The sequence below is a fragment of the Blattabacterium cuenoti genome, assembly GCF_014251755.1.
GTDB classification, from domain to species: Bacteria; Bacteroidota; Bacteroidia; order Flavobacteriales; family Blattabacteriaceae; genus Blattabacterium; species Blattabacterium cuenoti_AN.
Window position 1 is genome coordinate 270231 of record NZ_CP059200.1, and the last position, 57671, is coordinate 327901.

Sequence of the window (57671 nt, forward strand, 5' to 3'; positions counted from 1 at the left end):
TTTATTGTATCTATACAACTAATATATAGCTTATTTTTGGCAAATAAAATTATGAAAAGATTTTCTCCAAATATAGTTATCGGAACAGGTGGTTTTGTCAGTTTTCCTACCTTATATGCTGCAAAAAAAAATAAGATACCTATTTTGATTCAAGAACAGAATTCTTTTCCTGGACTGACTAATAGAATATTTTCTCGTTATGCGAATAAAATATGCATTGCTTATGAGCAAACAAAAAAATTTTTTCCCCAAAAAAAAACGATTATAACTGGAAATCCAGTCAGATCTGAAATCTTACACTTGCCTAGTAAAGAAAAAGCTTGTATTCATTTAGGGTTAAACATAAAAAAACCTATCATTTTATCTATAGGAGGGAGTCAAGGATCCAATAGTATGAATAATGCTTGGATAAAAGGATTAAAACGGATAATAGAATTGGATATGCAACTAATTTGGCAAGTAGGAAAACTTGATTTTTATCAAATTACAAAAAATAAAATGTCTCATCATTCGAATATTCTTTTCATGGAATTTATTGAAAATATACCAGTATGTTATGCTGCTGCAGATATCATTGTATCTAGAGCTGGAGCTTTGACTATATCAGAAATATGTTTAATAGGAAAACCATATATATTGATTCCTTTTCCTTGTTCTTCAAATGATCATCAAAATCAAAATGCTAAAATATTAGAAGAAAAAAAAGCGGCTTTAATTATAAAAAATGAGGAAATAGAGAAAAAATTAGTGAATTCTGTTATAAAATTAGTGAATGATTCCAGCATGAAAAAAAAAATGAGTAAAAATCTATTAAAATTAGGAAAACCTAAAGCAACAAACGATATTGTAAACGAGATTTTACAAATTATTTTATGAACTTCAAAAAAATTTCTTTTTTTTATTTTATAGGAATAGGAGGAATGGGGATGAGTTCCCTCGCTAGATATTTTCATACTATGGGTAAAACTGTTTGTGGTCATGATCAAAATAAAACCTTTTTGACAAAAGAATTAGAAAAAGAAGGAATATCTATCAATTATCATGATAGTATAGAAATATTACCAAAATGGGTATTATCCAAACAATGTTTGATTGTGTATACCCCAGCCATTCCTAGTCATCATAAACAATGGATGTATTTAAAAAAATATGGTAAAAATGTAAAAAAACGTTCTCAAGTATTAGCTTTCATTACAGAAAATGAGATTTGTATAGCCATAGGAGGGACACATGGAAAAACAACTACTTGTACCTTATTAGGACATATTTTATATAGTTATGGAATGAATATCACTGCTTTTTTAGGAGGAATATCTGAAAATTATAAATCAAATTTAATATTGAATCATGTATTGAATGGAAGAAAAATTTTTTTGGTAGAAGCAGACGAATTTGACCATTCTTTTTTATATTTATCTCCTAATATAGCATGTATAACGTCTTTTGACCAAGATCATGTAGATATTTATCCAAAAAAAGAAAACCTGAAAAAGGCTTATATAGCTTTTTCAAATAGAATCAAAAAACCATATAAGAAAATATTTCTTTGCCAAGAAGGATCTTGTCGATTCAATAACGCAATATATTATTCTGTACTACAAGGAGAAAATTATTATTCCGATCATCTTAATATAAAAGAAAATAAATGGTATTTTGATTTTCATACTCCTACAGAAACATGGAAATCTTTACCTTTACCTATTCCAGGTCAACATAATTTAAAAAACGTTACTGCAGCATTAGCTATTTCTGATTATCTAAAAATTCCTAAAGAAGAAATCAGAAAAGCTTTATTTTTCTTTAAAGGGATCAAAAGAAGATATTCCATTCATTATCAATCTTCAAATAAAATATATATAGATGATTACGCACATCATCCTACAGAAATCAATGCTTTGATCTCTACTGTAAGAGAATGTTTTCCAAATAAAAAGATATTGGGTATTTTTCAACCTCATTTATTTAGTAGAACTAAATTTTTTGAAAAATCTTTTGCTAAAAGTTTAGAACATCTTGATATTCTAATTTTACTAGATATTTATCCAGCTAGAGAATTTCCCATAAATGGAACAAATTCTAATAGTTTATTAGAGAAAATAAAAATGAGTTCTAAAGAAATATCTTCTTTTTCCAAAATTTTAGAAAAAATTGAAAAAAAACATTTTGATATTATTCTAACAATGGGAGCTGGAAATATAGATACCTTAATTCTTCCTATCAAAGAATGGTTGTATAAACGATATGGATAAATCAATGAAAAAGAATAAAACATCCTTTATCATTATTTTATTATTATATATGATTTGTATGATCTATCTTTTTTATTTTTCTAAAAAAACACATCAAAACAGAACTTTAAAAAAATTTAATATTGTCATTGATTCCTTATCTAACAATCATTTTGTAAATGAAGAAATTATTAAAAATATTCTATTTTATAAAACAAAAAAAATGGAAAAAAAAATCGGTCAATTATGTATATTAAGAATGGAAAAAAAATTAAATCATTACCCTTTTATCAAAAAATCTGAAGTGTTTCTTAGTGTAGATGGAACTTTAAATATTAAAATTTGGCAAAAAGAACCTATATTAAGAATCAAAAATGGAAAGAAAGAATCTTATCTTACTACAGATGCGGAAAATTTAGAACTTTCCTCTTTTTTTTCATCAAAAGTTGTATTAGCAAAAGGTCCTTTTTCAAAAGAAGAAAAAAAATATTTAACGAATTTAGTCAAATTCATAAACTCCGATGAATTATTAAAAAACCAAATTATTAGCATAAAAAAAAATAAGAAAAATTCATTTGTTTTAATTCCAAAAATAGGAAATCATCATATTATATTAGGAAATATAAAAAATTTTAAAAATAAATTGAATAAATTAAAAGCATTTTATAATCAGTACCTAAATAAAATAGATATTAATCAATACAAAAGTATTGATTTACAATATAAAGACCAAGTAGTCGCAAAAAAAAGATAAGTCTATGGAATATCAAGATATAGCTATAGGTCTTGATGTGGGAACCACAAAGATTGTAGCTATGGTAGGAAGGAGAAATGAATATAATAAAATTGAGATCTTAGGCATAGGGAAATCTAAAAGTGTAGGTGTACATAGAGGGGTTGTAAATAATATTACTCAAACAATTGAAGCTATTCGTGAAGCGGTATCTGAAGCAGAGCATAGTTCGGGTTTAAAAATAAAAGAAGTTATTGTTGGAATAGCAGGACAACATATTAGAAGTCTACAACATAATGATTATATTACTAGATTAGATTTTGAAAATGTTATCAGTCAAAAAGATATACAAAAATTAATAGATCAAGTTCATAAACTGATTATGCAACCAGGAGAAGAAATTATTCATGTTCTTCCACAAGAATATAAAGTCGATAGTCAAGCAGAAATAGGAGAACCAATAGGAATGTATGGAAGTCGTTTAGAAGCAAATTTTCATGTAGTTGTAGGACAAATTTCTTCAATACGAAATATTGGAAGATGTGTAAAAGCGGCAGGATTGGATTTATCGGGAATGACCTTAGAACCTTTAGCTTCTGCTGAAGCTGTATTAAGTACAGAAGAAAGAGAAGCAGGGGTTGCTTTAGTGGATATAGGAGGAGGGACTACGGATATTGCTATATTTAAAGATAACATTATTCGTCATACTGCCGTGATTCCTTTTGGAGGAAATGTCATTACTGAAAATATAAAAACAGATTGTTTGATTATTGAACGACAAGCCGAATTACTAAAAATCAAATTTGGATCTGCATGGCCAGGAGAAAATAAGGAAACAGAAATTGTTTGTATTCCTGGATTAAGAGGTCGTGATCCTAAAGAAATTTCTTTAAAACACCTTTCCCAAATTATTCATATACGAGTATGTGAAATTGTGGAACAAGTCAATGTAGAAATAAAAAATTATGGAAATGAAGAACAAAAAAAAAGACTGATTGCAGGATTAGTTATGACAGGTGGAGGTTCTCAACTTAAACATATTCGTCCATTAACAGAATATATTACTGGAATGGACGTTCGTATAGGTTATTCTAATGAACATATAGCAGGAGGGAAAAACGGGATTATAAGTAATCCAGAATATGCAACATCTATAGGGTTAGTAATTAAAGGACTTGATGATAAAAAAAAATATCTTTGTACAAACGCGGAGATGGAACATAGATATCATAGATATGATGAAAATTCTGAGTTGATTTCTACAAAGTTTTATAATAAAAATCGTAGATTAAATTCTGAAGAGGATCAGAAAAAGAAAAAAAATAAAACAAAATCTTTTCTTGAAATTTGGGCAGATAAGTTCCGTCAAATATTGAATGATACAGAATAATAAACTATGAAATGAAAAAAGAAGATTTTATAAAGAAAGAAAACGATCAATTGGAATTTCCAAAAAATCGTTCAGCTTCCATCAAAGTAATTGGAGTAGGAGGAGGAGGAAGTAATGCTTTAAGTCATATGTTTGAACAAGGAATTACTGGGGTTGATTTTATTGCGTGTAATACAGATGCACAAGCGTTAAATAATAATCCAGTTCCTATAAAAATTCAATTAGGAGCTTCTATTACAGAAGGTCTTGGTGCTGGAGCTGATCCAGAAGTAGGAGAAAAGGCCGCATTAGAAAGTTTGGAGGAAATAAAAAGTATTTTAGATTCTAATACTAAAATGACCTTTATTACAGCAGGAATGGGTGGAGGAACGGGAACGGGTGCTGCTCCAATTATTGCAGGAATTTCTAAAGAGAAAGGAATTCTAACTGTAGGGATCGTTACAATTCCATTTCATTTTGAAGGAAAAATGAGATTACAACAAGCTCAAAAAGGAATAGAAGCATTAAGAAAAAATGTGGATTCTCTCATTGTGATTAATAATGATAAATTGAGAGAATTATATGGAAATCTAGGATTTAAAGCGGGTTTTTCAAAAGCTGATGAAGTTTTAACGACTGCAGCTAAGGGCATTGCAGAAGTCATCACTCATCATTATAAACAAAATATAGATTTAAGAGATACAAGAACCGTTTTAAAAGAAAGTGGAACGGCTGTTATGGGTTCTTCTATTGCTGTTGGAGAAAATCGCGCAAAGGAAGCTGTTGTCCAAGCTTTAGATTCCCCATTATTGAATGATAATAAAATTACGGGAGCCAAGAATGTTCTTCTTCTTATTGTTTCAGGAAAAATAGAAATAACTATAGATGAAATAGGAATTATCAGTGATTATATACAAGCTGAAGCAGGAAACAATGCCAATATTATAATGGGTCTAGGGGAAGACGAAGGGTTGGAAGAAAGTATTTCAGTTACTATAGTGGCTACGGGATTTCCTACGGAAATACAGAGAGCTATTAATCATGAAGAAAAAAAAATATTTCATAGATTAGAAGAACCTTATGAACAAAAATTAAACAAAATGGAAGATATCCATTCTTATTCTAAACGGATTGATCCTGATTTTTCAAAAACTTATTCAAAATCCAGTCATTTAGAAAAATTTTATTATAAAAATAAAAAAGATGATTGTTTATCGAATCAAAAACAAAACATTTTTGATCGGTCTATACAGACAAATTTTTTTAAAGAAAAAAAACATACAAAATACATGTTAGAAGATAGTTTTGATCTTCCGATTTCATACAATGAAAATGAAAAAAAAATCTTAAAACGTAAAAAAGAAAATAATACAAATCGAGAGTTAAATTGATCAATCTTCCCAAAGGAACCAGAGATTACTCATCTATCGAAATGAGTAAACGAAATTATTTAATTCAAACAATTCGAACACAATTTGAACTTTTTGGTTTTGATCCTATAGAAACTCCTTCCATAGAAAATATTTCCACTCTTATTGGTAAATATGGAGAAGAAGGAGATACCTTAATGTTTAAATTGCTCCATTCAGGTAATTTTTTAAAAAAAAGAATTTTAGATTTTTTAAAAAAAATAAAAAATGATCAAGAAATGGTTGTGAATCATGTTGTGGAAAAATGTTTCATTGAACATATGTCGAATAAAGCTCTGAGATATGATTTAACGGTTCCTTTTGTTCGTTATGTAGTTATGCATAAAAATGAAATCGTTTTTCCTTTTAAAAGATACCAAATACAACCTGTATGGCGTGCAGATAAACCTCAAAAAGGAAGATTGAGAGAATTTTATCAATGTGATGCAGATATGATATCATTTTCTTGGTCTTTATGGGAAGAAATAGAATTAATTCAACTTTGTGACGAAATTTTTACTAAATTAAATTTTCCTATTATTATCTATATTAATCATAGAGATATATTAAGAGGACTAGTTGAAATAGCTGGAATAAAAAATAATTTATGGAAAGATTTTACTACATCTTTAGATAAATGGAATAAAATTGGACGCGATTTAGTAAAAAAAGAAATGCTTTCCAAAGGAATTACATCTTTATCTTTTGATAAAGTGGCATTTTTTTTTGATATGGAAGAAAATTTCTATCATAAAGAAAAACATTTAACTATAGCTTTACAAAATTCTGAAATAGGAAAAAAAGGATTACGAGATCTGAGTTTTATTTATAGAAAAATAAAGAATATTTCTTTACAAAAGACAAAATTGGAATGGAATATTTCTTTAGCTAGAGGAATGAATTATTATACAGGGACAATATTAGAAATTGTTCCATTCTATAATAAGAGTTTTATTTCTATTGGAGGAGGAGGTAGATATGATCAATTAGCTCATTCATTTGGATTAAACAATATTTATGGGGTAGGAATTTCTTTAGGATTGGATCGAATTTATTTAGCCATGGAGCAAAAAAATCTATTTCAAACTGTTTCTAATTATCCTTCAAAAGTTTTGTTTATTAATTTCGGAAATGAAGAGGTTTTGTATGCATACAAAATAATCCAATTTTTGAGAAAAAAAGGAATTTCTACTCAATTATATCCTAATGCAGACAAAATAGGAAAACAATTTAGATATGCTAATGATAACAATATTCGATTTGTTATTAGTATCGGAAAAAATGAAATCAATCAAAATAAAATCAGAATGAAAGATCTTCAAAAAAGAACAGAAAAAGAATACGATAACATTAACAACGTTGTGAATCAATTAACGAAAAAATTATGATAAAATTGGATTAAGTGCTTTTTTCTTCCAAAGAAAAAATCCGACTATAGCCAATAGAAGAAGAATAATAAATAAAATTCCTGTTAATATAAAACCTTTCAAAAAATAAATAAAAACGGAAATTCCGTTTCCCACCATCCAAAATATCCAATTTTCTACTTTTTTCATGGACATTTGATACATACCCGAAAAATAAATACTTGTTGTCAGAATATCCATCCAATCAGAATGATACTGAAGTTTTCCATAAAACAAATAAACCATTATACTGAAAATACAAGTGGATAAAAACAAAATAAAGGTATAAAAATAATCTTTTTTATTGCAAAAAGTAATAGGTTTTTTTTTATTTTTATCCTTTTTATACATCCATGTATACCATCCATAAAAACTCATCAACGTGTAATACAAGTTAATAATAAAATTTCCATAAAGAGAAGTATCAAAAGTTAAATAACTATATATAATAGTGCTAACTATTCCTATTGGATATCCCCATACATTATTTTTTTGAACATAAAATACACTAAATATTGTAAATGCTACAGCTGTTAATTCTAACATTATGTGAAAAAAACTATTATGATAATAGGGGGATAAAAGGATATCTATCCAATAATCATGATTCATAGTAATTATTTGTCTATAATATAAACTAAGTAATATTCTTCTATTTTTCGATAGAAAGCATAAAATCGCTTACTATAGGAATTTTTTATAATCCAGCATGATACACAAGAATTGTTTTGAAGGTAAAAAGGAGAAACTTTATAATGATTTAAAAAACTATAAAAAATTCCTCCTTCTAGTTTATATAAACTTTCTTTAATTCCCCATATAATATGTAAATAATCTTCTTCATAATTTGGATGAATAAAGATAGATTCATCATCCCTAATAAATTTTTTCTTTATTCTTACTATTTTTTTATCTTTTCGTAATTTTTCTATGTCTATTCCTATATGATAAGAACTTATAGCTATGGCTATTTTTTCAAAAGAATGACTTAAAGAAATATGTTTTCCTGAAGGAAAAAGAAAAGGTTTTCTTTTTTCATTATAAAAAATATTCATTTTTATACCTATATATCTCAAAGCAGAACGTATTCCTAAAAATTCTTTTTTTCGTTTTTCTGATAATGATAAAAAAAACATCTTCTCTTGATCTGAAAGATTCAGTTTTCTTAAAAACATAGTTTCTAAAAAATGTTTCCATTTAAAAACTATGATCATAGTATGAAGAGTATGAAATTTATAGGTATAAAAATTCATTCTATTTTAGAATTTTTTTAAATCTAGCCATTTTTTTTGTACTATTGTGAATATTATTGAATTATGTTGTATAAAGAAATTGAAAAAGCGTTAAAAAATGTTATTATTATTGATAATAAAAATATTGTAGAATCTGGTTGGGTAAAAAAAATAGATTTATTAAATAATGAAATCAGAATTTATTTGAGTTTATCCAATCCTGCTATGCATATAAAAAACAAACTCATCAAAGAGATAAACCGTTCTATAAAAAATCAAAATATTTTAGAAACAATCCGCATCAAAATAGAAATAAAATCAGATACGAAAATAAAACCTGAAATAAAAAATATCATAGCTGTAGCTTCTGGAAAAGGAGGGGTAGGAAAATCCACAATAGCAACAAACATAGCAGTTTCTTTAGTTCATATGGGTTTTTATGTTGGATTATTAGATGCGGATATTTATGGTCCATCTATTCCATTAATGTTTAATCTTAAAGAGGAATCGGTGAATTTACAACAACATCGAAATGGAATCTTGAATCCTATTACTAGTTATGGAGTTAAAATTATATCTATAGGTTTTTTTTCAAAATATGGACAGGCTATTGTTTGGAGGGGTCCCATGGTAACTAAAGTTTTGAGACAATTTATGTATGAAATCAATTGGGGAAAATTAGATTTTTTAATTGTAGATTTACCTCCAGGAACAGGAGATATTCATTTATCTCTTTTGCAAGAAATTTCATTATTCAAATTAAAAGGAATTGTTATCGTAAGTACATCTCAAAAAATAGCCTTATCGGACGTTAATCGGTCTGTAGGAATGTTTCGTATTAAATCTATTTATGTTCCCATACTTGGAATTATAGAAAATATGTCTTATGTTTTTTCAAAAAAAACTAAAGAAAAATGCTATTTTTTTGGAAAAAATGGAGTAAGAGATTTTTCAAAAGAAATGAATCTTTTTTTTCTTGGAGAAATTCCTATGTTACAAACAATACGAGAATATTCAGATTTGGGAATTCCTATCGTTTTAAAAAACAAGGAGATTAGAAATCTCTTTATCAGCATCACGAAAAATATGATCAAACAAATAAAATTATAAACAAAGTTTTATAAATTCTTTTACTATTAATATTAGAAGAGATATAGATTTTTTGATTTCTTTATTATAAAAAAATGGCTTAAAATCGGAATTTTTATGTTCATCATATTTTTTATATAATCCCATTATAATGGATATAGCAAATACTCGTAAATTCATATGTCTAGCTTTTATGACATCTGATACTATATCTATGCCTACACTATCTCCTCCCATAGATCGTATCATTGCATATTCTGCATAGGTTTTATAATTAGAATAAGGATAAGCGACATATACTCCTTTCTGAATAATAATATTATGATTCATTGCAATATTTTCTGCAATTTCTATCATTTTTTTATCATATGGTTCTGTAATTTCAAAAAATCTATTTTTTATAAATTCTTTTATATTAGAACTTTCCGGAAAAAAATTAATATGATCCTTAACCAACATAACATCTCCCATTTTGTAGTTTGGATTGACCCCACCAGAAATATTAATCAATATGAATTTGTCTATTCCTATATTTTTACACAAGACAATCGAGAAATTGTTTGTTCTATTTTCTTCAGAAAAAGGTTCTATTAAAAGAACCACATTTTTATCTTCTATTTTTCCGAAAATAAATTTTCCATATAAATTTTTTTTTGAGAAAAGGGGTATTTCTTCATAAGAAATGGATATAGGATTTTTGATCTCTTTTATCAATTGATCAAATTGATTTCCTAATAATAAAATTCCAAAATCAGGTTTTTCTTTGATTTTGTTTTGGATATATTGTTTTGATTTTTCTAAAGTCATAGTCATTAACATAATAAAATTCAAGTTTTTATAAAATTATATTCTACAAATAAAATTCCAAAAAAAAGGAAAAAAATAAAACAAAGGTAAATGGTTTGATTGATTTAATCATTTGATCAATTTTGACTTATTGTATGATATTTACTTCCTTCGATAAAGAAATTCCAAACTTTTTTTTTATGTTTTTCGTTATTCTTTCTGAAAAAGAATAGATCTCCATTCCAGTAGCTTTTCCATAGTTTACTAAAATAATAGGTTTTTTTTCATATATTCCTACATTTCCAATTTTTTTTCCTTTCCATCCTATATTTTCAATTAATGAATTAGCAGATAGTTTTACTTTATGATTAGAAATACTATAACCTGTGATAGTAGGATGTTGATGTTGTAGTTTTTTAAAATCACAAATCCCTACTGTAGGATTGATAAAGAAACTCCCAGCATTTCCAATTTTTTTTGGATTTGGAAGTTTTTTCTGTCTAACATTAAAAATGGCCTGACTTAAATCGTTAAGAGTAGGCATTTTAATATTCATATTTTCTAATTCTTTTTGAATTTCCACATAAGATGTATTTAATTGTTTATATTTCTTTATTAAAAGAAAAAAAACAGATAAAATCAGAAATTTATTTCTATAATGAGGATGCTTAAAGAAAGAGTAACGATATTTGAATTGACATTCTTCACGTGTAAATTCTCTTATTTTTCTATTATAGATTTCATATGCTTGTACTTTTATTAAAGTATCTTTTACTTCTGCTCCATATGCTCCAATGTTTTGAATGGGAGCAGCTCCAACTGTACCAGGAATAAATGATAAGTTTTCTAACCCACTAAATCCTTTTTTAATCGTCCAGTTTACAAATTCATTCCAATTTTCTCCAGCAAAAGCTTGAACAATGACTTGAGAATGATTTTCTTTGATCACTTTCTTTCCTTTTATTCCCATTTTCATGATTAATCCCGGATAATAATTTTTTAAAAAAAGAATATTACTTCCATTTCCTAAAAAAAGTTTTGAAATGGATGGATATATATCAAAAATTTTTAGAATTTCTTCTATACTTTGTACTACTACAAAATAACGAGCATAAACATTTATTCCAAATGTATTAAATTTTTTTAGAGAAAAGTTTTTTTGAATGAACATGTGAAAAATATTTCATAAATACATAAATACAATTTTGTACGTAAATATTGTATGATTAAATTTATCCGTAGTAAATAAAAATAAAATAGAAAATTGTTTTTTTTATGAAAAAAGGAGGAAGTTTTTTTTGGGGCGTCTTTTTAGGAACCATAGCCGGTTTAATAGTGGGAATGATATTATCTACAAAAAAAGAGGAAAAAATCAAAAATATATTAGAAAAAAAAACAGAAGAATTAAGAGATTCCTTACAGGAAATTGGTAAAAAAATTGGAAAAAAAGTGCATAAAATTAAATCAGATTTTGAATCTAAGTGGAAAAAAAATAAAATAGAAAAAATAGATCAAGTAGAAGATGAATTAGGAACTTAAAACTGAATAAGTTTTTTATTGTTTTAAAATGTTCTTTTTTATTAAAAATTTTATCCATAAAAAATGGTGTATTTTTAGAAATGAAGTCATTCAAATATTGATTTCCATCATGACAGAAGTTTTTTTGAATTTTTTATTATTGATATTTTGCATTTTTATTTTTTTTTTAATAAGCCTTTCTTTATGTTTTTTTCTTTCTTTTTATGTTGGAAATTATGTTATTGGATTTGGAATTCTCACTTTTTCATATTTTTTAATTTTTATTGTTACATTTTTTTTTGGTAAAAAAATTACACGATTTTTAATAAAAAATTTATTAAATAAATTTTTTATTAAATTATTTAATAGTAAAAAATAATATTTATGAAAAAATTAGAAATCGTTTATGGAATACATCCATTGATAGAAGCGATTTTAGCTAAAAAAAATATTAGGAAGCTTTTCTTTCAAAGAGGATTGAGACAAACATCAAATGCTTACAAAAAATTAATAAATCTTTCCAAAAAAAAACATATTTCAATTCAATACGTTTCAAAACAAAAATTTTATCAATTGAAAAATAAAAATCATCAAGGAGTTTTTGCTATTCTTTCTCCTATAGAAACGTATCACATAAAAGATTTACTTCCTATATTTTATGAAAAAGGAAAAAATCCCCTTTTGATCATTCTAGATCGAATTCAAGATGTAAGAAATTTCGGATCTATCATACGAACTGCTGCATGCGCAGGAGCAGATGCTATCATTATTCCAAAAAAAAATACAGCGATGATTGGATCTGATGCAATCAAAACTTCTTCAGGTGCTTTATTTAAAGTTCCAATATGTCAAGAAAAAAATCTATTGAACACAATAGATTTTTTGAAGAACTCTGGATTGAAAATTGTTTCTGCTACAGAAAAATCCAATATATATTGGTATAATATTGATTTTTCAGGTCCAACAGCTTTAATACTAGGAAATGAAGAAAAAGGAATTTCTTCCCAATATTTAAAAATTTCCTACGAAAAAGCAAAAATTCCAGCTATAAAAGGAATTTCATCTTTAAACGTATCTGTAGCTTGTGGTGTGATTTTATATGAAATTTTCAGACAAAGAAAATATAAATCTAAAACTCACTTTTAAATTGTTTTAAAAAACGAATATCATTATCAAAATAAATTCTAATATCTTTTATTTTATAAATTATTAGAGCTAAACGTTCAATTCCTAATCCAAAAGCAAATCCAGAATAAATTTCTGAATCAATATTTACGTTTTTCAAAACTTGGGGATCTATCATTCCACAACCCATAATTTCTATCCATTCACTATTGCAATATAGATCTACTTCAGCACTAGGCTCTGTAAATGGAAAATAAGAAGGACGAAATCTCATTTTTGCTTCTCCAAAAAGAGAAGTGATTAAATAATGAATCGTTTGTTTTAAATCAGAAAAAGAAACTTTTTTGTCTATATAAAATCCTTCCGATTGATGAAACATGAAATTGGAACGTGATGAAATGGTTTCATTTCTATATACTTTTCCGATAGACAACACACGAAAAGGCGGACTGTGTTTCTTCATATACCGTATTTGCACAGAAGAAGTATGTGTACGCAACAAAACATCTGGATGTTTGCACAAAAAAAATGTATCTTGCATTTCTCTGGATGGATGAAAAATAGGAATATTTAAAGCTGTAAAATTATGCCAATCATCTTCTATTTCAGGCCCATCTACATAAGTAAATCCAATTTTTATAAAAAGATCTATTATTCTATTTTTTAAAATAGATAGGGGATGTCTGGATCCAATTTCGATCGATGTTCCAGGTATAGTAGGATCGAATTTGAGTCCTTTTTCATTTGAAATCTCATTTTTAGAGTGAAAAATATTTATTTTATTCTGAGCTTCTTTTTTTAACTCATTAATAATTTTTCCATAAATTTTTCTTTTATGAATAGAAATTTTTTTTAATTCTTTAAATAAAATTGTTATAATTCCCTTTTTTTTACCTAAAAATTCAATTCTAAATGTTTCTAAATCATTAGATGTTTTAATATGAAAACATTGGAGATCTTTTTTAATTTTTTCTATTTTTTTTTGATCCATATTTTTTTATTCAATAATATTTTCGTCATTCATATAACGAATAATAGCTTTTTTTATTAAAAATAATTGTTCTTCCGGATTAAAAGGAATCTTATTTTTCAATATATAATGAGGCCATCCTTCCTTATCTTTTCCAAGAAAAAAATAATAACCAAAAGGTTCTAATATTCTACATATTGCAATATGTAGAATATTGATTTTATCTTCTTGATTGAAAAATATATTCTTTCCTTTTCCTAATTCTTGAATTCCTATTATATAAATAATTCCAATTATATCAATTTTTCCTTCTATAGAAAAATTATTTTGTATATATGATATGACTTTATTCCAATTGATATGAAATTCTTGCATACATTTTTTTTTCATTTGATTTAGTTAGTGTATTAAACAAAATAGTAAAATATAGTGATGTTAGATATAATTATTATAATTCTAGTTTTATATGGTGGATATCATGGATATCAAAAAGGATTAATTTCTCAATTATTCATGTTTATGATATTTTTTTTGTTGATTTTCAAAGGTTTTTATGTTTTTGATGTTGTAACAAAAATCTTAACAGAAGTCAATATAGTAAGCAAAAAATCCTATATTTTTATCATTGATTCTATCATAATTTCTATTTTTTCTATTATTTTTATAGCTTTTATAACTAAAAAAATTATAGAATTCATAATGATTATCACATGGATGAAACCTATAGATAGATTGGGTGGTGGAATATTAGGCATGATTAAATATTTTTTTTGTTTTTCTATATGTATTTTCTTTTTAAAAGAAGCAAATAAAAAAATAGATCTTTTTCCTTATCATTTTTTACAACATTCCTTTGAAAAAGAATTTCAATTTTTTTTCTATCAAAAAGGATCTTGTTTTAAACAATTGAAAGAATTATATTTTAAATTTTATGAACTTTAAAAAAAAGATTTTTTCTATATTAGAAAAAGAAGAATTCGAGAATTTGACATGGAATATATTCCATTATCAAATAAAATATAACAAAATTTATAAAATTTATCTTCAATCCTTAGATATAAATCCATTGAAAATAAAAAAAATTTCTGAAATTCCTTTTTTACCTATTTCGTTTTTTAAAACGCATCGTATTTTGAGTAGTAAGAGAACGGATTGTTACGATGGTATTTTTACCAGCAGTGGAACTACTGGGATAAAAAGTAAACATTATGTAAAAAAATTGAGTGTTTATATTGATAGTATTAGAAATAGTTTTGAATTTTTTTATGGTCCAATAGAGAAATTTAAGTTTTTAGGATTTTTTCCTCTATCTCGAAAAGATTCTTCTTTAATTTACATGGTCAAATATTTGATACAAAAAACCCATAAAAATGGAAGTCATTTTGTTCCTTATACTTCTTATAAAGATAGAAAACTGATTTTTAATCAAAATGATAAAAATATTTTCATTTTTGGACTAAGTTTTTCTTTATTGGATTTTATAGAAGAAAATAATCATTTGAAACAAAATAAAAATCAAAACCAAGTCATCATTATGGAAACAGGAGGGATGAAAGGAAAAAGAAAAGAAATCATTAGAGAAGAATTACACGATATTTTAAAAAAATTTTTTTTTGTAAAGGAAATTCATTCAGAATATGGAATGACAGAAATACTTTCTCAAGCGTATGCAAAAAAAAACGGTATATTTCAATGTCCTCCTTGGATGAGAATCTACATAAGAGATCCTGAAGATCCTTTGATACATGTAGATAACAATAAAATAGGAGGAATTGATATTATTGATTTATCAAATTATTTATCTTGTCCTTTTCTTTCTACCGAAGATTTGGGAAAAAAAATTAATGATAATGAATTCGAAGTATTAGGAAGAATGGATTTTTCAGACATGCGAGGATGTAATTTAATGAATCCCTTAAAAAGCTAAAAAAGATGCGTCTTTTTTGGATGAAATATTGTATAATGCATTGTGATACAAGAGAATGATCTCTTCTATGCTTTCCGTCATTTTTTTTGATTGTAAAAGAAGATCCAACATCAAAAAAGTGTTTTTTGTTCCATATTTATTATGTATAATTCCCATAACTTGTTGATTCATTTGTTCCTCAATTTTTTTCAAAATTTTATTTTGTATTGTACAAGAAAATTGAATCTTTTTACAATTTTTATCTGTTGTTATTTTTTTTATGATGTTAAAATGTTCAATCATAAGATGTTCAAGTATTCGTAAATTCTTTTTTTGTTGATATTTTAAAGGTTTATGGCTATTGATTACATGAAACAATGTATGATTCGTAATAATATCTGAAGATTCAATGATTTCTTTAGTTTTGCTGTATATATGTAGATAAAGGATTCCAGCAATCGGTTCTCTATTCTCTGTTTTTCTAATCACTTTAATTAAAGAGTTATGAATATTTGTAAAATTTTTTTTCACTTTTAAAAAATGATTTCGACTCTTTTGAAGAGTTTTTAAATTTTCTTGAGTAATTCCTTCTATACTATTTTTGTAAATATTTTCAATATATTCAAGAATCGGTTTTAGAATCTCTAAGGTTTTGCTTAAAGTGTCCTCTAAAGTTAGATTCACTATTCCAAAAAACGGTTTTTCTTTGATTTTTTGATCTTGCTCCTTATTATTATAATAAGTTTTATAAATTCGGTAAAAAACAAATAAAATCAAACAAATAAGGAAGGAAAGAGCCCATGCTTTCAAAAAGTATAAAAAAGAAGCCGTGATCCCTGCCATAGTAAAGGCCATTATCCCTGTTAAAAACCATCCTCTTATGACTTTTAATACCCCTGAAATTCTATAAACAGCACTTTCTCTATCCCATGCTCTATCGGAAAGAGAAGTACCCATAGATACCATAAAAGTAACAAAAGTAGTAGATAATGGAAGTTTTTGAACTGTAGCTATAGATATCAGTATACTGGATATAGTTAAATTAGCAGAAGCTCTAACCAGGTCAAAAGCAACGTCGTCTTCTTTTTGTATTTCTTTTTGCTTAAAGTTTTTTTCTATTTTAACTAGAAATCTTTTAGGAAACAATATAAAGAAATGATTTCCTAAATATAAAAAAAATCGAACAATTCCTCTAGAAAAAGAATTGGATAAAAATTTTTCTGGTCCTTCATTTTGTCTACTTAAATTCAGTTCTGTACTTGTTATATTTTTGGTTTTTTTGGAACACCAAAGAGTGAAAATCATAATAATTCCTGCAAAAATTAAAACGGAAGATGGGGCCTGTACATTTCCAGATAAACTTTTCATATTGAATTTTTCAGCAGGAGGACTCCCAGATTCTTTCCATATATTATAAGATTGTATACCAGCTATAGGAATTCCGATAAAATTGACTAAATCATTTCCTGCAAAAGCCATAGCTAAAGAAAAAGTGCCATATAATACGACAAATTTTAATATATTATATCCTAAAGAAACAAATATTTTTGCGATAACAGTCCACGTTGAAAATAATATAAGCAAAAAAATCAAAAAATTATGATGAATCCATTTTATGAAATGTTGAATGAATAAAGAAAATCCTGTTAAATTTTCAACCGTAAAACCCTGTAAAGTACTATGCAATCCTCTTACTAACAGAAAATAAGTCATACTGCTCAATGAAATGGCACTCCATATGACCCCTACATATTTTAATCTACTTTCATATTCAAAACTAAATAAAAAACGAATAAAATAGTGAATAAAAGCACCAGAAGTAAAAGAAATGAGAATAGATAAAAAAATTCCTATACTAATGGTGAATGTTTTTTCCGCTTTAATATATAGAGTTAAATGATGAAAGGGTTCATTATTAAATGGAGAAGTCATTTTTATCATGGCTATGCTGAAGGCAGCGCCTAATAAACAAAAAACCATAGATACTGTAGTAGAAGTGGGATATCCTAAAGTATTAAAAACATCCAGTAAAATAATATCGGATATCATAACCGCTAAAAAAATAAAAATAATATCTGAAAAATAGAAATAAGAAGGATCAAAAACTCCTTTTCTTGCTACTTCCATCATTCCACTAGACAAAAAAGCTCCTAATAAAATTCCTAAACTAGCAAAAACCATAATAGTTCTACGAGAAGCCACTTGAGATCCAATAGCAGAATTTAGAAAATTCACGGCATCATTAATTAACCCAACAATAAGATCAAATATAGATAAGAAAAAAAGAACCACTATAATTGAGGAATAAAAAAGTTTCATAATAAGAGGTATTATTGAATTCACAAAAAAACAAAAGTATATTTTTCAGGTTTTTTTTATAATTTTACAATTTTTTTTAAAGATTCTTTAATGAGATTTTCTACAGAAAATTCGGGATTTTTCTCCAAAATATCATCCAAAACTTTTTTAGACTTTTGAGGAGAAAATCCAAGTATACTCAAAGCACTTAAAGCTTCTTTTTTTATTAAGTAAGGATTATTTTCCAATAGTTTCACGTTTTTTTCTTTTTGAGAAAGAATTCCTTTAATAATTTTATCTTTTAGTTCTATAATAATTCTTTGAGCTGTTTTTGTTCCAATTCCTTTAACTTTGTTAAGCACTTTTATATCTTCTTTAGATATAGATTTTTCTATTTCATATGGAGTCATAGAAGATAATAACATGATAGCAGAACTTGGACCTATTCCATTCACGGATATCAAATAAGAAAATATTTTTCTTTCTTTTTTATCAAAAAAACCGTACAATATATGTTTATTTTCTTTGATAAATAGATAAGTATGTATACAAATACATTTTCCTTCTTCTTCTAACAAAGAAGAATAGGTATATGAGGATATATGAATATGATATCCGACTCCATGACAATCTATGATTAAATAAGATTTAGTTTTTTTAACTAACTTTCCTCTTAAGTGTGTTATCACAACAATATGATCTGATCAATTCAATAGATAATAAAACCTAAACAAGTTATTTTTTTCTAAAAAAGATTTGTATGGGGACTCCTATAAAATCAAAGTGAGAACGAATTTTATTTTCAACAAATCTTGTATAAGATTTGTTTATGTATTGAGGAAAATTAGAAAAAAAAATAAATTTTGGCGTGCATGAAGGCAACTGAGTACAATATTTTATAGTTATGAATTTATTTTTTTTCTTAGGAGTAGGAGGTTTTTTTTTCAAAATTGGTAACATAATTTTATTTAAAATATTTGTTTTTAATCTGTGATTACGGAATTTTAAAACATGATAAGCCATGGGAAGAATATCGTGTATTCCATCTTTATTTTTTGCGGATATAAAAAAAATGGGAACATTGTCAAATGGATAAATTTTTTTTCGGATCAAACATTTGTAATCTTCTTGTGTAGAAACATTTTTATTATGAAATAAATCCCATTTGTTAACAAGAATTATAATTCCTTTATGATTTTTTTTCACTAATCTAAAAATATTCATATCCTGTTTTTTCCATCCACAAGCAGCATCTATCATTAAAAAACAAACATCCGCATATTCTATTGTTTTAAACGTTCTCATAGTAGAATAAAATTCAATGTTTTCTCTGATTTTTGATTTTTTTCTGACTCCAGGTGTATCTACTAAAATACATTCATATTTTTTGTAAAATACATCTAGACTATCTCTGGTTGTACCCGAAATATTTGTCACAATGTGATGGTTTTTATTTAAAAAAGAGTTAATCAAAGTTGATTTTCCGACATTAGGACGTCCTACTATTGAAAAACGAGGAATAGATTGGTTTTCCAATATGTTTTCTTTTTGTTTCAAAAATTCCTGTTTGAATATTTCTATTAATTTATCTAGTAATTCTCCCGTACCACTCCCATTTATAGCTGATATATAGTAATATTTTTCAAATCCTAAACGGAAAAAATCTGTATCAGAATATATAGATTTTCCATTATCTACTTTATTCACAACTAATAAAATGATTTTATGACTTTTTCTTAATATTTGAGCAATTTCTCTATCTGCATCTAAGATTCCTATTTTGATATCTATTAAAAATAAAATAATATCAGATTCTTTAATAGCTATGAAAATTTGGTTTCTGATTTCTTTTTCAAGTACATCATTTGTTAAAACAGAAAAACCTCCCGTGTCTATTACAGAAAATTGTACTCCATTCCATTCTGAACTCCCATAAATACGATCTCTTGTCACTCCACTTGTAACATGAACAATTGCTTTTCTTCTTCCTACAAGACGATTAAACAAAGTAGATTTTCCGACATTGGTCCGTCCTACTATAGATACAATATAATTCATTGTTAATAAATTATTCACAAAGGTAGAATTTTTTCATTAGTTTCATTCTTAGATTATTAGTCAAAGTGTATATTCACAAAAAAATAATGCGTTGCGTATAGATATTGTTAGTATAGTGCCTGAAATTTTTCATAGTCCTTTTTCCAATTCTATTATTAAAAGGGCAATTCATAAAGGGGTAATTGATCTTCATGTTCATGATTTACGTAAATATGGTTTAGGAAAACGAAAAAATGTAGATGATTATCCTTATGGAGGCGGATCAGGAATGGTCATTAGAATAGAGCCTGTATATCAATGTTTTTCAAAACTTTTATCAGAAAGAGATTATGACGAAAAAATTTTTATGACTCCTGATGGAAAATTATTTTCACAAAAATATGCTCAATATTTAATTGATAAGAAAAATATTCTGATTCTTTGTGGTCGTTATAAAGGAATTGATCAAAGAATTAGAGATCACTTAATATCCAAAGAAATATCTATTGGAAATTATATTTTATCTGGAGGAGAACTCGCTGCTGCTGTTGTTGTAGAATCTATAGTTAGATTGTTACCTGGAGTAATACAAAATCAAGATTCCATTCTTACAGATTCTTTTTTTCAAAGAGAATCTTTCATAGCTCCTCCCATTTATACTCGTCCAGTGATTTATAAAGGATGGTCTGTTCCAAAAATACTTTTATCTGGACATCATAAAAAAATAAAAGATTGGTTGGATCAAAAATCCATGCAATTTAAACAAAAATCGGATTCTTAGAGGATTCGTCAAAATAGATTTTGCTATAAATTAATCGTTTTATAACTTGATCGATTTGATCAAAATCAAATTCTTTGAGAACATCTTGCATCAAATTTCTAATTTGTGTGTTACACAAATTTCCTATACTTCCTTCATGAGAATAACAACTCTTAGTAAAAGGTTTGAAACATCCATTTTGAATATCTAAACCTACTTTTTGATAAGCTTTCCTAAAAGAATATCCTTTTTCAACAACCAGCTTGTTCACTACTTCTACACTAAACAAGTATTGATACTTTTCATCCTGAAGAATATCCTTTTTTACTGTGATATGATTCAACATATATTGAAACATGAAAAAACATTTTTTTATTTCTTCAAAAATAGGAAAAAATCTTTCTTTAATGATTTGAAAATCTCTATGATATCCGGAACATAAATTAGAAGAAATCAAAGAAATTTCGTTAGGTAACGATGTAATTCTATTACATTTAGCTCGTATTATCTCAAAAACATCTGGATTTTTCTTATGAGGCATAATGCTAGATCCGGTAGTAAGATGATCAGGAAAACTAATAAAATTAAAATTTTGGCTTAAATATAAACAAATATCTTGTGACATTTTACTTAAAGTTCTTGCCAAAGAAGAGATAGATTCTGAAACAATTCTTTCCATTTTTCCACGTCCCATTTGAGCATATACTACATTATAATTTAAATTTTCAAACCCAAGTAAATGGGTTGTCATTTTTCGATTTAAAGGCAAAGAAGATCCATAACCTGCAGCGGAACCTAAAGGATTTTTGTTTACAATACAATATGCGGTTCGCATTAATAGTAAATCATCTATTAAACTTTCTGCATATGCAGCAAACCAAAGACCAAAAGAAGAAGGCATCGCTATTTGATAATGAGTATAACCAGGCATTAATATGTTTTGATGTTGTTCACTTAATTTTAATAATAAATCAAAAAAAGTATAAGTCATGTCTACAATTTCCTTGATTTCTGTACGAACAAAAAGTTTTAAATCCACCAAAATTTGATCATTTCTGGATCTTCCAGTATGGATTTTTTTTCCGACTTCTCCTAAACGATTGGTTAACAAAAATTCGATCTGAGAATGAATATCTTCTATTCCTTCATCTATCTTAAATTTATTTTTTAAAATTTCGTAAACATAAATGTTACGCAATTCCTGAATTAAAATTTTGAAATCTTTTTGATTTAATAATCCTATACTCTTCAACATAATAACATGAGCTATGGTTCCCATAACATCATGTGGGGCTAAAAATAAATCTATTTTTGAATCCTTACTTGAAGTAAAACTTTCGATTTCTTTATTGAAACGAAAATTCGTTTTTTTTTCCCAAATTTTCACGGAATAATATTTTTTCTATCTTTGATGAATTCTAAGATAAAACTATAAATTTTATGTAAAAAATAAAATTCATGGATGTATGAATAAAAAACATAATACAATCAAAGATTATACAGCAGATAGTATTCAATCTCTTGAAGGAATCGAACATATTCGACTCAGACCCTCTATGTATATTGGAGACGTAGGAATTAGAGGTTTACACCATTTAGTTTACGAAGTCATAGATAATTCTGTAGATGAAGCTTTAGCAGGTTTTTGCAATAAAATATGGGTAACCATTCATAAAAATGGATTTATCACTGTACTTGATAATGGACGTGGAATTCCAATAGACGTTCATAAAAAAGAAAAAAAATCGGCTCTAGAAGTCGTAATGACTAAAATTGGAGCAGGTGGTAAATTTGATAAAAATTCTTATAAAGTTTCTGGAGGATTACACGGAGTAGGAATATCTTGTGTCAATGCTCTGTCTGAAAAACTTATAGTTACAATTTATCGTAACAATAAAATTTATCAACAAGAGTATTTTAAAGGAAAAGCCCTTTATTCTGTCAAATGTTTAGGAAAAACTAATCTGCAAGGAACAAAAATTTATTATCTTGCTGATTATTCTATTTTTAATTCCATTATATATCATTATGAAATTTTAGCTAATCGATTAAAAGAATTATCTTTTTTAAATAAAGGTTTGTATTTATTTTTAAAAGATGAAAGAAAAGAGATAAAAGAACATTTTTTTTCTAAAAATGGATTAAGAGAATACCTACCTATTTTAGATAAAAATCAGGAGTCTTTAACCAAAAAAATCCTTTTTATTGAAGGAGAGAAAGATAATACAATTGTAGAAGTCGCAATGCAATACAATACTTCTTTTAAAGAAAAAATTTATTCTTATGTTAACAACATCAATACTAATGAAGGAGGAACTCATCTTTCTGGTTTTCGAAGAGCATTAACAAGAACGTTTAAAAAATATTCAGAGGGTTTTTTATCTCATAAAATAGAATTCACTGGAGATGATCTTCGAGAAGGGATTACAGCTATTATATCTGTGAGAGTAATGGACCCTCAATTTGAAGGACAAACTAAAACAAAATTAAGTAATCACGAAGTGGGAGGCATTGTGGATAAAATTGTGGGAGATGCATTGTATAGTTATCTAGAAGAAAACCCTAGTGATAGAAAAAAAATTTTTGATAAAATTACATTAGCAGCTAAAGCGCGTCAAGCAGCTAAAAAGGCTCGTGAATTAATACAGAAAAAGACTCCTATAAGTAGTATTTTACCTGGAAAACTCGCGGATTGTTCTTTCAATAATCCAGAAGACTGTGAAATTTATTTAGTAGAAGGAGATTCTGCCGGAGGGACAGCTAAACAAGGAAGAGATAGAAAATTTCAAGCTATTTTACCTTTGCGAGGGAAAATTCTAAATGTGGAAAAAGCTATGCAGTATAAAATATTTGAAAATGAGGAAATAAAAAATATATTTACTTCTCTAGGAGTTTCTATTGAAACAGAAGAAGATCAAAAAATATTAAATATCAAAAAACTTAGATATAATAAAATTATTATTATGACAGATGCAGATATAGATGGAAGTCATATTTCTACTTTAATTTTAACATTATTTTTTCGTTATATGAAACCCTTAATAAAAGAAGGATACATTTATATTGCTACACCTCCACTTTATTTTATTCGAAAAGGAAATCATTCTCAATATGCTTGGAATGATCAAGAAAGAGAAACCATTATCCATCAATTAGGAGGGAGAAAATCAGTCAATATACAACGATATAAAGGATTAGGAGAAATGAATGCAGAACAACTTTGGGAAACAACTATGAATCCAAAAAAAAGAACTTTACGTCAAGTAAATATAGACGATGATTCGGAAGCAGACAAAATTTTCTCCATTCTTATGGGAGACGAAGTTCCCCCACGAAGAAATTTTATAGAAAAAAATGCGATACATGCAAAAATTGATGTTTAGTTTGTTTAAAAATTATTAATCGTCGTTATGAATTATATTCAATCAATCCTATTAGGGATCATTGAGGGAATGACAGAATTTTTTCCGATTTCTTCTACAGGACACATGATTCTTGCCGCTTCTATAATGGGAATACTAGAAAATAAAATCACTAATTTATTTCTTATTTCTGTTCAGTTTGGAGCCATTTTATCTGTAATTTTCTTGTATAGAAACAAGTTCTTTTTTCAAAAATTGGATTTTTATCTCAAAATTTTTTTAGCTAGTTTTCCTGTAGGGCTTTTTGGTTTGTTATTGAACAAAATTATCAATTTTTTTTTAGATCAACCACTAATAGTCGCTTTATCTCTTATGATAGGAGGATTAGTGATTGTGAAAGTAGAAATGTTTTATGAAAAAAATTTTTATAATATAAAAAATCATATTACTTACTCAAAAGCTTTTATTATTGGATTATTTCAATGTATGGCTTTAATTCCAGGAGTGTCTAGAAGTGCAACAACCATTGTTGCTTGTATGCTACAAAAAGTGAATAAAATAAAAGCTATTGAATTTTCTTTTTTTTTATCTATACCTGTTATTGGAATTGCTACATGTAAAAAATTATTCGACTATTATTTTCAATCAAATTCTTTCACATTGAAAGATTTAGAATTATTGTTATTAGGAAATATAGTATCTTTTGTAACTGGAATAATAGCTATCAAATGTTTCATAACATATTTAAATAATTTTAAATTATTCGGATACTATAGAATTGTTTTAGGAATTTGTTTTTTTATTGTACATTATTTCATCAAACCGATTGGAAAATTTTGAATCAAAATTTATCAGAATTTAAAAATGGAAAAATATTGTTAGTAGATAAACCATGGGGATGGACTTCTTTTAAGATTGTTAAAAAAATCAGAAGGTATATTCTTAATACTACTAAAGAAAATTTTAAAATCGGACATGCAGGAACTTTAGATCCTTTTGCTACAGGTTTATTAATTGTCCTAACAGGAAAATATACGAAAAAAGTAAATGAAATTCAAAATTATAAAAAAGTTTATACAGGTATTATAAAATTAGGCTGCGAAACCTTATCTTCTGATTCAGAAACAGAAGAGTATAATTTTTCTTCCATTTTGCATATTACTCCTAAATTGATAAAAAAAATATCTAAAAAATTTTTAGGAGAAATAGATCAATATCCTCCATCTTTTTCTGCCTTAAAAACAAAAGGAAAAAGATTCTATGAATATGCTAGAAAAGGAATAAAAATAGTTCGACAATCCAGACGTGTAAAAATTTATAAATTTCATATCCTAAAAATAGGAATTCCCTACATAAAATTTTTTATAGAATGTGGAAAAGGGACTTATATTCGATCTATAGCTCAAGATTTTGGTAAAGCTCTTCGAAGCGGAGCTTATCTACTCTCTTTAAAAAGAGAACGGATAGGAAATTTTTCTATGAATTGTTCTTCTATAGAATTAAAAATTTCAAAAGAATTTCCATGTTATTTATTGGATTAAATTTTTTTATATTTTTGGTTGTACCATGCATGAAATTTTATTTGGTGTTCTTCATTAGTTAATACGCCCTTTTTGACTCCTTCTAATAAATGTTTTTTCAATAAAACACCGGTTTTACAAAAAATGGATTTTACCGTATTGGTAGGTTGTGCCCCTTTCATTAACCAGGATAGAGCATGTTGCATTTTCAATACAGTTGAAGGAGGATCCGTATGGGGATTATAAGTTCCTAATTTTTCAATAAATTTTCCATCTCTCGGAGCACGAGAATCCGCTACAACTATATGATAAATAGGTTTATGTTTTTTTCCAATTCTTTTTAAACGAATTTTTACGGACATAATTATATTAATTTATATTATATATGAAACCTTTTAAGGTTTTTATAGAACAGTAGCCCAAATTTAGATATAATTATCATGTTTTTGAAAAAAAATGGTATATATTTACATTTTTCCATAGACCCGTTGTGTAACGGTAGCACAGCAGATTTTGGTTCTGTTAGTTGGGGTTCGAGTCCCTACGGGTCTGTATGTTCCCTGATTATTGGATTGATTGGATTCTTCATAGAAAAAAATGAGTATTGGAATGAAAATAAAAAAAGAAAAAGTTTTATTAATAGCTTTTTTAAGTGTTTTAGCATATGTCTTTATTCATTTATCAAAATCCTTATTAGGATTAGATAAATTTAATCTTTGTATATTAAGATGTTTCGTGATATCTATTTTCATATTGTATTCGTTTATGAAAAAAGACTTAACTACTTGGATTTTATTATCCATTATCATAGGAATAGAAATGGGATTAGATATGCCAAAAATTGCTGTGGAACTCAGATTTTTATCTCAAATATTTTTGAGATTGATTAAAACTATCATTGCTCCAATATTGTTTTCCACTTTGGTAGTTGGAATAGCCAGTCATTCTAATATTAAACAATTAGGTAGCATGGGATGGAAATCCTTACTATATTTTGAAGTGGTGACAACTTTAGCTTTGTTTATTGGTCTTATTGCAATTAATATATCTCAGGCTGGAGTAGGCATTGTTATGCCTTCAGGAATGACGGAACAACAATTACCGAAAGTAGAAAGTAAAACTTGGCAAGATACAATTCTTCATGTTTTTCCGGAAAATTTTATAAAATCCATCTATCATGGAGATGTATTGCCTATAGTGGTATTTTCCGTTATATTTGGGATATCCATGGTTTTTTTAGAAGATAAAAAACGAAGTCCAATATTACTGTTTGCAGAAAGTATTTCAGAAATCATGTTCAAATTTACTAAAATTATTATGTATTTTGCTCCTATAGGAGTAGGGGCCGCCATTGCTTATACAGTAGGACATATGGGATTGGATATTTTATACAATTTATTTCAATTGTTATTGACTCTTTATATTGCTTTACTTATTTTTTTGATAGTTGTTTTACTTCCTATTCTTTTGTGGATTAAAGTTCCTTTAAAAGGTTTTGTAAAAGCATTAACTGAACCTGTATCACTCGCGTTTGCGACTACAAGTTCCGAATCCGCCTTACCTTTACTTATGGAAAATTTAGAAAAATTAGGTGTTCCCAGAAAAATCATAGCTTTTGTGATTCCTACAGGTTATAGCTTTAACTTAGATGGAACCACTCTTTATTTATCTTTAGCAACTGTTTTTGTTGCACAAGCTTCTGGTATTCCTTTGAGTTTTAGTCAACAAATATTTATAGGACTGACGTTAATTTTAACTAGTAAAGGAGTTGCTGGAGTTCCTAGAGCATCTTTAGTAATTCTTTTGGCGACTGTGTCTTCTTTTGGATTACCAACTTGGCCTATATTAGCTATTATAGGAATAGATGAATTAATGGATATGGCTAGGACTACCGTGAATGTCATAGGAAATGGATTAGCGAGTTGTGTCATAGCTCGTTCTGAAGGAGAATTGGATGAAAAAAAAATGTTAGATTATATTCAAAAAAAGTAAAAATGATTCGTAATTGAATTTTGAAGAAAAAATTTTTTTTTATAGAAAAAAACAATCTTCTATAGTAGACCAACCAAATGGAGTAGTCACAAGCAAGAGTCATTCCAATATCGCTTTAATTAAATACTGGGGAAAACAGAATAATAAAATTCAAATCCCGTTGAATTCGTCTATTAGTTATTCTTTAGGAGAAGTATACACAGTTACACGATTAATTTATAAAGAAAAAAAAAATAGGAATTTCTCTATAAAAATATTCTTTTCAGGAAAAGAAAAAACTAGTTTTCTTCCAAAAATTTTAGAATTTTTTCATAGAATTTCACTTTATTGTTCCTATTTACAAAATTTGAATTTTATTATAGAAACCTATAATACTTTTCCACATAGTAGTGGTATAGCTTCTTCTGCTTCTTCCATGAGTGCTTTAGCATTATGTATCATGAAAATAGAAAAGAAATTAGTTTCCTCTTTAAAAGAAGATTTTTTTTTCAAAAAAGCTTCTTTTTTATCCAGATTAGGTTCTGGAAGTGCTTGCCGATCTATTTATCCTGGACTTGTTGTTTGGGGATGTCATAAATCCATAAAAGAAAGTAATAATCTTTATGCTATACCATATCCATATGAAGTCCATTCCATTTTTACAAAAATAGAAAATACTATTTTAATCATAGATGATAAACCTAAAAAAATTTTGAGTTCAAAAGGTCATCAATTAATGAAAAATCATCCTTATGCTAGAAATAGATTGAAATGTGCTAATAAAAATATGAATAGACTTATATCTATATTAAAAATAGGAGATTTTCAAGAATTTGGAGAATTAATAGAACATGAAGCTTTGACTCTTCATGCCATGATCATGACCTCTCGTCCCTATTGTTTATGGATGAAACCAAATACTCTGAACGTCATTCATACGGTATGGGATTTTAGAAAACATAGTAATAAAAATATTTATTTTACACTAGATGCAGGTGCCAATGTTCATCTTTTATATCCTATTCAAGAAAAAACATTCATCTTAAAATGGATATATAGTGATTTATTTTCTTATTGTAAGAAAATTATAGAAAGTTTTTGTTTGTAGAATTATTAGTTATATTTGTTTTTTTGTATTTTGGTGGACGTAGCTCAGTTGGGTTAGAGCATCAGATTGTGGTTCTGAGGGTCGCCGGTTCGAATCCGGTCGTCCACCCACAACACAAAATTTGTATAATAATTAATTTAATATCTTTTTGATTCTTGTAAAAGCTTCTATGATTTTATATTCTGATGAAGCATAAGAAATTCGTAAACATTCATTATCCCCAAAAGCACTGCCACTAACGGTAGCTACTTGAGCTTTTTCAAGTAAAAATTCAGAAAATTCATATGAATTTTGAATCATTTTTCCATGTAATTTGTTTCCAAAAAAACCTGAAACTTTTGGAAAAATATAAAAAGCTCCATTCGGTTGATAAAATTGAAATCCATCAATTTTTTTTATCATATCCAAAACTAAATTTTTTCTTTTTTCAAACTCTTTGATCATATATTCTATTTTATTGGGGTGAGCTGATAATGCAGTAATAGCAGCTATCTGTGCAATAGAATTAGCACAAGATGTCATCTGTCCCTGTATTTTATCACAAGATTGAGCAATCCATTCTGGAGCTCCAATATATCCAATTCTCCAACCTGTCATAGAAAAAGCCTTAGATAATCCATTCACTGTGATAACTTGATGAAAGATATCAGGAAATATAGCAATACTAGTATGTTTTTCTGAGTAACAAATATGTTCATAGATTTCATCAGAAAGAATCATAATTTGTGGATATTTTTTAAAAACTTCTGATAAATCTTTTAATTCTTTATAAGAATAAACACTTCCGGTAGGATTACAAGGAGTACTGAAAAGAAATAATTTTGTTTTAGATGTAATAGCTTTTTCTAGTTGATATGGATCAATCTTAAAATTGTTCTCCATAACTGTTGGAATTATAACAGGATAAGATTCACAAAACTTTACCATTTGTAAATAACTAACCCAATAAGGAGCGGGAATAATAACTTCATCATCTTTATTCAACAAAGATAAAAGAACATTCATTATAGCTTGTTTGGCTCCGGTAGAAACTACGATTTGAGAAGGAGTATATTGTAATCGATTATCACGGTAGAATTTTTTGCATATTACTTTTTTCAGTTCGAAATATCCGGATACTGGAGTATAATAATGATACCCTTCATCTATAGCTTTTTTCGCAGCGGATAAAACAAAATTAGGAGGGGAAAAATCGGGTTCTCCTAAACTCAAGTTTATAATGTCATAACCTTTATTTTTTAATTTTCTTGCTTTGGATGACATAGCTATGGTTTGTGAATAAGATATATTCTGTAAACGATGAGATAATCTATTTTTCATAGAAATTTTTATTGGAATTATTTGAAATGATTACAAATCTAAATAAATTTGGTTATAAGTTTATTGATCCATTAATATGAAATTAATTAAAAAATATTTTCCATATTTATTGAACCAACAAATATATAGATTGTATTCTTTAAAAAATTTATATGCGTATTGGAATGTATATGTGAATCTAGTTTCTAGAAAAACATTTCACGATTTTTATCAACAACACGTCCTTTTTTGTTTAGGAATCGCTAAAGTATTTTATTTTTATCCTGGATCATGTGTTATGGATTTAGGTACAGGAGGAGGATTTCCTGGAATTCCTTTATCCATAGTTTTTCCTCATACAAAATTTATATTAGTGGATTCTATTAGGAAAAAAATTCAAATTATAGAACAAATCATATATCATCTTCATTTGAAAAATGCGTATCCTATTTGGATACGTGCAGAAAAATTAGAAAATAAATTTGATTTTGTAGTTACTAGAGCTGTCAATAAAATAAATATAATCCATAATTGGATAAAAGATAAGTTTAAATATAAATCCAATTCTAGAATTCAAAATGGAGCTTTATATCTAAAAGGAGGAAATCTTTATGATGAATTAAAAAAATTTCCTCATGCAATAGAATATCCTTTAAATCATTATTTTGAAGAACCATTTTTTAGAAAAAAAAAAGTTATTTGGATTTCCAACATTTAATAAATAATAAAAACTGATTAAAATTACAAAATGAATCCCAAAAAAATTTTCTTAGAAAAAGTAAAACAAAAAGGGGGATGGGTCAATGCTCATTCTCATTTAGATAGGGCTTATACTCTTACACATACAAATTTCAAATATTCTTATTCTCCCCTTCAAAAAAAATGGTATCTGGTTGATGAAATGAAACGTTTAGCTACAGAAGAAGAGATTTATATCCGTATGGAAAAAGCTTTAGAATATTTTGTAATGCAAGGAACACAAGCTTTGTGTTCTTTTATTGATGTGGATGAAATTATTGAAGATCGTGCCTTGAAAGCAGCTAAAAAATTGAAAAATAATTATGGAAATTCTATTCGTATTTGTTTTGCTAATCAAGTTCTTAAAGGCGTATTGGATAAAAAGTCAAAATATTGGTTTGATCAATCCATAGAATTTGTGGATATTATTGGTGGATTACCCGCTACAGATTATGAAAAAGAAGATGAACATCTAGATATTTTATTCCAAACAGCTAAAAAAAAAGAAAAAATTATACATGTACATGTAGATCAATTGAATACAAGCGAAGAAAAAGAAACTGAAAAACTAGCAAAAAAAACAATTGAACATGGAATGCAAGGAAAGGTCGTCGCTATACATAGTATTTCTTTAGCCGCACATGCTAGAGATTATCGCTATAAAATATACCAATTGATGAAAAAAGCGGATTTAATGGTCATATCTTGTCCCATTGCTTGGATTGATCATACTAGAAGTGAACGTTTAACTCCTAGCCATAATTCCATTACTCCAGTAGATGAGATGGTTCCTGAAGGAATCATAGTGGCTTTTGGTACAGATAACATTTGTGATATATATAAACCTTTTTCTGATGGAAATCTATGGATAGAACTACGAGTGATGTTGGAAGCATGTCATTATTATGATATAGATCATTTAGTAAAAATTTCTACAATAAATGGATTAAAAGTATTAGGATTGTCAGAACAATAATTTATTTTTTTCCTTTTTTTTCTGGACGCATTTGTGGAAAAAGTAAAACTTCTTGAATCGTTTTTTTTTGGGTTAGTAACATTACTAAACGATCTATTCCAATTCCAATCCCTGCAGTAGGAGGCATACCGAATTCTAAAGCACGTATAAAATCTAGATCAAGAGATATCGATTCGTCTTTTGTGTTTTTTTCGGATAACTTCATTTGTTCTCGTAAACGATCAAGTTGATCGATGGGATCATTAAGTTCTGAATAAGCATTAGCAATCTCTTTCCCATTTATAATGAGTTCAAAACGTTCTGATAAATTTTCTTGGTAACGGTGTTTTTTGGTTAAAGGACTCATTTCTATAGGATAATCAATAATAAAAGTAGGATTGATGTAATTTTTTTCGCATCTTTCTTCAAAAATGTTCTCAATCAGTTTAGCTTTACTCATTTTTATATTTTCTTCTATATGCAATTTTTTACAAACTTTTCTTAATTCTTCCTTTTTCATTTCTTTAAGATCAAATCCGGTATATTTTTTAATAGAATCCAATATGGGAATACGAGGAAAAGGAGTTTTAAAACTAATATGATGATTTTCTTTTTTTTGAAATTTATTAAAGATGCATTTCATCAATTTTTCTGTAAAATTCATCATCCAGTAATAATCTTTATAAGCGACATAAAGTTCTAATACAGTAAATTCTGGATTATGAAAACGATCCATTCCCTCATTTCTGAAATTTCTAGAAAATTCATATACCCCGTGAAATCCACCAACAATCAATTTTTTAAGATAAAGTTCATTAGCTATCCGTAAATACAATGGAATTCCCAGTGTATTATGATACGTTTCAAAAGGTCGAGCTATAGCTCCTCCAGGAATGGGATGTAGAATAGGAGTATCTACTTCTATGTAACCTTTTTTATTCAAAAAACACCTTATTTTTTGTATGATACGAGTCCGTTTTAAAAAAATTTCTTTTACATGATCATTAACAATGAGATCTACATAACGCATACGATAACGTTGTTCCGTATTGGAAAAAGCATCATATATTTTTTGATTTTTTTTATCTATTTTTACTTGTGGTAAAGGTCGTATAGATTTGGATAATAGAGTGAATTGATGAACATATATGGTTATTTCATTCATTTTTGTCTTAAATAAAAATCCTTTTACTCCAATAATATCTCCTATATCTATAAGTTTTTTTAAAAAAATATTGTAAACCTCCTCTTTTTTCATTTCATCCGAAGATGAAAACAAATGATCCTGAGTAAAGTATATTTGTATTCTCCCCGTATGATCTTTTATTTCTCCAAAAGAAGCTTTTCCTAAAATACGCAAACGCATTAACCGTCCAGCTATGCTTATAGTTCCTTTTTCCGTAAAATTTTTTTGTATATTACAAATAGTATTTGTTACAACATATTCTTCTGATGGATAAGGATTGATTCCCAATAGTTTTAATTGATCTAATTTTTTTATTCGTAGAATTTGTTGTTCTGATAAATAGATCATAGACTGATTTTTGTGTATGTCCTCCATACAAAACGAACGAATTGAATAAAACGAAGGTACATTTGTTTTTTTTATTATATAAATTTTTAAAAAACTATGAAAAAAAAAATACTTTTTTTCGAAGATTTAGGAAAAAAAGAATATCAAGAAACTTGGAAATATCAGAAAAGATTATTTGATGACATCATACGAAAAAAAATCAATAATATACCTGATCAAAAAGCAGGATATTTTCTATTTGTAGAGCACCCTCATGTATATACTATAGGTAAAAATGAAAAAAAAGACAACCATTTGTTGGTTTCATTAGATTTTTTAAAAAAAATAGATGTTTCTTTTTATCAAACAGATCGAGGAGGGAAGATCACTTACCATGGTCCTGGACAGTTGATAGGATATCCCATTTTAAATATGGATTATTTTTTTACGGATATTCATAAATATCTTCGTCTTTTAGAAGAAGTGATTATCCATTGTTTATGGAAAAATTATGAAATAAAGGGAGAACGAAAAAAAGGAAAAACAGGAATTTGGTTCAATGTAAAAAACGGAAAATCAAGAAAAATATGTGCAATAGGAATTAGAATAAGTCGTTGGGTAACCATGCATGGATTTGCTTTAAATGTCAATACAGATTTACAGTATTTCAATCATATTATTCCTTGTGGAATTTATAATCAAGAAGTGACTTCTTTAAAAAAAGAATTGAAAAAGAATGATATCTCTTTTCAAGAGGTAAAACGTATGGTGAAAAAATCCTTTCAAGAAATTTTTGATGTAGAATTTATAAACATGCCGAAAAAAATTTCATTTTTTTAATGAATTAATTTATTGGTTCTGCGATCATAATTCCATCTTTATCTACTTTTGTAATTAATACATCTTGTAATGTGTTTTCATATATAGAAGAATTGTATAACCGTAATGGTATCTTAGTTCGAATATAATTTTCTGTATATCCATATAAATATTCTTGATGTTTCGAATTTCTTTCGAATAAAACGGTTTTTTTAGTGTTCATTTGCTTTTTACAAAAAAAAAGATATTTTTTGTTTGAAAGAACTCTCAAAACTTGATTCCGTTTCCATTGTATTTTTTTAGATACATTTTCCTGTATCATACTGGATTTCGTATTGGGTCTAGTAGAATAGGAAAATATGTGTAGAGATGAAATTTCTAATTTTTTCAAAAAATGATAAGTTTCCAAAAAATGTTTGTGTGTTTCTCCAGGAAAACCAACAATAAGATCTGAACCGATATAAGCATATGGCATTAAAGATCTAATTTTATTTACTTTTTCTTGATAAAGTTCTCGTCTGTAACGTCGATGCATTTTTACCAAAATATTATTGCTTCCAGACTGTAAAGGAAGATGAAAGTGAGGAACAAAATGTTTACTTTTAGACAAAAATTCAATACATTCATTTTGAAGCAAATTAGGCTCTATAGAGGATAAACGGATTCTCCCTTTTTCTTCTATTTGATCTATGGATTGTATTAAATCAAGAAATCGGATATTTTCTCCGTATATATTTTTTCCACCATAGTCTCCTATATTGACACCTGTTAACACAATCTCTTTGACACCTTGATTAAAAAGAAATCTAATATTTTTCAGTATATTTTCTATACTCTCAGAACGAGAGGGGCCTCTTGACATAGGAATAATGCAATAACTACACTTATAATCACATCCATCTTGAATTTTTAAAAAAGAACGAGTTCTATCTCCAACGGAAAACGATGGAAAATAAGTTTTTCTAGAAATAATTTTTGCATAATATTTTTTTTTCAAAAACCATTCTCGATTAAGATAATCGATGATTTTTAATTTTTCTTCATAGCCTAAAACAAGATCTACTCCAAGAATAGAAGACACTTCTTTAGGATTGAATTGAGCATAACATCCTATTGCTACAATAAAAGCTTTGGAATTGTTCTTCATAGCAGAACGTACAATATGCCTAAATTCAATTTCTGCATTTTTTGTTACAGAACAACTATTGATCACATAAATATCCGCATAACTCTTGAAAGAAACATGTTGATAATCTAAATTAGAAAATTTTCTTGCTATGGTAGAAGTTTCTGCGTAATTAAGTTTACACCCCATGGTATAAAATGCTACTTTTTTTTTCACCATTTATTTTCGTCTATCTGATCCGATCCGATATATTCCGTTTTTCTAGCCTAAGATGAAAAATAATTTTCAATTCCACTATGGCTAGCTTTTATCGATTTTTTTCCTTTTGTCCAATTTGCGGGACATACTTCTCCACTTTTTTCGTAATATTGAAGAGCATCTATCATACGAATAGCTTCATGTACATTTCTACCTAAAGGAAAATCATTAATTAAAAGATGTCTTATGATCCCTTCTTTATCTATTAAAAATAAACCTCTATAAGCAATCAGTTCTCCCGTAGCTTTCCATTCTTCATGATTATTAATCCAATTTCCAGACAATACCCCATAGTTATGAGATATGGTCTTATTGATATCAGAAACAATCGGATAAGTTACCCCATGGATGCCCCCTTTTTTTTTTGGCATCTGTAGCCAAGCCCAATGAGATTGTTCTGTATCCGTAGATACGGCAATAATTTGTACATTTTTCATTTCAAAATCCTGAATTTTTTCTTGAAATGCATATATTTCTGTAGGACAAACAAAAGTAAAATCTTTAGGATAAAAGAAAAGTAAAACATACTTCTTTCCTTGAAATTGTTCTAAAGTAAAATTGGATACAATTTCTTTCCCATTTAATACCGCACTAGCCGTAAAATTTGGCGCTTTTTTTGATATTAACGTATTCATTTTTTTTGTTTTTCGTGTTTATATGCACGAATTTACCAAAACTTAAAAAAAGAAAAAAATAATTTTTCTGTAAAAACAAAAAAAGGAATCATACATATCTATGTAATTTTTTATGAAGTTCATTTTTTATATCTGTTAAATGCATAATTTTTTTTAGAAAAGCTTTTCTATCCTTATTTTTTATCATATCTTTCTGATAATGTAAGATTTCTTTTTGAATCAATTTAGAAATGTATAAAGATTTATATCTCAATAAAATATCACTGATATATTGATTTATTCTCTCTTTTTGATAGGAAACTTGTATTCCTTTTCTATCCCATTTGGATAATGAATAAAATTTTGGATTTTTTTTATCCAAAAATTGGGATAAATCTGTTTTTTTCTTTTGTAAACAAATTTGATCAAAAATTTCTTGGTTCTTTTTCAAAGAAAAACGGAAATTACAGCATTTAAAAACGTGCAATACTTCTTCTAAAATCGTTGTGTTGTGTTCTTTTTTTTTGATGATTTGATTTCCATGATTTAAAATCAATTGAATCAATTCTTCTTCGATAAGAAGAAGAGTATTTTTTTTCAAAAAAAACCTTGAATCTTCCTTAATCTGAACTGTACTAGGTTTCTGTGCATTTTTTTTGTTTATTTTTTTCAATTCAGAAATCAGAACTTTTTGACGAATATTTAGCACTTTGGAAGCTTCTTGCAGGTATAATTCCTTTTGAATAACATTGGATATTTTTGAAATGCTATTCAAAATATTTTTTACTAAAAATGATTTTTTAATGGGATCATCTTTATGTATTTTTTCATATATTTTTTGTTTAAAAGAAACAAAATTGTAACTATTTTTTGCTACAAAATCTCTGAATTGAGAAAAAGAATATTTTTTGGATATCAAATCTGGATCTTCTCCATTAGAAATAAATAATATGCGTAAATTTATTTCCTGTTCTAACATCATATTAATTCCTCTTAAAGAGGCTTTAATTCCAGAACGATCTCCATCATAAAAAAGAACAATATTTTTTGTAAATTTTTTGATCAACAAGATTTGGGACACGGTAAGTGAAATGCCAGAAGAAGAAACTACATTTTTTATCCCAGATTGATGTAAAGAAATAACATCTGTATATCCTTCCACTAAATAACAAAAATTTTCTTTGAGAATGTTTTTTTTAGCTTGAAACAATCCATATAAAATTTTACTTTTTTGAAAAATCTTACTTTCTGATGAATTGATATACTTAGTCGTAGTGGAAGATATAGAATCAATATTTCTGCCTCCAAAACCTATAACTCTTCCTGATAAATTATGAATTGGAAACATTACACGTTGACGGAAACAATCAAAAAAATGATTGGATTTTCTGAAAACCGTTAACCCTGATCTTTTTATATCCCGTTTTTGAAATCCTTGTTTTAATGCGTTTATCGTAAGTAATTTCCAAGAAATAGGTGCATAGCCTAATTCGAATTTTTGAATAATTTTTATATCAAATCCCCTTGTTTGAATGAAATAACTCAATCCATTTTTCTGTCCTTCTTTGGTAGAATGTAATTGATAAATAAAAAAACGTTTTGCATAATCTTGTATTAAGTATAATTTTTGATATTCTTCTTCCTCTTTATGATTGTTGTTGTCTATGTGATCCATTTCGATCTCATATTTTTTTGCAAGAAAACGTAATGATTCCTCATAAGTAAAATGTTCATGTTCCATAAGAAAAGTGATAATATTTCCTCCTTTTCCAGAACTAAAATCTTTCCATATTTTTTTTGTAGGAGAAACTATAAGAGAAGGTGTTTTTTCATTAGAAAAAGGACTTAGTCCTCTATAATTAAAACCACTTTTTTTTAATTCTACAAAATCTCCAATCACATCTTCTATACAAGAAGCAGAAAGTATTTTTTTTATAGTTTCTTTAGAGATCATAATAATATTTAAATTCCTAATTTCATTCTATGAATAATTTTTTTTGGATTAGAATCAGAAAAAATAGTAGTTCCTGCCACTAATATATCTGCTCCTTTTTGAAATAATAAAGAAGAATTTTCTAAATTGATTCCTCCATCTACTTCTATGAGAGCGGAAGAATCTTTTTTCAATATTAAATTTTGAATATCCTCTAATTTTTGATATGTTTGATGAATAAATTTTTGTCCACTATAACCAGGATTAACACTCATCAATAAAACAAAATCTATATCATTAATAATGTCTTGTAAAAGAAAAACTGGAGTATGTGGATTCACAGCTACACCTACCTTCATTCCATTTTCTTTAATAGAAAAAATTGTTCTGTTTAAATGAATACAAGCTTCATAATGAATATGTAAATGATCGGCGCCACAAGCTTTCAACTGTTCTATATATCGTTCTGGTTGTAATATCATTAAATGTACATCCATAGGCTTATGTGCATATTTTTTTACATATTTAATAAATAAAAATCCAAAAGAAATATTGGAAACAAAAGAGGAATCCATTATATCAATATGAAACCAATCAGCCTCACTTTTATTCAGCATTTCTATATCACGATATAAAAAAGCTAAATTGGCGGAAAGTAAGGATGGAGCTATAATTTTTTTCATATTCTTATATTATAATTAAGAGTCACCTAATAGGTAGAGATTTTATTTTTTTATGAAATCAAAGCTTCACTAATTCCAGTATGAGAAAAACCTCCATCATGATATAAGTTTTGCATGGTAACTTTTCTTGTTAAATCTGAAAAAAGTGTAATTATATAGTTAGCGCAATCTTGTGCAGAAGCGTTTCCTAACGGAGATATTTTTTCAGATAATATTAAAAGTTGATTAAATCCTTTAACCGCTTTTGCTGCTCTTGTGAGACTAGGAGATTGTGATACAGTATTTACCCTGACTTTTTCTTTGATTCCCCAATGATAACCAAAATTACGTGTGATACTTTCTAAATAGGATTTATAATCTGACATATCTACATAATGTGGAAAAATTCGCTGAGAAGCAATATATGTTATAGCTACAATAGAACCCCATTTATTCATGGCTTTTTTATTCCAAGCTGTTTGCATAATCTTATGATAAGATACAGCAGATATTTCCCATCCTTTTCTTAAAAATTCATAATTTAAAGAAGGATAAGTTAACCCCTTTCGTATATTCATAGACATCGCTATAGAATGCAATAAAAAATCTATTTTTCCTCCAAAATGATCTAATGTTTTTTCAAATAAAATATTGAGATCTTGTATGGAAGTGGCATCTGCTGGAATCACCATAGATTTTGTTTTATGAGATAATTCATAAATTTTACCTATTCTTAGAGAGGCTGGTGTATTGGTTAATACAAAAGAAGCTTTTTCTTCATAAGCACGTTCTGCTACCTTCCAAGCAATAGAATTTTCATCTAAGGCTCCAAATATAATTCCTTTTTTTTCTTTCAATAAATTGTAAGACATAGTTAAAATATTTAACTAAAAATACCTCTTTTTTGAAATATGAAAGATATCCTTTATCACGGATAAATAGTCCAATTTTTCCCATGTGAAAAGTTCTACTTCTTGTTTTTTTTTATTCCCTTCTATATCTAAAAAAGACTTTTCCACTTTTTTGGGAGTTCTTCCCATATGTCCATATACAGATGTTTCTTCATACATTGGTTGACGCAATTTTAATCTTTTTTCTATAGCATAAGGACGTAAATCAAAAATTTTCTTTACATTCAACGCAATGTTTTCATTATCTATTTTTGATTTACCATAGGTATTAACGAAAATTTCTATGGGTTCGGCAATCCCTGCCGCATAAGAGATTTGAATCAGCAATTCATCTGAAATTCCTGCTGCCACCAAGTTTTTGGATATATGTCTAGCGGCATAAGCTCCAGATCTATCCATTTTAGATGGATCTTTTCCAGAAAAAGCTCCTCCTCCATGAGAACCCCTTCCTCCATAAGTATCTACTATAATTTTTCTTCCGGTAATACCAGTATCCCCATGAGGTCCTCCCGTAACAAATTTTCCTGTTGAATTAATGTAATATTTCGTTCTATCCGTAAATAATTTTTTTACATTATTTTTTATATTATTCATGACTCTTGGTATAAGAATCTTTTTAACATCATCAACGATACGTTGATGCATTCTTTCTTTCGTATCAAATTCATCATGTTGAGTTGAAATAACAATCGCATGAATATGCACAGGAATATTGGCATCAGAATATTCTAAAGTAACTTGAGATTTTGCATCTGGACGTAAATAAGTCATTTTTTCTCCTTCATTTCTAAGATATGAAAGTTCCCTTAAGATATGATGTGAAATTTCTAATGACAATGGCATATAATTCTCGGTTTCTTTTACAGCATATCCAAAAACAAAACATTGATCTCCAGAACCTTGTTCTTCTTTTTTTGATTTTTGAATTCCCTCTAATAGATCCAAAGATTGTCCTTGAATAGAAGAAAGGACTCCACAAGAATCTGCATTGAATCTATATTCATTTTTAGTGTATCCTATTTTTCTAAGGATGTCACGAGCTATTTTTTGAACATTAACCCAAGTCTTAGAATTAACTTCTCCAGCTAATATAATTTGTCCCGTGGTTACTAAAGTTTCTATAGCGACTTTTGCATCTGGATCAAACGATAAAAAATGATCTAATATAGAGTCAGATATTTGATCTGAAATCTTATCAGGATGACCTTCTGAAACAGATTCGCTGGTAAATAAATAAGCCATAGAAAGGACTAAGAAATATTTTTAATTTATCGGATTTGATTCTGAATTTTAATAGATTCTTGATGCAAAAGTTGAAAAATTTCTTCAAGAAATTTTTCAGAAATTCCTAAATTTTTACCAAAATTTATAGATTTATTCATAATATCTTTCCATCTACTGGGTTGAAAAATCGCAATATCTGAAGATTTTTTAAAAGTTCCTAATTTTTTGGAAATATTCATTCTTTCTGCTAAAAGCGCTATAATATTTTCATCTAGTTCATCTATTAAAATTCTGAAAGAATCTAAAGATCTTTTACTTTTTTGATCAGATTTTTCAATACATGTTAATGTTTTTAACATTTCCAAAAGATTTTCTGGAGTGACTTGTTGTTGAGCATCGCTCCAAGCTTGATCAGGATCACAATGACTTTCTATCATTAATCCTTCATATTGAAAATGATAAGCTTTTTTTACGATATCAAAAATTCCTTCTGTTTTTCCACAAATATGTGAAGGATCACATAGAATAGGAATTCTAGGAAGAAGGGTCCTAAAATTGAACAAAAGATTCCAATTAGGTTGATTACGATATCTTGAGTTTTTGTAGGTATAGAAACCACGGTGTATGACTCCTAATTTTCTAATTCCTTTCCCTGATAAACGTTCTAAAGCTCCTATCCATAATTCTATATCAGGATGAATCGGATTTTTCACTAAAATAATTTTATTATTTTCTTTTTCCAGAGCATCCGCTATTTCTTGAATTGTAAAAGGACTCGCCGTGCTTCTAGCTCCTATCCAAAGAATATCTATCCCAAAAGAAATGGCTAATTTCACATGTTCCGCATTTGCTATTTCTGTAGCGACCATTAATCCCGTACTCTTTTTAACCTTATGAAGCCATTCTAGTCCTTTTTTTCCAATTCCCTCAAAATTATTGGGTTTTGTTCTAGGTTTCCATATTCCAGCTCTAAATCCTTGAACATAGGAAGAATTCAATCTTTTGGCTGTTTCTAATATTTGTTGTTCACTTTCTGCACTACAAGGACCAGATATAATGAAAGGGTGATTCCACTTATCAATCCAAGATCTGTCTATACTATTATTCAATTTTTCCATCACAATACATCTAATTTACACATATTTTTTATCTTCTATATCGTTTGCTTTTTTCATATATTGATCTATTTTATAAAATTTTTTGTTTATTAAATGATTACGAAATTTATTTAAATGATCAATATAAAAATCGATAGATTGAATCAGATTTTCTTTATTTGAAATAAAAATAGGCAACCATGTTTCAGGATTACTTTTCGCTAAACGTGTAGTTGAATCGAATCCACTTCCCATCAGATTATGAAAAATTTTTTCTTTATTTTTAAATTTTTTTAAAACTGTACTAGCTAAAGCAAAGGAAACCACATGAGGTAAATGAGAGATATAAGCAATATATAAATCATGTTCTTGAGAGGTCATATAAATCATATGCATTTTCATCATAGAATAGATTTTTGTAGCAACAGATATTGCATCTGGAGCACTAAGTTGAGAATCACAAATGATGCATTTTTTTTGACAAAACAAATCAGAATCAGCTGAAGTAGGTCCAGAATTTTCAATTCCTGCAATCGGATGTGTAGCTACAAAGCGATTTCTTTTAGGATGAGAAGAAATCCTATTACAAATATCATATTTGGTAGATCCAGTGTCTAGAATGACGGTATCCGTACTGATTCGATTTAAAATATTTGGAAGTATTTTTTCTATTCCATCTACAGGAATAGATAAAACAATGACTGAAGATTGCAGAATAAGATCCTGTAAAGGAATTATCTCATCTACAATTCCAAGTTTGACAGCAGATAAAGCATTTTCTTTATTAGAATCTGTTCCTATAAATTTATCTCCAAAATTTGATTTTCTCAATCCTAAACCAATGGATCCTCCAATCAATCCTAATCCTATTATTCCAATATTCATGAAAAAATTCTATTTTTTGCCTGTTTCAAAATTTTTACTGGACAACACATAGAAAACCTTACATATCCTTTTCCATTATGACCAAACACTCTCCCAGGTGTCACAAAGATGTGATAATTTTTTAGAACCTTGTCTGACCATATACGATCATTGTTATCTGAATCAGTGATTTTGGCCCAAACAAATATTCCAGAACTATTTTTGTCATATTTTAAATTGAAAAAATCACATATATCCCATAGAATTTTTTTTCGTTTAAGATATTCTATATTAAGTTTTTCAACCCATTTTGAATCATGATTCATGGCTTCTATGGCTCCAATTTGGATGGGATAATACATTCCAGAATCCATTTGACTTTTTATTTTCAATATATTCTGAATGAATTTTTTTTTTCCTATAATCATTCCAACACGCCATCCAGGCATATTGTAACTTTTACTTAAAGAATTTAATTCTAAAGCTATATCTTTAGCTCCTTTCACATTAAAAATACTGAAAGAACGTTTTTTATTCAAGATCAAACTATAAGGATTATCATGAACCAGTAATACATGATTTTTTTTCGCAAAAAAAACAATTTGTTCTAATTTTTCAAAAGAAATCGTTGCCCCCGTAGGCATGTGAGGGTAATTAATCCACATCATTTTTGCCTTTGACAGATTTTCCAATCTAGGAAGCCAATTTTCATTTTCATAAAGATCATAATAAATAATTTTTGCTTCCAAAAGTTTTGATATAGAGGAATAAGTAGGATATCCAGGATCGGGAATTAAAACCTTATCCCCTTGATCTAAATAAGACATACTTATATGCATAATTCCTTCTTTAGAACCCATTAATGGTAAAATTTCATTTTTAGGATCAACATCAACTTGATATATTTTTTTATACCAATTAGAAATAGCATTTCGTAATGTTTCTATTCCAATATAGCTTTGATAAGTATTAGCATTCTTTAATTCTGACGCTTGTTTCATTTTCTGTATAACTCCAGATGGAGGAAGAAGATCTGGATTTCCAATTCCTAAATTGATGATTTTCAATCCATTTTTTTCAAAATTTTGAATTTCCTTCATCTTTTCTGAAAAAAAGTATTCCGATATTTGATGCATTCTTTTTGCGGATACAATCATTAGGATCTAATTCTACCATTTTTATATTCTCCCATAATAGACAATTGATGAAGACAAGGAATTTTTTGTATTTGTTTATAACAATTTTTAATAATGAAAAATCTGGTAAAATTACTTGTAATAGTTGGTATATTCTTAAAAAATGATCTACATACCATAAAAACAGTACATTAGAATCGACAATATCCCCTAAAACATTCCATTAACTTATAATTACATCCTTCAAAATAGCTGAAAACAGCTGCATGATGAAAACAACCCTTAAACCCTTGTATCGATATTTTTTTCATGAAACCAAAAAAAGATTGAATTCCCATCAATCAATCAAGTGAAAAAATTTGAAGCAAAGATAAAAAATTATTCTATCTTATACAATTTTTTCACAATCACAATGAAAATCATCCATGAATGGAATGGACAACAAAAAGATGAAAACGATTAACTTTATATTTTTGTATTCTACTATTTCATTATGCAAAAAAAAAAATCTTCTATAGGATGGAGAAATGAAAATAAGCACCCTTCTCTTTCGGAAGTTTTTTCTTCCGTTTCTGTTCCTAAACAGAAAGGAATATGGAAAAAACTTTTTGCTTTTACTGGTCCAGGATTATTAATTGCTGTAGGATATATGGATCCAGGAAATTGGGCCACAGATATTGCTGGTGGCTCTCAATTTGGTTACATGCTTTTATCCGTTATTTTTATATCCAATTTTTTTGCCATCATTTTGCAACATTTAGCTTTAAAATTAGGAATTGTTTGTGAAAGAGATTTAGCACAAGCTTGTAGAGATCACTATACACCCTTGATTAGTTTTATCCTATGGATATTATGTGAAATTTCTATTGCAGCTTGTGATTTAGCTGAAATCATTGGTTCTGTATTAGCCTTAAAATTGCTTTTCGGAATTCCTATTACATGGGGAGTATTGATTACAGCTATAGATGTTTTGATTATTTTATTTTTCCAATCTAAAGGATTTAGATATATTGAAAGTGTAGTAGCCGCTTTAATTTTTACAATTTTAGTTTGTTTTAGTTTTGAAATTATTAGTTCAAAACCTGAAATTTTTCCCATATTAAAAGGAATTGTTCCTAACCCTGAAATTATAAAAGATTCGCATTCTTTCTATATATCTATAGGAATATTAGGAGCCACGGTCATGCCTCATAATCTTTATCTTCACTCCAGTATCATACAAACCAGAGATTATCCACGTACTACTGAAGGAAAAAAAATGGCGATAAAATATGCGACCATAGACAGTACCTTATCTTTATCTTTAGCATTTTTCATCAATGCTGCTATATTAATTATATCGGCAGCTACTTTTCATAAAACTGGATATACAGAAGTTGCAGACATTATGGATGCACACAAACTTTTAAATCCGATACTAGGATCTAGCCTATCGGGAGTTTTTTTTGCCTTAGCTTTACTAGCATCAGGACAAAATTCAACACTAACTGGAACTCTAGCTGGACAAATAGTCATGGAAGGGTTTATTAATATAAAATTTAAACCTTGGATTCGAAGATTAATTACGAGACTTATAGCTATTGTTCCTGCTATGATTGTCTCTATTGTTTATGGAGAAAAAGGAACAACGGAATTATTAATAATCAGTCAAATCATTTTATCAATCCAACTAAGTTTTGCTATTATTCCATTAGTGAATTTTACAGGAGATTCTGAAAAAATGGGACCCTTTGTAAATGGACCGATTTTAAAAATATCAGCTTGGGGTATTACAATCATCATTCTATTGCTAAATTTATTTTTATTATATAATACTTTATTGGGAAGAAGATAATACTTCAAAATTTAACGTAAATTCGCGTTTTCTATGTAATCGGATCCTTGCCTGATGTTTTCCTATTGTTTTAATAACTTTATTTCCAGGTATTCTAATAAATTTTTTATCTATAAAAATTCCTTCTTTATTCAAAACTTTCATAAGATATTGATTATTAATAGAACCGAAAAGTTTTCCTCCTTTCCCTACCTTTACTGGTATTTTAATAATTAATTTTCTTAATTTCTCTTCTATTTCTTTCGATTTTTCAATTAAAAAACGTTCTTTTTTAGAACGTTGGTTCAATATTTCATGAGTATTTTTGATAGTCCCAGGCAATGCTAAAACAGCATATCCTTTAGGAATGAGATAGTTTCTAGCATAACCAGGTTTTACATCTAATTCATCGTATTGAAACCCTAAATTTTCTATATCTTTTTTAAGAAGAATTTTCATGTTTATCTTAAATCATCTGTAACAAAAGGTAAAAGACCAATTTGCCTACATCTTTTAATAGCCGCATTTAATTTATTTTGATGTTTTTGTAAAGTGCCTGTGATACGACGTGGTAAAATTTTTCCTTGCGCATTCAGAAATGTGATTAAAAATGTAGGATCTTTATAATCTATATATTTAATATTTTTTTGTTCAAAGAAACAATATTTTTTTTCTACTTTGGTTTCTATTTTTATAGGAGATAAATATCTTAATTCATTATCTACTACTTTCTTTTCATGTTTATGGTTTTCCTCTAATATCATAATTCTTCATTTTTTTTTAACAATTTTTTTCTTCTTTTTTCAGCATATTCTATTCCATATTTATTTAATTTTACAGTTAAAAAACGTAAAATACGTTCATCTTGTCTTAATTTCAATTCTAAATCAGAAACTAAATCAGAATTTAACAAAAATTCAAATAAATGAAAACAACCGCTTTGTTTTTTTTGAATGGAATAAGCTAGTTTTTTTAATCCCCAATGTTCCTGATGAACGATTTTTCCTTTTTTTTGTATGATATAATTTTCATATTCTTTTGCTGTTTCTTTTGCTTGTTCATCAGATAATATAGGAGTGATTATTATAATATTTTCATAATGTTGAAACATTGAATTTTTTTTACGGAAATGTAAATCTATATTTTTATGTTCTTTTTTCAAAAAGATTCTAAATTTTTTCTTTAATTTGATTGATTAGTTTTTCGATGCGTAGGATACTTTCTTTTTTTCCAATCATTTCAAAAATGATGAAAATATCAATTCCTTTTAGAACACCCACTAAAGCTAAACGAAATAATTGCATGGTTTGATTTTTATTTTTTGTTTGTTGAAAAACAAATCTCAAATTGAAAGACGTAAATTGATTGATGTTATATAACAATATTTTAGCATTCTCTAATTGAAAAATAGTATTTTCATGACAAATTTTATTGAAAAAATTAACTTCATAAGAATGAGGAGAAATAAAAAAATAAAAAGAATGTTCCCATATTTCATGAATAAAATGAATTCTATCCATTGTTAAATGGATGACTTTCCATAAATAATCTATTTTGCATAAAATAGAACGTGTTTTGATTTCTTCGAAAAGAAATGCAAATATTTTTTCTTTTTTTTTATTTAAATATTTTTTATTGAACCAATTTGCTTTTTTGATATCAAAATAAACACCAGATTTTTTTATTTTTTCTAAAGAAAATAAATTGATTAATTCTTGTAAAGAGAAGATTTCTCTTTCAACTCCAGGATTCCATCCTAATAAAGCTAACATATTCACAAATGCTTCTGAAAAATAACCTAATTCCCTATATCCTGGTATGATAATTTTTGTTTTTGGAATTTTCCATTGTATAGGATATATAGGAAAATTGAAACTATCTGTATTTCTTTTACTAATTTTTCCTTTTCCATCATTTCTTAAAATTAAAGGCAAATGTGCAAAATGAGGAAGGGTCCACCCTAAAGATCTATATAACAATACATGCAAAGACATAGATGGAAGCCATTCTTCTCCTCTGATTACATGAGTAATTTTCATTAAATAATCGTCTATTGTATTCGCTAAATGATAAGTAGCTACTCCATCCGATTTTAACAAAATTTTATCATCTAAGTGATCTGTATCAACTATTATATTTCCACGTATGATATCATGCATTTTCAATGTTTTTCCAGGTTCTATTTTAAATCGAACGACATAAGAACAAGATCGCAATTTATCATGTAATTGTTCTTCCGTCATAGTTAAAGAATTATTCAGTTTCATTCTAATTCTAGAATTATAAGAAAAAGTTAACCCACGATGATTATATTCTTTTCTTTTTTTATCAAGATCCTGATCTGTGTCAAAAGCATAATAAGCATCCCCTTTTTTTAACAATTTATTGATATACATACGATAAATATTTATCCTTTTAGATTGATAATAAGGAGAATAAATACCTCCATATCCAACTCCTTCGTCAGGTTCTATATGACACCATTTCAATGTTTCCAAAATATATGATTCAGAATTCTCAACAAATCTTTTTCGATCAGTATCTTCTATTCTAAGGATGAATCTTCCTCCATGTTTTTTAGCAAAAAGATAATTATATAATGCGGTTCTGATTCCACCTAAATGAAGTGGACCTGTAGGACTAGGAGCAAAACGAACTCTTACAGAATGTTGTAACATAATTTATCAATCTTATTTTCCGATACAAAATTTTGAAAAAATATTTTTGAGTATATCTTCACTTGTGATTTCTCCCGTAATCTCTCCTAAATACCGTAATGCTTCTTTAAGATATATTGAAACCAAATCTGTTGAAAATCCTTTATGAAAAGCATTATGTGCCAATGAGAGTTCTTTTAATGAGAGTTTCAAAGCTTCATAATGTCTGTGTTGTGTCACTACTATTTTTTGTTCTTTTAATTTATCCAAAAATAAAGAACTCAAAGCATGGAGTACCCTTTTGACTTCAGGATAATTCTTTGAAGAAATTTCAAAAAAATAAGGAATCTTTGACTTACAATTTTCAAAATCATGAAAATAAAAAGGAGATATATCTGATTTATTCGCTATAACAAAAATATTTTTTAGTGGATATTTTTTGTGAATGTTTTGAATATTACTAATCATTTTTTGTTCTTCTTTATTCGAAGAATCAAAAATATAGAATATGACTTGAGACTCTTCTATTTTTTTCATGGTTCTTTCCACTCCCATAATTTCTATAGGATCTTGGGTTTTTCTAATTCCTGCTGTATCCCAAAAATGAAAAAGAATTCCATTTAAAATAATTTTTCCTCCCACACAATCTCTAGTTGTTCCTTTTATATGGGATATAATAGAACGGTCTTCCTGAATTACCTGATTAAAAAAAGTTGATTTTCCCACATTGGTATCTCCAATAATGACCACATCTATTCCTTTTTTTATAGCATTTCCTAACGAAAAAGATTCAATTAAATCTTTTAAAATTCCTTCTAATTCTTGTAAAAAAGAAAAAAGTTCTGATCTTTTAGCAAAAATCACATTTTCTTCGCCAAAATCCAATTCCAATTCTAGTAAAGAGGCAAAATCCAATAACTTTTTTCTTAAATACTTAATAGTATTAGACAATGTTCCTTTGATTTGTTGTAAAGAGATTTCATGACAGATTTTATTTTCAGATACAATCAAATCAGCTATTGCTTCAGCTTGTGATAAATCCAATTTTTGATTTATAAAAGCACGAAATGTAAATTCTCCAGGACGAGCCAAACGGATTCCTTTTCTAATAAGCAATTGCAATATCTGCTGTTGAATATAATAAGATCCATGACAAGAAATTTCTATCATATTCTCTCCTGTATAAGAAAAAGGAAATCTAAAAATAGAAACTAAGACTTGATCTAATAAATGATGATTTTCTGATACAATATATCCTAAATGAATCGTATGTGTAGATTGATTTTCCAGTTTTTTTCCAGGTTTAATAGAAGTAAAAACATTTTCAACAGTAGATATGGATTTTTTTCCAGAAATACGAATAACAGAAATAGCACTAGATCCAATAGGAGTTGCTAAAGCAGCAATGGTATCATCATCTAAATCTAACATAAATAAACGAACAAATTATGTGTTGTAATTTAAAATAAGTATTTTTTTGAAATTCTCATCATTTTAATTTCATCATATGGGATCTTTTGACAAATTTTACCGTGTGTTTCAAAACACTCTTCAAGACTTATATCCAGAACCTAAGGAATTAGAAAGTATTTTTTTCTTACTCACGACCCACATTTTTCAATGTGATAAAACAACTATTTTATTACGGGTAAATAGAAAAGAACAAATTCATTTTGTTACTTACGATAAGTTAATCAAAAAATTGTGGGAATTGAAAAAAAATAGACCCATACAATATGTCATTGGTCATGCCTACTTTTTTGGAATGAAATTCATTGTTAATGAAAAAGTATTTATTCCTAGACCAGAAACAGAAGAATTGGTATCATGGATACTACAGGATCATAAAAAAGATTATTGCCTTCATGACAATCATCCCATTCAAGTCTTTGATATTGGAACAGGAAGTGGATGTATTAGTATTACTTTAAAAAAGAAAAAACCTGAATTTGTACATATTTATGCCATGGACTCTGATCAAGAAGCTCTTAACATAGCTAAAAAAAACGCAAAATTACATAATGTAAAAATTTCATTAAACAATGTGGATGTTTTGAAAGATGGAATGGATATTCCTACAAAAATAAATAAAAATTCTGTTCACATTATCGTAAGTAATCCTCCCTATGTAAGAATATCTGAAAAAAAACTTCTACACCCAAACATTGTTCAATACGAACCTTATCAAGCTTTATTTGTTCCTGATAAAAAACCTTTGATTTTTTATCAAAAAATTTCTTTTTGGATCAAAAAAAGACTAAATGGAATCGTTTATATTTATTTTGAAATCAACCAATTTATTTATTTGGATATCATTGATCTTTTGAAAAAAATGGGATTTTTAAATATAGAAATCAGAAGAGACTTTCAAGGTTTTTTCAGAATGGTTCGTGCAATTTATTACGCAAATAAATAAATCATAATAACAAATGGATAAAAAAATAGAAAAAAAAATATTTCAACTCAAAAAAGAATTGTTAAAATATAATGATCAATATTATAATTTTGGGATTTCAGAAATATCAGATTATCATTTTGATAAAAAATTGAAAGAATTATCTCTTTTAGAAAATCTATATCCTGAATTCCAGACTTCTACTTCTCCTACAATCAAAGTAGGAGCAAAAGTTCATCCAACCGATTCTTCTATCTCTCCTGTTTATCATTATAAATATAAAATGTATTCTATTCAAAATACCTATTCTAAAAAAGAATTAATGATTTGGAAAACAAAAATAAGTAAATCAGTTCATTCTTTATCTTTTGTATGCGAACCCAAATATGATGGAGTCTCTATTAATTTGATTTATAAAAACGGATTTTTAACCAATGCGGTAACTCGTGGTGATGGAGAAAAAGGAGAAAATGTCACAAAAAATATAAAAACGATAAAATATATTCCTTTCAAATTAATAGGAAATCATTATCCTACGTATCTTGAAATACGTGGAGAAATTTTTCTTCCTATAAAGAATTTTATAGAAATAAATCAACAACGGATAAACAATGGCCTACCCCCTTATACCAATCCAAGAAATACGGCGAGTGGGACACTGAAAATTCGTGATCCTAAAGAAGTACGTAAAAGAGATTTATTTTGTATAGCATTTCATGTTGTAGGAAAACATTTACCTTTTAGTACACAATATGAAGCTATAAAATACATAAAAAATTGGGGGTTTCAAGCTCCTACAGCACGTTTTTGCAGAAACATGAAAGAAGTATTCCATTTTATAGACTTTTGGAAAATCTGTCAAAACCAACTCCCTTATCATACGGACGGAATAGTCATTAAAGTGAATGAATATCAAAAACAATCCTTTTTAGGATTTACCAATAAATACCCACGTTGGGCTATCGCCTATAAGTTCAGACAAAAATTGTCTGAAACCAAATTATTAAGTATTACGTTTCAAGTGGGACGTACGGGAATCATTACTCCTGTAGCCAATGTTGTTCCTATTTTAATTACTGGAACCACAATCAAAAGAGTTGCACTTTATAATGATCGTTTCATACAAAAAATGGGTCTTCATTATGAAGATACCCTTTTATTAGAAAAAGGAGGAAATATCATTCCAAAAGTCACAGAAATCAACATACAAAAAAGATCGAATCAAACTTTTCCTGTATTTTTTTTAAAAAAATGTCCATCATGTAATAGCATTTTAACGAAAAAAAATGAATTATTTTACTGTACTCATCAAAACTGTTTTTCTAAAAGAATAGGAAAAATAATACACTTTGTAAATGTGATGAATATAAAAAAAATTGGAGTAAAAATGATTCATAAATTATATAAAAAAGGTTTTTTATATAATTTTTATGATTTATATGAATTGAAAAAAAAAGAACTATTTCAAATAGATGGAGTCAAAGAAAAATTGGCATGTGGTATTTTGAATAATATAGAGAAATCTAAAGAAAACCCCTATTGTAGAGTATTATTTGCCTTAGGAATTCGTTATATAGGAGAATATTTTTCCAAAAAATTGACAGAACATTTTTTGGATATCAATTCTTTGATGCATGCAAATTATAATCATTTAATTTCTATTTCTGGAATAGGAAAAAAAATTGCAAAAAGTATCATTACTTATTTTTCAATTACGGAACATATACACATAGTTAAAATTCTTGTAAAATATGGATTACAATTACATATTACAAAATGTATGATGATACAAAAATATTCTTTGATTCAAGGAAAATCTTTTGTATTTACAGGTAAATTATCTTGTTTGACCCGAAATGAGGCTAAAAATATAGTAGAATTTTTAGGTGGAAGAGTATATAATACGGTCAATAATAAAATTAATTTTATAGTAGTTGGAAAAAATTTCGGTTCCAAATTAAAAAAAAGTATGAAAAAAAATCACGTAAAAATTTTGACAGAACAGATTTTTTTGGATTGGATTCAAAAAGAAAAAAATCAAAATAGATCAATTTTTTAACAATGGACAGTAATTCATTAAAGTCCGTATATATGGTTTTGTTTTTCATATAGAAAACAGTATATTTAATTTACAAGTAAGTGGGGATTGATTCTTAGATGAGTTAATCCATTAAGTCAGAAATCTATTTTTTTATGTTCTTAAAAAATATATTTACAGAATCTGGATTCGAATCTGAAGCTGAATTTATACCCTTAATGAGTCAAGATGAAGAAGATCAGTTACTTAAAGACGATATTCCCGAACAATTATGTATCTTAACAGTAAGAAATATGGTTTTGTATTCTGGAATTGTTTTTCCAATTATAGCAGGAAAAAGTGGATCCATACAATTGTTACAAGATGCTTATGGATTAGATAAAACAGTTGGAGTATTAACACAAAAAAATTCTGGGATAGAAAATCTTAGTGAAAAAGATTTATATTCTATTGGAACGGTTGCTAAAATATTGAAATTATTAAAAATGCCTGATGGAAATACTACCGTTATTTTGCAGGGAAAAAGAAGATTTAAAGTCAATCGTTTTATTCAAAATGATCCATATTTTAAAGCAGAAATTATAGCGTTAGAAGAAAATAAACCTTCCTGCCAGGATAAAGAATACCTTGCTTTAGTAGAATCTATAAAGGAAATAGCTATAAAAATTATTCAAGATAACCCCAATCTTCCATCAGAAGCAAGCATTGCGATTCGTAATATCGAAAGTCCTTCTTTTTTAATAAATTTTGTAGCAGCTAATATGAATTTAGCTACTAGAGATAAACAAAAATTGTTAGAATACGATGATTTGAAAAAAAGAGCAATGGAAACGTTACGTTTTCTAAACGTAGAACATCAACAAATTAAATTAAAAAACGATATTCAATCCCGTGTTCGTAGTGATATGGATCAGCAACAGAGAGAATATTTTTTGCATCAGCAAATTAAAGCCATACAAGAAGAACTAGGAGATATTTCTTATGAAAAAGAAATAGATGAAATGCGTGTTAAAGCTTCCAGAAAAAAATGGCCAAAGGAAGCAAAAAAACAGTTTGATAGGGAATTGCTAAAAATGCAAAGAACCAATCCTCAAATGCCAGAATATACGGTACAAAGAAATTATCTGGAATTAATGATTGATCTTCCTTGGGGAAGATATTCAAAAGATAATTTTGATTTAGAATATGCACAAAAAATACTAGATAGAGATCACTATGGACTGGAAAAAGTAAAAGAGCGGATTATAGAATATTTAGCTGTCTTAAAATTAAGAGGAGATATGCGTTCTCCTATTCTATGCTTTTACGGTCCACCTGGAGTCGGAAAAACTTCTTTAGGAAGATCTATAGCTACCGCACTGAAAAGAAAATACGTTCGTATTTCTTTGGGAGGATTGCATGATGAATCAGAAATACGGGGACATAGAAGAACTTATATAGGAGCTATGCCTGGTAGATTATTACAATCTATTCGAAAAGTAGGAACTTCGAATCCTGTTTTTGTGATAGACGAAATAGACAAAATGGGTATAGGTACAAATGGGGATCCTTCTTCTGCCATGTTGGAAGTTTTAGATCCGGAACAAAATACTTCGTTTTACGATAATTTTTTAGAAATGGGGTACGATTTATCAAAAGTCTTATTTATTGCTACAGCAAATTCACTTTCCCATATTCAACCTGCTTTAATAGATAGAATGGAAGTCATAGAAATGAATGGATATACGGTAGAAGAAAAAACACAAATTGTAAAAAAACATATACTTCCTAAACAATTGAAAGAAAATGGATTAAAAAAATCAGATTTAATACTTGGAACGAAACAAATAGAAAAAGTCATTGAAAGTTATACAAGAGAATCTGGATTGAGAACTTTGGAAAAACAGATTGCTAAATTAGCACGTTATGTAGCTAAACATATTGCGATGAACAAAAAATATGTGAAAAATTTGAGTATGGAAAAAATAGAAAGAATTCTTGGTATTCCTAATGATCCAGATCGTTATGAAGACAATAATGTTCCAGGTGTGGTGACTGGGTTAGCTTGGACTCATTTTGGGGGAGATATTTTATATATTGAATCCAGTTTATCTAAAGGTAAAGGTCATTTAAGTCTTACTGGCAATTTAGGTGAGGTCATGAAAGAATCTGCTACAATTGCTTTACAGTATATTAAAGCTCATTATAAAGAATTTCACATAGATCCTATAATGTTTGAAGAAAAAAATGTACATGTTCATGTTCCTGAAGGAGCCGTTCCTAAAGATGGTCCATCTGCAGGAATAACAATGTTAACATCTCTAGTATCAAGTTTTACGAAAAGAAAGTTAAGACCTAATTTAGCTATGACAGGAGAAATCACTCTAAGAGGGAAGGTTCTTCCTGTTGGTGGAATTAAAGAAAAAATTCTAGCGGCTAAACGTGCTAATATTAAAGAAATTATTCTATCACAGGAGAATAAAAAAGATATAGAAGAAATCAAAAACGAACACTTAAAAGGATTAACCTTTGATTATGTTAGAAATATGAATGATGTGATTCATTTATCTTTATTGTAAATTATGATGCATGAATTAGAAAATAAGAGCGATCCAGTTCAAGTTCATAGAGAATTCTTAATTCAACTCGCAACAAAATATGGCACTCCACTTTACGTATACGATTCTTACAAAATAAAGAAACAATATATAAAAATGAAAAAGGCTTTTAGTGGAATAAAAAATTTAATCATTAATTATGCCTGTAAAGCTAATACTAATCTGAATATATTAAAATTTTTGCAAAAATTGGGAAGTGGATTAGATACCGTGTCTATTCAAGAAGTAGAACTAGGATTAAAAGCAGGTTTTCATCCTAAAAAAATTATATTCACACCTAATTGTGTTTCTATTCAAGAAATAAAAGAAGCTGTTGGTTTCGGAGTTAGAATCAATCTAGATAATCTGTCCATTTTAGAACAATTTGGAGAATATTACCCTGATTATGCTATAGGAATCAGAATTAATCCGCATATTATGGCAGGAGGGAATTCTAAAATTTCAGTAGGACATATTGATTCTAAATTTGGTATTTCTTACTATCAAATTCCTCATATGAAAAGAATATTAAAGAATACCGGACTTAAAATAGAAGGATTTCATATGCATACAGGATCTGATATATCAGAAATCAAAGCCTTTTTAGAAGGAGCAAAAGTATTGTTTCAAACAGCTATAGATTTTCCAAATCTTGATTATATTGATTTTGGAAGTGGATTTAAAGTGCCATACAAAAAAGATGATATAAAAACAGATCTTAATTCTTTAAGTTACTCTATTACAAAAGAATTTGAAATTTTTTGTAAAACTTATGGAAGTCAAATTACCTTGATTTTTGAACCAGGTAAATTTATAGTTAGTGAATCTGGATATTTTTTAGTTAGTGTCAATGTCATTAAACATACTACTTCTACTGTATTTGCTGGAGTAGATTCAGGATTTAATCATTTTCTTCGTCCTATGTTTTACGATGCTTATCACTGTATTGAAAATATTTCTAATCCCAATGGTCGTCTTCGTTTTTACACAGTGGTTGGATATATTTGCGAATCGGATACCTTTGGTTTTAATAGAAAAGTTCAAGAAATTCGTGAAGGAGACATTTTATGCATTAAGAATGCGGGAGCTTATTGTTTCTCTATGTCTTCTAATTATAATTCTCGTTATAGACCTTCTGAAGTGATGATTTTTAAGGGAAAAGATTTTCTTATAAGAAAAAGAGAAACGATGCAAGATATTCTGAGAAACATAGTAGACATACACATCATATAGTTAGTTTGGAGAGATGGCAGAGTGGTTAATTGCGGCGGTCTTGAAAACCGTTGAGGATCAACACCTCCGGGGGTTCGAATCCCTCTCTCTCCGCACATGAATAACTATTTTTGGATTTTTTCTAATTTTTGAATCTGTTTTTCAATACTTTCGTTATTTATTTTTTTAAATAAGAATGTGGTTCTCCCTAAAACATGTCCTGGGCATAAAATTTCTTCTATGTTTTTTATTTGATTCCAAAAAAAAATTTTCAAACGAAGCATATCTAACAATTTTTTTGCCGTATATGGAAGAAAAGGTTCGGCTAATTGAGCCAACACCCCAACAATTTGCAGTGATACATAAAGTATGGTATTAACACGTTTTTCTGTTTTTTTTTTATTATTCCAAGGTTCTTCCTCTGTTAAATATTTGTTTCCTAGTCTAGCTAAATCCATAAAACATGTTAAGGATTCTCTAAATTGATAGGATTCAATTAAATTTCCTATATGTTTTGGATAATTTTTAATTTTTTTTAAAATGTATTTATCCTTTATAGATAACATTTCAGGATTAGGAACAATTCCTTTATTGTACTTCTGGATTAAAGTTAGACTTCTATTTACAAAATTTCCTAATATAGAAACCAATTCCGTATTATTTTTTCTTTGAAAATCTTTCCAATTAAAATTATTATCTTTTTTTTCAGGCATATTAGATATGAGAATATAACGAAGTGTATCCTGTTGATTTGGAAAATCTTTTAAATATTCATGACCCCATACTGCCCAATTTTTAGAAGTAGATATTTTTTTATTTTCTAGATGAAGAAATTCATTAGCCAATATTTGATCTGGAAGAATATATCCACTATTATATGCTTTCAGTGTAACTGGAAAAATAATGCAGTGAAAAACAATATTATCTTTTCCTATAAATTGAATCAATTTGGTTTTTTCATCTTTCCAATAAGGTTTCCAATCTATTTTTGTTTGTCTAGCCCA

The 57671-nt window shown here is 27.5% G+C and carries 53 protein-coding genes and 3 tRNA genes (2 of these 56 cut by a window edge); 28 read left to right on the forward strand and 28 right to left on the reverse strand.

Translation table 11 applies throughout. The annotated features are described in order from the left end of the window. The 6 genes in view from murG to hisS are tightly spaced (at most 41 nt apart) and all read left to right on the forward strand, a layout consistent with a single transcriptional unit that may run on beyond the window. A protein-coding gene (gene murG, locus H0H57_RS01290) for an undecaprenyldiphospho-muramoylpentapeptide beta-N-acetylglucosaminyltransferase (RefSeq protein WP_185864027.1) crosses the window boundary here: on the forward strand, positions 1-876 show its 3' portion. It extends 234 nt beyond the left edge of the window; only the last 876 of its 1110 coding nucleotides appear in the window; its start codon lies off the left edge, out of view; the stop codon is at positions 874-876. Further along, positions 873-2249 (forward strand): UDP-N-acetylmuramate--L-alanine ligase, encoded by a 1377-nt coding sequence (gene murC / locus H0H57_RS01295; protein ID WP_185864028.1) that lies wholly within the window; start codon positions 873-875, stop codon positions 2247-2249. Before murG ends, murC begins: the two co-directional genes overlap by 4 nt. Continuing rightward, the gene (locus H0H57_RS01300) at positions 2242-2982 is read left to right on the forward strand and encodes a cell division protein FtsQ/DivIB (protein ID WP_238784336.1); all 741 of its coding nucleotides are present in this window, start codon (positions 2242-2244) and stop codon (positions 2980-2982) included. The genes murC and H0H57_RS01300 overlap by 8 nt, the downstream gene beginning before the upstream one ends. Before the next feature lie 4 nt (positions 2983-2986). Beyond that, positions 2987-4351 (forward strand): cell division protein FtsA, encoded by a 1365-nt coding sequence (ftsA, locus tag H0H57_RS01305; RefSeq protein ID WP_185864029.1) that lies wholly within the window; start codon positions 2987-2989, stop codon positions 4349-4351. An 11-nt stretch (positions 4352-4362) separates the two neighbouring features. After that, a complete protein-coding gene (ftsZ, locus tag H0H57_RS01310; protein WP_185864030.1) occupies positions 4363-5721 on the forward strand; it encodes a cell division protein FtsZ in 1359 nt (452 codons plus the stop codon). A gap of 41 nt (positions 5722-5762) precedes the next feature. After that, positions 5763-7127 (forward strand): histidine--tRNA ligase, encoded by a 1365-nt coding sequence (gene hisS, locus H0H57_RS01315; RefSeq protein WP_185864031.1) that lies wholly within the window; start codon positions 5763-5765, stop codon positions 7125-7127. Here the strand turns inward: hisS and pnuC are convergent. Then, the gene (gene pnuC, locus H0H57_RS01320; protein ID WP_185864032.1) at positions 7122-7757 is read right to left on the reverse strand and encodes a nicotinamide riboside transporter PnuC; all 636 of its coding nucleotides are present in this window, start codon (positions 7755-7757) and stop codon (positions 7122-7124) included. The genes hisS and pnuC overlap by 6 nt on opposite strands. A gap of 5 nt (positions 7758-7762) precedes the next feature. After that, on the reverse strand, positions 7763-8398 hold the full coding sequence (locus H0H57_RS01325; protein ID WP_185864033.1) for a 4'-phosphopantetheinyl transferase family protein: 636 nt from the start codon (positions 8396-8398) through the stop codon (positions 7763-7765). Positions 8399-8461: 63 nt separating this feature from the next. Here H0H57_RS01325 and H0H57_RS01330 point away from each other — a divergent pair, with 63 nt between their 5' ends. After that, on the forward strand, positions 8462-9487 hold the full coding sequence (locus H0H57_RS01330) for an Mrp/NBP35 family ATP-binding protein (protein WP_394798856.1): 1026 nt from the start codon (positions 8462-8464) through the stop codon (positions 9485-9487). On the opposite strand, the gene H0H57_RS01335 is transcribed toward H0H57_RS01330, so the two are convergent. Both H0H57_RS01335 and murB read right to left on the reverse strand, forming a co-directional pair. Next, positions 9482-10285: a purine-nucleoside phosphorylase gene (locus tag H0H57_RS01335; RefSeq protein WP_238784337.1), complete on the reverse strand. Its 804-nt coding sequence runs from the start codon at positions 10283-10285 to the stop codon at positions 9482-9484. The genes H0H57_RS01330 and H0H57_RS01335 overlap by 6 nt on opposite strands. Before the next feature lie 115 nt (positions 10286-10400). After that, entirely contained in the window at positions 10401-11423 is a 1023-nt protein-coding gene (murB, locus tag H0H57_RS01340; RefSeq protein ID WP_185864034.1) for a UDP-N-acetylmuramate dehydrogenase, read from the reverse strand. Positions 11424-11527: 104 nt separating this feature from the next. Here murB and H0H57_RS01345 point away from each other — a divergent pair, with 104 nt between their 5' ends. Together H0H57_RS01345 and rlmB are read left to right on the forward strand one after the other, a co-directional pair. Next, the gene (locus tag H0H57_RS01345; RefSeq protein WP_185864035.1) at positions 11528-11791 is read left to right on the forward strand and encodes a YtxH domain-containing protein; all 264 of its coding nucleotides are present in this window, start codon (positions 11528-11530) and stop codon (positions 11789-11791) included. 363 nt (positions 11792-12154) lie between these two features. Continuing rightward, complete coding sequence (gene rlmB / locus H0H57_RS01350; protein WP_185864036.1) at positions 12155-12916, forward strand: 23S rRNA (guanosine(2251)-2'-O)-methyltransferase RlmB; 762 nt, start codon at positions 12155-12157, stop codon at positions 12914-12916. Here rlmB and pheS read toward each other — a convergent pair. Both pheS and H0H57_RS01360 read right to left on the reverse strand, forming a co-directional pair. Beyond that, positions 12900-13886 (reverse strand): phenylalanine--tRNA ligase subunit alpha, encoded by a 987-nt coding sequence (pheS, locus tag H0H57_RS01355; protein ID WP_185864037.1) that lies wholly within the window; start codon positions 13884-13886, stop codon positions 12900-12902. The genes rlmB and pheS overlap by 17 nt on opposite strands. A 6-nt stretch (positions 13887-13892) precedes the next feature. Continuing rightward, positions 13893-14255 (reverse strand): hypothetical protein, encoded by a 363-nt coding sequence (locus H0H57_RS01360; RefSeq protein ID WP_185864038.1) that lies wholly within the window; start codon positions 14253-14255, stop codon positions 13893-13895. Positions 14256-14297: 42 nt separating this feature from the next. On the opposite strand from H0H57_RS01360, the gene H0H57_RS01365 reads away from it, so the two are divergent. After that, positions 14298-14807, forward strand: coding sequence for a CvpA family protein (locus H0H57_RS01365; protein ID WP_185864039.1), 510 nt, complete (start codon positions 14298-14300; stop codon positions 14805-14807). Then, on the forward strand, positions 14797-15792 hold the full coding sequence (locus tag H0H57_RS01370; protein ID WP_185864040.1) for a LuxE/PaaK family acyltransferase: 996 nt from the start codon (positions 14797-14799) through the stop codon (positions 15790-15792). The genes H0H57_RS01365 and H0H57_RS01370 overlap by 11 nt, the downstream gene beginning before the upstream one ends. Here H0H57_RS01370 and H0H57_RS01375 read toward each other — a convergent pair. Genes H0H57_RS01375 through der form a run of 3 tightly spaced genes read right to left on the reverse strand, consistent with a single transcriptional unit; the run spans position 15781 to position 20127 of the window. Next, positions 15781-18090 carry an inorganic phosphate transporter gene (locus tag H0H57_RS01375; protein ID WP_185864083.1) on the reverse strand — a complete coding sequence of 770 codons (2310 nt, stop codon included), beginning with the start codon at positions 18088-18090 and terminating at the stop codon, positions 15781-15783. The two genes, H0H57_RS01370 and H0H57_RS01375, sit on opposite strands and share 12 nt — an antisense overlap. Before the next feature lie 56 nt (positions 18091-18146). After that, positions 18147-18758: a Holliday junction branch migration protein RuvA gene (ruvA, locus tag H0H57_RS01380; protein ID WP_185864041.1), complete on the reverse strand. Its 612-nt coding sequence runs from the start codon at positions 18756-18758 to the stop codon at positions 18147-18149. 46 nt (positions 18759-18804) lie between these two features. Continuing rightward, positions 18805-20127, reverse strand: coding sequence for a ribosome biogenesis GTPase Der (gene der, locus H0H57_RS01385; RefSeq protein WP_185864042.1), 1323 nt, complete (start codon positions 20125-20127; stop codon positions 18805-18807). A gap of 91 nt (positions 20128-20218) precedes the next feature. On the opposite strand from der, the gene trmD reads away from it, so the two are divergent. Next, the gene (trmD, locus tag H0H57_RS01390) at positions 20219-20887 is read left to right on the forward strand and encodes a tRNA (guanosine(37)-N1)-methyltransferase TrmD (RefSeq protein WP_185864043.1); all 669 of its coding nucleotides are present in this window, start codon (positions 20219-20221) and stop codon (positions 20885-20887) included. On the opposite strand, the gene argH is transcribed toward trmD, so the two are convergent. Continuing rightward, entirely contained in the window at positions 20865-22253 is a 1389-nt protein-coding gene (gene argH / locus H0H57_RS01395) for an argininosuccinate lyase (RefSeq protein WP_185864044.1), read from the reverse strand. The genes trmD and argH overlap by 23 nt on opposite strands. 79 nt (positions 22254-22332) lie before the next feature. On the opposite strand from argH, the gene gyrB reads away from it, so the two are divergent. From gyrB to truB, 3 genes are read left to right on the forward strand one after another with little or no spacing between them, the layout of a single operon-like run. Next, complete coding sequence (gene gyrB / locus H0H57_RS01400) at positions 22333-24249, forward strand: DNA topoisomerase (ATP-hydrolyzing) subunit B (RefSeq protein ID WP_185864045.1); 1917 nt, start codon at positions 22333-22335, stop codon at positions 24247-24249. A gap of 27 nt (positions 24250-24276) precedes the next feature. Beyond that, the gene (locus H0H57_RS01405; RefSeq protein WP_185864046.1) at positions 24277-25068 is read left to right on the forward strand and encodes an undecaprenyl-diphosphate phosphatase; all 792 of its coding nucleotides are present in this window, start codon (positions 24277-24279) and stop codon (positions 25066-25068) included. Beyond that, positions 25065-25769, forward strand: a complete 705-nt coding sequence (gene truB, locus H0H57_RS01410; RefSeq protein ID WP_185864047.1) for a tRNA pseudouridine(55) synthase TruB — start codon at positions 25065-25067, stop codon at positions 25767-25769. Before H0H57_RS01405 ends, truB begins: the two co-directional genes overlap by 4 nt. On the opposite strand, the gene rpsP is transcribed toward truB, so the two are convergent. Beyond that, on the reverse strand, positions 25766-26110 hold the full coding sequence (gene rpsP / locus H0H57_RS01415) for a 30S ribosomal protein S16 (RefSeq protein ID WP_185864048.1): 345 nt from the start codon (positions 26108-26110) through the stop codon (positions 25766-25768). The genes truB and rpsP overlap by 4 nt on opposite strands. 119 nt (positions 26111-26229) lie before the next feature. On the opposite strand from rpsP, the gene H0H57_RS01420 reads away from it, so the two are divergent. From H0H57_RS01420 to H0H57_RS01435, 4 genes are all read left to right on the forward strand, one after another. Further along, positions 26230-26300, forward strand: a tRNA-Gln gene (locus H0H57_RS01420). Positions 26301-26345: 45 nt separating this feature from the next. Beyond that, a complete protein-coding gene (locus H0H57_RS01425; RefSeq protein WP_185864049.1) occupies positions 26346-27740 on the forward strand; it encodes a dicarboxylate/amino acid:cation symporter in 1395 nt (464 codons plus the stop codon). Between the two features lie 13 nt (positions 27741-27753). Then, positions 27754-28827 (forward strand): diphosphomevalonate/mevalonate 3,5-bisphosphate decarboxylase family protein, encoded by a 1074-nt coding sequence (locus H0H57_RS01430; RefSeq protein ID WP_238784338.1) that lies wholly within the window; start codon positions 27754-27756, stop codon positions 28825-28827. 33 nt (positions 28828-28860) lie between these two features. Further along, positions 28861-28935: transfer RNA gene (locus tag H0H57_RS01435), tRNA-His, on the forward strand. Between the two features lie 24 nt (positions 28936-28959). Here the strand turns inward: H0H57_RS01435 and H0H57_RS01440 are convergent. After that, positions 28960-30147, reverse strand: coding sequence for a pyridoxal phosphate-dependent aminotransferase (locus H0H57_RS01440; RefSeq protein WP_185864050.1), 1188 nt, complete (start codon positions 30145-30147; stop codon positions 28960-28962). Positions 30148-30223: 76 nt separating this feature from the next. On the opposite strand from H0H57_RS01440, the gene rsmG reads away from it, so the two are divergent. Both rsmG and H0H57_RS01450 read left to right on the forward strand, forming a co-directional pair. Further along, positions 30224-30844 (forward strand): 16S rRNA (guanine(527)-N(7))-methyltransferase RsmG, encoded by a 621-nt coding sequence (gene rsmG, locus H0H57_RS01445; RefSeq protein ID WP_185864051.1) that lies wholly within the window; start codon positions 30224-30226, stop codon positions 30842-30844. Between the two features lie 30 nt (positions 30845-30874). Then, on the forward strand, positions 30875-31840 hold the full coding sequence (locus H0H57_RS01450; RefSeq protein ID WP_185864052.1) for an amidohydrolase family protein: 966 nt from the start codon (positions 30875-30877) through the stop codon (positions 31838-31840). 1 nt (position 31841) lies between these two features. On the opposite strand, the gene lysS is transcribed toward H0H57_RS01450, so the two are convergent. Next, positions 31842-33353, reverse strand: a complete 1512-nt coding sequence (lysS, locus tag H0H57_RS01455) for a lysine--tRNA ligase (RefSeq protein WP_185864053.1) — start codon at positions 33351-33353, stop codon at positions 31842-31844. A 96-nt stretch (positions 33354-33449) separates the two neighbouring features. On the opposite strand from lysS, the gene lipB reads away from it, so the two are divergent. Beyond that, positions 33450-34172 (forward strand): lipoyl(octanoyl) transferase LipB, encoded by a 723-nt coding sequence (gene lipB / locus H0H57_RS01460; RefSeq protein ID WP_185864054.1) that lies wholly within the window; start codon positions 33450-33452, stop codon positions 34170-34172. Between the two features lie 4 nt (positions 34173-34176). Here lipB and mtaB read toward each other — a convergent pair whose 3' ends face one another. The 9 genes from mtaB to H0H57_RS01505 all read right to left on the reverse strand — a co-directional run bounded on the left by mtaB (position 34177) and on the right by H0H57_RS01505 (position 43997). After that, on the reverse strand, positions 34177-35496 hold the full coding sequence (gene mtaB, locus H0H57_RS01465) for a tRNA (N(6)-L-threonylcarbamoyladenosine(37)-C(2))-methylthiotransferase MtaB (protein ID WP_185864055.1): 1320 nt from the start codon (positions 35494-35496) through the stop codon (positions 34177-34179). A gap of 47 nt (positions 35497-35543) precedes the next feature. Beyond that, positions 35544-36170 carry a peroxiredoxin gene (locus tag H0H57_RS01470; protein WP_185864056.1) on the reverse strand — a complete coding sequence of 209 codons (627 nt, stop codon included), beginning with the start codon at positions 36168-36170 and terminating at the stop codon, positions 35544-35546. Between the two features lie 88 nt (positions 36171-36258). Then, the gene (gene dnaG / locus H0H57_RS01475; RefSeq protein WP_185864057.1) at positions 36259-38103 is read right to left on the reverse strand and encodes a DNA primase; all 1845 of its coding nucleotides are present in this window, start codon (positions 38101-38103) and stop codon (positions 36259-36261) included. 8 nt (positions 38104-38111) lie between these two features. Beyond that, positions 38112-38765 (reverse strand): ribulose-phosphate 3-epimerase, encoded by a 654-nt coding sequence (rpe, locus tag H0H57_RS01480; protein WP_185864058.1) that lies wholly within the window; start codon positions 38763-38765, stop codon positions 38112-38114. Between the two features lie 50 nt (positions 38766-38815). Next, the gene (locus tag H0H57_RS01485; protein ID WP_185864059.1) at positions 38816-39616 is read right to left on the reverse strand and encodes an enoyl-ACP reductase FabI; all 801 of its coding nucleotides are present in this window, start codon (positions 39614-39616) and stop codon (positions 38816-38818) included. A 15-nt stretch (positions 39617-39631) separates the two neighbouring features. Beyond that, positions 39632-40897, reverse strand: a complete 1266-nt coding sequence (gene metK, locus H0H57_RS01490; RefSeq protein ID WP_185864060.1) for a methionine adenosyltransferase — start codon at positions 40895-40897, stop codon at positions 39632-39634. A gap of 26 nt (positions 40898-40923) precedes the next feature. Beyond that, positions 40924-41997 carry a bifunctional 3-deoxy-7-phosphoheptulonate synthase/chorismate mutase type II gene (locus H0H57_RS01495; RefSeq protein WP_185864085.1) on the reverse strand — a complete coding sequence of 358 codons (1074 nt, stop codon included), beginning with the start codon at positions 41995-41997 and terminating at the stop codon, positions 40924-40926. A 15-nt stretch (positions 41998-42012) separates the two neighbouring features. After that, positions 42013-42861, reverse strand: a complete 849-nt coding sequence (locus H0H57_RS01500; RefSeq protein WP_185864061.1) for a prephenate dehydrogenase — start codon at positions 42859-42861, stop codon at positions 42013-42015. Next, the gene (locus H0H57_RS01505) at positions 42858-43997 is read right to left on the reverse strand and encodes a pyridoxal phosphate-dependent aminotransferase (protein ID WP_185863557.1); all 1140 of its coding nucleotides are present in this window, start codon (positions 43995-43997) and stop codon (positions 42858-42860) included. The genes H0H57_RS01500 and H0H57_RS01505 overlap by 4 nt, the downstream gene beginning before the upstream one ends. Before the next feature lie 472 nt (positions 43998-44469). Between H0H57_RS01505 and H0H57_RS01510 the strand changes: the two genes are divergently transcribed. After that, positions 44470-45810, forward strand: a complete 1341-nt coding sequence (locus H0H57_RS01510; RefSeq protein ID WP_185863558.1) for an Nramp family divalent metal transporter — start codon at positions 44470-44472, stop codon at positions 45808-45810. On the opposite strand, the gene rplI is transcribed toward H0H57_RS01510, so the two are convergent. From rplI to mnmE, 5 genes are read right to left on the reverse strand one after another with little or no spacing between them, the layout of a single operon-like run. Beyond that, positions 45793-46248 carry a 50S ribosomal protein L9 gene (gene rplI, locus H0H57_RS01515; RefSeq protein WP_185863559.1) on the reverse strand — a complete coding sequence of 152 codons (456 nt, stop codon included), beginning with the start codon at positions 46246-46248 and terminating at the stop codon, positions 45793-45795. The genes H0H57_RS01510 and rplI overlap by 18 nt on opposite strands. Before the next feature lie 2 nt (positions 46249-46250). After that, on the reverse strand, positions 46251-46553 hold the full coding sequence (gene rpsR, locus H0H57_RS01520; RefSeq protein ID WP_185863560.1) for a 30S ribosomal protein S18: 303 nt from the start codon (positions 46551-46553) through the stop codon (positions 46251-46253). Further along, complete coding sequence (rpsF, locus tag H0H57_RS01525; RefSeq protein ID WP_015429918.1) at positions 46550-46900, reverse strand: 30S ribosomal protein S6; 351 nt, start codon at positions 46898-46900, stop codon at positions 46550-46552. Before rpsF ends, rpsR begins: the two co-directional genes overlap by 4 nt. Before the next feature lie 58 nt (positions 46901-46958). Next, positions 46959-48467 (reverse strand): glutamate--tRNA ligase, encoded by a 1509-nt coding sequence (gene gltX / locus H0H57_RS01530; RefSeq protein WP_185863561.1) that lies wholly within the window; start codon positions 48465-48467, stop codon positions 46959-46961. 12 nt (positions 48468-48479) lie between these two features. Continuing rightward, a complete protein-coding gene (mnmE, locus tag H0H57_RS01535) occupies positions 48480-49877 on the reverse strand; it encodes a tRNA uridine-5-carboxymethylaminomethyl(34) synthesis GTPase MnmE (protein ID WP_185863562.1) in 1398 nt (465 codons plus the stop codon). A gap of 76 nt (positions 49878-49953) precedes the next feature. On the opposite strand from mnmE, the gene H0H57_RS01540 reads away from it, so the two are divergent. From H0H57_RS01540 to H0H57_RS01560, 5 genes are all read left to right on the forward strand, one after another. Then, the gene (locus H0H57_RS01540; protein WP_185863563.1) at positions 49954-50862 is read left to right on the forward strand and encodes a N5-glutamine methyltransferase family protein; all 909 of its coding nucleotides are present in this window, start codon (positions 49954-49956) and stop codon (positions 50860-50862) included. 13 nt (positions 50863-50875) lie between these two features. Next, positions 50876-52900, forward strand: coding sequence for an NAD-dependent DNA ligase LigA (gene ligA / locus H0H57_RS01545; protein ID WP_185863564.1), 2025 nt, complete (start codon positions 50876-50878; stop codon positions 52898-52900). Positions 52901-53034: 134 nt separating this feature from the next. Then, on the forward strand, positions 53035-55437 hold the full coding sequence (gene lon, locus H0H57_RS01550) for an endopeptidase La (protein ID WP_185863565.1): 2403 nt from the start codon (positions 53035-53037) through the stop codon (positions 55435-55437). A gap of 3 nt (positions 55438-55440) precedes the next feature. Then, entirely contained in the window at positions 55441-56688 is a 1248-nt protein-coding gene (gene lysA / locus H0H57_RS01555) for a diaminopimelate decarboxylase (RefSeq protein ID WP_394798846.1), read from the forward strand. Between the two features lie 7 nt (positions 56689-56695). Beyond that, positions 56696-56781: transfer RNA gene (locus tag H0H57_RS01560), tRNA-Ser, on the forward strand. 11 nt (positions 56782-56792) lie between these two features. Here the strand turns inward: H0H57_RS01560 and metG are convergent. Further along, positions 56793-57671 carry the 3' portion of a methionine--tRNA ligase gene (metG, locus tag H0H57_RS01565; protein WP_185863566.1) on the reverse strand. 807 nt of this gene lie beyond the right edge of the window, so the window shows 879 of its 1686 coding nt (coding positions 808-1686); the start codon falls outside the window, past its right edge; its stop codon occupies positions 56793-56795.

What these genes read in the sequence shown, in the direction of transcription:
- mnmE (WP_185863562.1), bottom strand. Translation starts at nt 49,877, where the DNA reads ATGTTAGATTTAGATGATGATACCATTGCTGCTTTAGCAACTCCTATT.
- H0H57_RS01505 (WP_185863557.1), bottom strand. Translation starts at nt 43,997, where the DNA reads ATGATTGTATCCGCAAAAAGAATGCATCAAATATCGGAATACTTTTTT.
- H0H57_RS01370 (WP_185864040.1), top strand. Translation starts at nt 14,797, where the DNA reads ATGAACTTTAAAAAAAAGATTTTTTCTATATTAGAAAAAGAAGAATTC.
- rpsP (WP_185864048.1), bottom strand. Translation starts at nt 26,110, where the DNA reads ATGTCCGTAAAAATTCGTTTAAAAAGAATTGGAAAAAAACATAAACCT.
- H0H57_RS01330 (WP_394798856.1), top strand. Translation starts at nt 8,462, where the DNA reads ATGTTGTATAAAGAAATTGAAAAAGCGTTAAAAAATGTTATTATTATT.
- pnuC (WP_185864032.1), bottom strand. Translation starts at nt 7,757, where the DNA reads ATGAATCATGATTATTGGATAGATATCCTTTTATCCCCCTATTATCAT.
- rplI (WP_185863559.1), bottom strand. Translation starts at nt 46,248, where the DNA reads ATGAAAATTCTTCTTAAAAAAGATATAGAAAATTTAGGGTTTCAATAC.
- H0H57_RS01450 (WP_185864052.1), top strand. Translation starts at nt 30,875, where the DNA reads ATGAATCCCAAAAAAATTTTCTTAGAAAAAGTAAAACAAAAAGGGGGA.
- lipB (WP_185864054.1), top strand. Translation starts at nt 33,450, where the DNA reads ATGAAAAAAAAAATACTTTTTTTCGAAGATTTAGGAAAAAAAGAATAT.
- metK (WP_185864060.1), bottom strand. Translation starts at nt 40,897, where the DNA reads ATGGCTTATTTATTTACCAGCGAATCTGTTTCAGAAGGTCATCCTGAT.
- H0H57_RS01335 (WP_238784337.1), bottom strand. Translation starts at nt 10,285, where the DNA reads ATGTTAATGACTATGACTTTAGAAAAATCAAAACAATATATCCAAAAC.
- dnaG (WP_185864057.1), bottom strand. Translation starts at nt 38,103, where the DNA reads ATGATCTCTAAAGAAACTATAAAAAAAATACTTTCTGCTTCTTGTATA.
- H0H57_RS01365 (WP_185864039.1), top strand. Translation starts at nt 14,298, where the DNA reads ATGTTAGATATAATTATTATAATTCTAGTTTTATATGGTGGATATCAT.
- H0H57_RS01540 (WP_185863563.1), top strand. Translation starts at nt 49,954, where the DNA reads ATGGGATCTTTTGACAAATTTTACCGTGTGTTTCAAAACACTCTTCAA.
- H0H57_RS01470 (WP_185864056.1), bottom strand. Translation starts at nt 36,170, where the DNA reads ATGAATACGTTAATATCAAAAAAAGCGCCAAATTTTACGGCTAGTGCG.
- H0H57_RS01325 (WP_185864033.1), bottom strand. Translation starts at nt 8,398, where the DNA reads ATGAATTTTTATACCTATAAATTTCATACTCTTCATACTATGATCATA.
- rsmG (WP_185864051.1), top strand. Translation starts at nt 30,224, where the DNA reads ATGAAATTAATTAAAAAATATTTTCCATATTTATTGAACCAACAAATA.
- murC (WP_185864028.1), top strand. Translation starts at nt 873, where the DNA reads ATGAACTTCAAAAAAATTTCTTTTTTTTATTTTATAGGAATAGGAGGA.
- H0H57_RS01485 (WP_185864059.1), bottom strand. Translation starts at nt 39,616, where the DNA reads ATGTCTTACAATTTATTGAAAGAAAAAAAAGGAATTATATTTGGAGCC.
- rpe (WP_185864058.1), bottom strand. Translation starts at nt 38,765, where the DNA reads ATGAAAAAAATTATAGCTCCATCCTTACTTTCCGCCAATTTAGCTTTT.
- ligA (WP_185863564.1), top strand. Translation starts at nt 50,876, where the DNA reads ATGGATAAAAAAATAGAAAAAAAAATATTTCAACTCAAAAAAGAATTG.
- H0H57_RS01425 (WP_185864049.1), top strand. Translation starts at nt 26,346, where the DNA reads ATGAGTATTGGAATGAAAATAAAAAAAGAAAAAGTTTTATTAATAGCT.
- H0H57_RS01405 (WP_185864046.1), top strand. Translation starts at nt 24,277, where the DNA reads ATGAATTATATTCAATCAATCCTATTAGGGATCATTGAGGGAATGACA.
- der (WP_185864042.1), bottom strand. Translation starts at nt 20,127, where the DNA reads ATGAATTATATTGTATCTATAGTAGGACGGACCAATGTCGGAAAATCT.
- H0H57_RS01360 (WP_185864038.1), bottom strand. Translation starts at nt 14,255, where the DNA reads ATGAAAAAAAAATGTATGCAAGAATTTCATATCAATTGGAATAAAGTC.
- lysA (WP_394798846.1), top strand. Translation starts at nt 55,441, where the DNA reads ATGATGCATGAATTAGAAAATAAGAGCGATCCAGTTCAAGTTCATAGA.
- ftsA (WP_185864029.1), top strand. Translation starts at nt 2,987, where the DNA reads ATGGAATATCAAGATATAGCTATAGGTCTTGATGTGGGAACCACAAAG.
- H0H57_RS01440 (WP_185864050.1), bottom strand. Translation starts at nt 30,147, where the DNA reads ATGAAAAATAGATTATCTCATCGTTTACAGAATATATCTTATTCACAA.
- gyrB (WP_185864045.1), top strand. Translation starts at nt 22,333, where the DNA reads ATGAATAAAAAACATAATACAATCAAAGATTATACAGCAGATAGTATT.
- lon (WP_185863565.1), top strand. Translation starts at nt 53,035, where the DNA reads ATGTTCTTAAAAAATATATTTACAGAATCTGGATTCGAATCTGAAGCT.
- murB (WP_185864034.1), bottom strand. Translation starts at nt 11,423, where the DNA reads ATGTTCATTCAAAAAAACTTTTCTCTAAAAAAATTTAATACATTTGGA.
- rlmB (WP_185864036.1), top strand. Translation starts at nt 12,155, where the DNA reads ATGAAAAAATTAGAAATCGTTTATGGAATACATCCATTGATAGAAGCG.
- gltX (WP_185863561.1), bottom strand. Translation starts at nt 48,467, where the DNA reads ATGTTACAACATTCTGTAAGAGTTCGTTTTGCTCCTAGTCCTACAGGT.
- H0H57_RS01510 (WP_185863558.1), top strand. Translation starts at nt 44,470, where the DNA reads ATGCAAAAAAAAAAATCTTCTATAGGATGGAGAAATGAAAATAAGCAC.
- H0H57_RS01300 (WP_238784336.1), top strand. Translation starts at nt 2,242, where the DNA reads ATGGATAAATCAATGAAAAAGAATAAAACATCCTTTATCATTATTTTA.
- rpsR (WP_185863560.1), bottom strand. Translation starts at nt 46,553, where the DNA reads ATGATATTAGAGGAAAACCATAAACATGAAAAGAAAGTAGTAGATAAT.
- mtaB (WP_185864055.1), bottom strand. Translation starts at nt 35,496, where the DNA reads ATGGTGAAAAAAAAAGTAGCATTTTATACCATGGGGTGTAAACTTAAT.
- lysS (WP_185864053.1), bottom strand. Translation starts at nt 33,353, where the DNA reads ATGATCTATTTATCAGAACAACAAATTCTACGAATAAAAAAATTAGAT.
- pheS (WP_185864037.1), bottom strand. Translation starts at nt 13,886, where the DNA reads ATGGATCAAAAAAAAATAGAAAAAATTAAAAAAGATCTCCAATGTTTT.
- rpsF (WP_015429918.1), bottom strand. Translation starts at nt 46,900, where the DNA reads ATGTTTCAACATTATGAAAATATTATAATAATCACTCCTATATTATCT.
- H0H57_RS01345 (WP_185864035.1), top strand. Translation starts at nt 11,528, where the DNA reads ATGAAAAAAGGAGGAAGTTTTTTTTGGGGCGTCTTTTTAGGAACCATA.
- H0H57_RS01375 (WP_185864083.1), bottom strand. Translation starts at nt 18,090, where the DNA reads ATGAAACTTTTTTATTCCTCAATTATAGTGGTTCTTTTTTTCTTATCT.
- hisS (WP_185864031.1), top strand. Translation starts at nt 5,763, where the DNA reads ATGAGTAAACGAAATTATTTAATTCAAACAATTCGAACACAATTTGAA.
- H0H57_RS01500 (WP_185864061.1), bottom strand. Translation starts at nt 42,861, where the DNA reads ATGAATATTGGAATAATAGGATTAGGATTGATTGGAGGATCCATTGGT.
- ftsZ (WP_185864030.1), top strand. Translation starts at nt 4,363, where the DNA reads ATGAAAAAAGAAGATTTTATAAAGAAAGAAAACGATCAATTGGAATTT.
- H0H57_RS01495 (WP_185864085.1), bottom strand. Translation starts at nt 41,997, where the DNA reads ATGGAAAAATTGAATAATAGTATAGACAGATCTTGGATTGATAAGTGG.